The following is a 56,868-nucleotide window of genomic DNA, read 5'->3' as shown; positions in this document are numbered from 1 at the left end:
CGAGATTCTGAGTACCCTTGGCGGCACGGTCGCAGAAACGGCGCTTGTCATCGCCCCCTGTTTTGAGGTGGAACGCGTGCGAATGAGGACGCGAGGATTCCGGTCCTGAATGATCCCCCGCGGAAAGCGCGATTTGCGAAGCGCCGACGATCGGAGCCATCGTAGCGACCATTAGGGCGAAGGATTGCCGAAATTGCCGAAAATTGTCCGGTTCATCGCACGCTCGAAGCCGTTGCAAGACGGTCGCGAAGCCCAAGGGAAAATACGATACTCTCCCCTCACCAAGCGTGATCGCCAAGTCCCATATCGAGACTGAAATTCCGCGACCCAGGAGGCCGCATGAATCAGAGTGAGGAAACGTTGGATAGACTCCAGCGTGACACGTTCGAATATTTCCTGAAAGAGAGCAATCGCGCCAATGGGATGGTCCCCGACAACACGCGCACGGGGTCGCATGCGAGCATTACCGCGATAGGTTTTGCATTGACGGCCTACACCATCGGCGTCGAGCGCGGCTTTATCCCACGCGCCGAAGCTATCGAGCGCACACTCACGACACTTCGATTCTTTAGAGACAGTGAGCAGAGCGAGGACGCGGACGCGACGGGTTACAAAGGCTTCTATTACCACTTTCTATACATGGACACCGGCCGTCGCGCTTGGGAGTCGGAGTTGTCGACGATTGATTCGACATTTCTGCTCGCTGGCATGTTGGCCGCCGCTGCGTACTTTAATGGAGATGCGCCCGAAGAGCGCGAATTGCGTTCTCTGGCTGAAGAACTTTACGCGCGGGCCGATTGGCAGTGGGCGCTTGACGGTGGAGAAACTGTATCGATGGGTTGGAAGCCGGAGTGCGGGTTTCTGCCGTATCGGTGGGAGGGCTACAACGAAGCCCTGATCCTTTACGTGTTGGCACTGGCTTCGCCAGCCCATCCGATTCCAGCCGAAAGCTACAAGGCGCAAACGCGGACTTACTGCTGGAAGAATCTTTATGGCCTGGAGTTTCTCTATGCCGGCCCATTATTCATTCATCAGCTCTCACACATGTGGATCGACTTTCGCGGCATTCAGGACGAGTTCATGCGTGAGAAGGGCATTGATTATTTCGAGAACAGCCGACGTGCAACTTACGCGCAACAGCAATACGCGATCCGTAATCCATTGGACTACAAAGGGTACAACGAGCATTGCTGGGGCATTACCGCGAGTGATGGTCCTGGTCCAACCTGTGTGAAGATCGAGGGCGTTGAGCGTCACTTTTTCGACTACACGGCGCGCGGCATCCCATATGGTCCGGACGATGGCACCATCGCGCCCTGGGCCGCGATTGCATCGCTACCTTTCGCCCCTGAGATCGTCTTGCCAGCGCTGCGGCACTTTAATGAAGTATACCCCAAAGTGACCAGTGAGTACGGCTTCAAGTGCAGCTTTAATCCAACCTTTGAATCAGGACATCAAAGCGAGCCGGGTTGGATCTCAAAAGGTTATTACGGACTCGATCAAGGACCGATCGTGTTGATGATCGAGAACCACCACACGGGGTTCCTTTGGGAGTTGATGAAGAAATGCCCGCTCATTGTCGATGGTCTGCGCAAAGCAGGATTCGCTGGGGGTTGGCTGCAAATATCCTAACCGTTTGCGAAGGGATTGGGACAGACCGGCGTGACTGCGAGGCGTGCGATTTGACCATTTTGGCTCAGCGCCACTACGTCGTGCCATCGCGCACCTGCCTTAGTCAACGCTCCCAATCGTTGTCCAAACGAGCCCTGTGTATGGCGGTTTTGCCTCTCAACACGGTCCGCCTGCTGCTCCGCCTTCTTTCCCGCCGCGCAGTGCGGTGGGCCTGTTGCCAGGCTGCGGGGGGTTTTGCTCGTTCGCGCGGTCCTCCATCTTGGCCTGGAACTTTTTCGCGGAGCGAGCGGCTTTCGGCGCCGATAACCCTGCCTGACTCGATTGTCAGCTGTACCGCATGGAATTCGGAATCGCGACGCGCTAGACTAAGAAGAGCAGGTTGGAATGGGTTTCGGCTCGGAAACGAACTAGCAGATCCCAGCACAATCAGCGATGGCTGAATTGAGAGTTGATCGGAGGACCAAGCGTTGCGGCTCGCCCCACGCAGCTCTTCCGGTCACAGCAAGATAGTGAGGGGATAAGCACTCGTTTAGCTTGAGACATCAGGCGGTGCAGCCGAGTCTCATCTCTAAATTCGCGAGATTATTCCGTGACCAGATCGACGGCCTCCTCAACCCAATTTTCTGAATCTGGCTTCCGCGCCGAGCACCAACCCACGCGACGCCAGACTGCGCGGTCCGCTCCGCTTGGCGTCGTATCGTCCCTGTGCCGCCTCGCTGGTCCCGACGTGCTCGGTCCGCCCGCCTGCTCAGACCTCGGCCGCATGAGCCGGACAGCCACGCCGCTACTCTTCAACCGTTAGGCTGCCCTTCATGTTGGGATGGAAACGGCAGTAGAAGTCCACTGCCTCGGGGTTGTCGAGGCGCTGACTCACCATCTTCTTGGCGGGGATCATCACCTCCCATCCGCCCTTCACCGTCGCGGTATGGACGATCGCATCCTTGTTCACCCATTCGATCGTATCGCCGACTTTGGCGGTGATGGTCGCTGGCGCGAATACCAGCTTGTCGATGACCACCTGAATTGTCTCGGCCTGTCCCTGGGCAACGCCCAGGGGCAGAACCAACGCGATGGCAAGGCGCCATGCGGAGCGCGCGATGAACATGGGAGCCACCCTATTTCTTCAACCCGGCAGCCACATGCTCGGCATGTGCCTGATGACCTTGGAACAGCTTTAGTCCGGTCTCAAGCAAGTCCTTCAGCTCCGCGTTCTGAGCGGAGGGGATCAGCAACTTCTCAAGCGCCTCGTTCACCTGGGCGTGGTAGGCCACCTCATTGTCGACATAGGCCTTGTCAAAGGCGGCACCATCGAGGCCGGCGAGTTCGCCGCGCTTCTTGGCCGCGGCTTCGGTCAGGGCCTTGCTAGTAGCGTTGTCCTCGGGCGTGACGTTAAGCTTCTTGACCAGGTCCAGCGCCTGCACGTTCACGGCCTCATGGTCTCGGATCATGCCGTTGGCGAAATCGATGACGTCCTTTGTCTTCGACTTCTCGACGGCGAGTTTTGCCGCCTCGATGTCGATGACCCCTGCCGTGTAGGCGATGTGAGCAATTTGCGGGTCCGTGGGCTTGTCCTGCGCGTGGGCAATGGGCGCAGCCCCGATGAGGCAAAGCGCGGCCAACGTCGCGAGTGATCTTCCAAACATGTGAATCTCCTTTTCCGGCGACGAAAGACGCGGGGTGCCTCTTCAGTCGACGCCCATTGGACGTCACTGGCGCGAAAGGGTTCCCGGCAAAATCACGAGACGAAGCCGAGGCGCGTCATCACGGCCGAGGTCAGCCGATCGCAGCGCCGTCCGGCGAACGGGAAAGCATCCAACAGGATCGGCCCAATCTTTGCGTGGAGTTCCTTGCGCACTAGGGCCCGCGCCCGATGAAGGCGCGTCTTCACGGTCTGCGGACGCAGCCCGAGCAGTTCCGCCGTCTCCTCGACACTCATGCCTTCGATTACCCGGGCAACAAAGACACTACGGAAGCCCTGAGGGAGACGATCCGTCGCCTGCTCGACGAGCCGCAGGATCTGGCGTTGCGCCATCGTCCGCTCAGGATCCTCGACGTCTGGACTGCCAGGGAATCGGATGATCTCGGCTTCCGTCGTGCCACCTGGCACAAGACTGGCTTCGGGTGCGCGCCGTTTTTTGCGGAGCCTGCCCAGGGCCTCGTTGATTGTGATCCGAGACAGCCATGTCGAGAGGCTGGAGTCGCCCCTGAACGCCTCCAGATGCGAGAACGCCTGCACATAAGCCTCCTGAACCACGTCTTCGGCCTCGAAGTCGTCGCGGACAACGCCGCGTGCGATGCGGTAGAGCCGCTGGTTGTTCCTCTGCATGATGGTGCGGAACGCGTGGCGGTCCCTCGAGATGGCAAGGGACACGAGATGCATGTCGCTGCTTCGCGCATCGAATGTAGCTGTTTTCGCTTCGGCTCGCTGCATGGTGGTCTCCTGCGTGTCCATCCACATCGATGTTAGATGGCGCTTGCAAGAAAAGGTTCCTGCCCACATCCTGTCTGCCTAAACACATGGAGGCAACACCGACCGTGATCGAACACATACGAGACCGAGCCAGAGGGTGATCTTCATTGACAAAGTCTCGTGGGTTTCGTTTGCGGAAGCGGCCTGCCGCCGAACATGACGCGATTGTGGCCGCAACCCCCACTGTCGAATGGAATGAGCTCACCGAAGCCGAACAGACGGCTCTGAAACGGATGAATCGCGGACCTTATCCCGGGCTCACGGAGGAAATGGGCGCACGGTGGTGAGTCTCGGCCTTGCCGTCATAAGGCCCGATGGGATCGGCATCAGCCGGCGCGGCCGCGAACTGGTCATCAACACTCTGCTAGCGGCTCGGCTGGTCGGGGACAACCAGGACTGACATCGTTCCGGCCGTCAACGGACAGCTGCCCTGAGCCGCGCAGTGCGCTCCAGTTTGCCTCGGCCTCTAAGTTTCCACCAAGACACAAAGCCCGGAATAATGCGCCTCGGCGCGTGCCCGAATGCACGAGCTCGTCTGTTCAACATCGGCAGCCCGCTTAGTGCAAAATTTTTGCGCTTATTAAGCATTTAATTCCGTTTGCCTTCGAGTCTCGCGACGCGCAGGCTGCCAAAGAACGGATCTGAGCCATGCAAGACGACATCCCATCAGTTGACGCGGAATACGCATCTCCCCCGTGCTTCATGCATGAACTCTCGCCGGAATACCGCGTCCAGGACGTGCGCTCGGACGCATGGAGTGATGTCCTCAGATGGCGGAAAGCCGAGCGGAAACGGCTTTTCGCCGAGCGCCTTGCACTGGCGCCTGACGATCGGCGGGCCCGTTCCGGCCGTATCGCCAGCGTGCTCGACCTGACGATCGGCAAGTTCAGCGGGCGAATCGTCGGCACGTATTGGCCATTCCGCGGCGAACCCGATCTCCGCAACTGGGGAACCAGGATCATCGAGCGAGGCGGACACATCGCCCTGCCCGTCGTCATCAAGGAAGGCTGGCCGCTCGAATACCGGATATGGATGCCGGGTGATCCGCTTGAACGCGGCGTCTGGAACATTCTCGTTCCGGCGCAGGGCCCCTCCGTGCAACCCGACATCGTAATCGCGCCGGTCGTCGGTTTCGACGAGGCGCACTATCGCCTGGGCTACGGCGGCGGCTTCTTCGACCGGACGCTGGCCATCATGCAGCGCAAGCCGTTGATCATCGGAGTGGGCTACGCCCAAAGCAGGATACCGACCATTTACCCTCAGCCTCACGACATCGCGATGGATGTGATCGTCACGGACTGACGGGGACGCGGGCAAGGCCTGGCACAACACGACCGCGGCACCTGAGACGCCATCCCGTTCCAACCACCGGGCCTGCCGCGACAGAAAGGCGGGACACAATGTCGGACACAACCAGCACCGCGACGGATCACAAACCACCGTTCGTGAAGCGCTGGCTGTTCTCGACCAACCACAAGGATATCGGGACGCTCTATCTGGTCCTGTCCATTCTGTCCGGGATCCTGGGCACCGGACTGTCGGTCCTGTTGCGTGCCGAACTGCAGGAGCCGGGCCTGCAGGTCTTTGCCGATCCCAATCTCTTCAATGTCGGCGTCAGCTCGCACGGGTTGGTGATGATCTTCTTTGTCATCATGCCGGCTTTGATCGGCGGTTTCGGCAACTGGTTCGTGCCGATCATGATCGGCGCGCCTGACATGGCGTTCCCCCGGATGAACAACATCTCGTTCTGGCTCCTAGCCGCCTCACTCGTCCTGTTCATCCTGTCCGTGTTCATGCCGGGAGCATCCGGCTCCTTCGGTCATAGCGGCGGATGGACGCTTTACCCGCCCTATTCAACGGATGGGCAACCCGGCCCCGCCGTTGATCTCGTTATCTTGTCGATCCACCTGTCGGGTGCCTCGTCCATTCTCGGCGCCATCAACTTTATAACCACAATCTTCAACATGCGCGCGCCAGGCATGACGCTGCACAAGATGCCGCTGTTCGCCTGGTCGATGCTGGTCACTGCGTTCATGCTGCTTCTGTCGCTACCCGTGCTCGCAGGCGCCATCACGATGCTACTCACCGACCGCAACTTCGGGACTACGTTTTTCAATTCCGCCGGCGGAGGCGATCCAATCCTCTATCAGCATCTGTTCTGGTTCTTTGGCCATCCCGAGGTGTACATCATGATCCTGCCCGGCTTCGGCATCATCAGCCATGTCATCTCGACCTTCGCGAAGAAGCCGATCTTCGGATATCTCGGCATGGCCTATGCGATGGTGGCGATCGGCGCGATCGGCTTCGTGGTGTGGGCGCATCACATGTACACGACCGGCCTGTCGGTGGACACGCAGCGCTATTTTGCCTTCGCCTCGATGGTCATCGCCGTGCCGACCGGGGTAAAAGTCTTTTCCTGGTTGGCGACCATGTGGGGCGGGTCGATTGAGTTCAAGACGCCGATGTTGTGGGCGATCGGTTTCGTCTTACTCTTCACCATAGGCGGCGTCACCGGCGTGGTCCTCGCCAATCCGGGCGTCGACCGGATGCTGCACGACACCTACTACGTCGTCGCGCATTTCCACTACGTGCTGTCACTAGGGGCCGCCTTCGCGATCTTCGCCGGCTTCTACTATTGGTTCCCGAAGATGACCGGCTACATGTACAGCGAAACGCTGGGCAGGCTCCATTTCTGGCTGATGTTCGTCGGCGTGAACCTTGTCTTCTTCCCGCAGCATTTCCTCGGCATGGCCGGCATGCCGCGCCGTTACGCCGACTATCCGGATGCTTTCGCAGGCTGGAATTTCGTTTCGTCCATAGGCTCCTACATCTCTGCTGCCGGGCTCATCGTCTTCCTCACCACCGTCGCCGAGGCCTTCGGCCGCAAGCGCATCGCGGCCGCCAACCCTTGGGGCGAAGGGGCGACCACGCTCGAATGGACGCTGTCGTCACCTCCGCCTTTCCATCAATTCGAATCGCTCCCTCGCATTCGGTAGCCGGAAGGCGCTTGAAACAGGAGTTCAGACATGAACGAAACTGTCGATCTTAATGCCTACATGTCCTACGTCCTGATTGCCGCATACTACGTGATCATGCTTCGGCTGTGGCTGCCGCCTCCGCCGTCTGAGAGGCGCGAAGAGGCCGGCGACGACAACGCCGTAGCTCCGGATGGACTGTCATCCCGAGCGACCGTCCGGCAGGTAGCTCCGCCCCGTCCCGGCGACAATGGCCAGCAGAGTCCGTCGACCAAAGCAGTGCAGCCGGGCGAACCGCTTGAACGAATCCGCGCGGCGGACGAACATTTCGACGAAGGCACTTTTCTTGTCGGGGCATCAGAAGCCTACGAAGTCGTCGTGAACGCCTATGCCAATGGAGATATATCGAAGTTGAATGGCCTTCTCGACTCCGATGTTGCTGCCGCTTTCCATGACGCCATAGGCGAGCGCAGGGAGAAAGGCGAAGTTCTCACGCTCAGTTTTGTCGGCATTCGGGGACTGGACATTGCCGACGCCTGGCTCGAGGCGGATCTGGCGGAAATAACTGTTCGCTTCGTCAGCGAACTAGTCACGGCGACGCACGCGGCCGATAATACAGTTATCGCCGGTGACCCCACCAGGATTGTTGCCGTGACGGATTTGTGGACATTTGCCCGCCGCGTTCCATCAAGCAATCCCAACTGGAAGATTGTCGCTACGGCTGGCCCATGACTCGATCGGCTCTATGTGTCGAGCGGACAACCCGGCGCGTTGCGGGCGCGAGCGCCTTGGTTCCCTGGCTGGGGAATTTCCCCCAAGGCAATCGCTGGTGACGCAGCCAACAGCAATGGGCTGCGAGGCTTGTAGGTCTCTTCCGCTCTACTCGAACATGAGACGAGCGGTACCGCTCTTTGCAATCAGCCTCCTGCGGATATCCTGCATCCGCTCCGCCTGCTGTTTGCTATAAGGCCCCATGGGGCGGGTCCTTTTGTCCCCGCAGCGAACATTGCAATACCAGTTGTTACCGACCGCATAGATTTCCACGGATGTCGAGCTCGACTCCCTGTCCATGACCTTGTCGATGAACTTGACGATCGCCGAATAGCGTTGCACGGGCGTAACTGGGCGCACACCGCCGGCGGTGTTCGGTTCCTGCTGCATTGTGGCCATGAGGCTATTCCTTTCCATCACCGCAACATTCGTGATTCCGCGTTTTATGCGAGTTGCTTGTCCAGAGCGCTTCCCTGCGCCGCCCTCTGGTGTTCCATGGCCACCTCGGCCTCCAGGCTTTCGATGTCGCGGAAGATCGATGCGACGGCCAGTGTTCGCCCATCGCGCTTGAACCGGAGAAGGCAATCTCTGGCAGCAATGTCGCCGTCGATCTCGACCGTGTCCCAATGCTCGGCATGGCCGACATAGTTGATCGAAACATCGTAGTGCTGGCTCCAGAAGAATGGCACGTCGGCATACTTCTCGGGCCGGCCAAGCATGTTGAGCGCCGCAGTCTGCCCCTGCCGTTCCGCAACCACCCAATGCTCAACTCGGATGTTCTCGCCGGTGTGCGGATCGGGCCACCGGGCGATGTCGCCAGCCGCGAAGATCCCCGGCACGCTCGTTTCGAGAAAGGCGTTCACGGTCACCCCGCGGTCAAGGCTCAACGCCGCCGTTTCGGCAAGCGCCGTCCGCGGGCGCACACCGATGCCGGCGACGACGAAATCCGCGGTCAATGCGCCGCCGTCGTCGAGTCTCACCGTTTCGCCGTCGATGCTGCTCGCCTTGTTCTCCAAGTGAAAGACGACGCCGTTTTCCTCATGCAGGGTGCGGATGAAATCGCCCATCTGCGGGCCAAGTATCCGTTCCATGGGCCGCTTGTCCGGCGCAACGACGTGAACTTCGAGGTCCCGGGCGCGAAGCGCCGCTGCGACCTCGAGGCCGATGAAGCTGGCGCCCAGCACGACCGCGCGGCGCGCGGTCTTGGCGCTGGCGATGATCGCTCGGCAATCGGTGAGTGAACGCAGCGTATGAACATGCGGCTGGTCGGCGCCCGGGATGGTCAGGCGAACCGGCTCGGCTCCCGTTGCGAGCAGCAGCCTGTTGTAGGGAATCCTGCTTCCGTCCGCGAGCACGACCTCGCCGGAACCGGCGTCGATGCCGGCTGCATTCGTCTCGAGACGCAGGTCGATCTCGTTCTTCGAATAGAAGCTTTGCCCGCGCAGCGAAATCCAGTCCTCCGGCGCCTTGCCGGCGAGGTAGTCCTTGGACAGATTGGGCCTATCGACGGGCGGCGCCTTGTCGTCGCTGAGCATGACGATGCTGCCCTGATATCGTTCGCGGCGCAATTTCTCGGCCGCGGCAAAACCGGCCGCGCCGCCGCCGACGATAACGATTTTATCGGGAGCCCTGGTGGGGTCTTCATCATGCGGCTTCGGTGTCACCCGTTTGCGTTTCTCGCCTACGAAAATCTTGCCATCCCGCTGTTCCACGGACCAGCACGCGAGCGGACTAAAAGCAGGGGGACGCAAAGCTTCGCCTGTGCGCAAATCGAAGCAAGCGTGATGCCATGGACAACGAACGGTGTCGTCGACCACCAAACCATCGGCCAGCGGCCCGCCGTAATGCGTGCAGATCGCGCTGACTGCGAACACCTCGTTCCCGCGGCGCACCAGCAGCACCTGCTCGTCGCCGCAATGACCGACGAGCTTGCCGCCGTCGGGAAGATCGAGAAGCGCGATGCCTTTAACGAGATCCGGTCTGTTCGGGCTTTCAGCCATTGTTCCTTCTCCCTTGGTGATCTGGTCGAGAACCGGCCTTTGCGCCTGGAAGCGCGAGCTTCGGATTCTCTCTGCCGGCACCTTGGCTTTGTCTGCCGCGTACCAGCTATGTCCTTCGAGCCGGGTGGGGCTGCGTTTAAGCGAGTGTCCGACCGTTTCCGGCATCACGCAAACGAATTTAATCGGCAAATACATGCAACTTTTATGATAGCTCAATATAATCCGCTACGGTTGCAGGATAAATTGCCCCGTCTTCTTCCAGTCGGCGAGAAAAGCTTCGAGTCCCTTGTCTGTGAGCGGATGCCTGGCAAGATTTCTCAGCACTGCCGGCGGCGCCGTTGCGACATCGGCGCCTGCCATCGCTGCTAGCTTGACGTGGAGAGGCGTGCGCATCGAGGACGCGAGGATTTCGGTCTTTATCGATTTGTCGTTGCCATAGATCGTCCGAATCTCGCGGATCACCTCGATGCCGTCCAAACCGAGTTCGTCGAGCCTTCCGACGAAGGGAGAAATATAGGCCGCGCCCGCCTTCGCGGCGAGCAAGGCCTGGTTGGCCGAGAAGCACAGCGTGACATTGACATTGCGACCACGCTGACTGAGCGTCCGGCAGGTTCTGAATCCATCCCATGTGGACGGCACCTTGACAGCCACGTTGGCAGCAATTTCGGCCAGCCGCTCTCCCTCGGCAATCATGTCGTCAAAGTTGGTCGCCGTGACTTCGGCAGACACTGGCCCTTCGACTGCCTGGCAAATCTCTCCAATGACGTCACGGATCGGTCGGCCGGTCTTTGCGATATGCGACGGGTTGGTCGTCACCCCGTCGAGGATGCCCGCCGCAACAAGCTCTCGGATCTCCAAAAGATCGGCTGTATCGACAAACAACTTCATTTGTCTTCTCCTCGAAAGAATCACGTCCATTGATGATCGGATGCAGTCCCGTCAGGTTGGTTCCAAAAACGATGAGGTGTCGCAGTCATGGCGGCGCCCTATGTCCGTTGACGTCAGTGCAGAGCCGGAGCGGAATCGATGGCCGAAAAGATCTCCGAGCAACGAGTGAAAACGAAACGGGCTTATGAGAGTCCGGCGGCCGACGACGGCACGCGGGTGCTTGTTGATCGGCTTTGGCCCCGCGGTCTCAAGAAGACCGATGCTGCAATCGATCATTGGGCAAAAGAACTCGCGCCGAGCACAGAGTTGCGAAAATGGTTCGCACACGATCCCGCCCGCTGGGAAGAATTCCGCCGACGCTATTCGGAGGAGATCCGCGAACATCGCGAAGAGTTCAACCGACTGCGCGACCTGGCGCGAAAAGGTCCTCTCACCCTTGTCTACGCAGCCCATGACGAGACGCACAACGATGCCGTCGTGCTCAGGGAGATTCTGCTGACGCGCCAATAAACCCGTCCGTGTGCGTTCTTCAGATAGTCGGTGCGTCATCTCCAACCCTTCCCGGGCGGCCGAATGCCCACTACATGCCTGACACCAGCTCGCGTGCCGCGCTCAGAACCCGTCATCATCCACATCTCTGGCAATTCGGAGCACTCCGCTCCGGCATTCGCCGCTCGGTATTCAGGCACCAGGCTCGCCTGTAGTCCGCCGAAGCGTACCGCGCAGGCCACCTATCTGACAAACAAAGTTGATTGACATTTGAATGCAAGTTTTATGCTATGTCGGATGGACATCGAACTCGCGCGAACTTTCATCGAGATCGTTTCGACCGGAAGCTTCATCCGGGCTTCGGAGCGGCTGAATGTCGCTCAGACCACCGTGAGCGCCCGAATCCGCAGCCTCGAGCAACAGCTGGGACGTGCGCTTTTCATTCGACATAAGGGCGGAGCTTCGCTCACTCCGGCAGGCGAGCAATTCCTGCGTCACGCGCCGATGTTCGTCCAGCTATGGCAGCGTACGCTTCACCAGGTTGCCGTGCCGCCGGGCCGGCGCGCCGTTCTGACAGTCGGTAGCGAGGTCAGCCTTTGGCAACCGCTCCTCCTCGACTGGGTCCGATGGATGCGCCGGTCGCTACCGGACATCGCGCTTCGAGTGCACGTCGATGTGCCGCAGGATTTGATCAATCAAGTTGCATCTGGGATGGTCGACGTCGCGATCATGTACGCGCCCCAGCATCGCCCGGGTCTGAAAATTGACCTGCTCACGGAAGAAAAGCTCGTGCTCGTGACCACCGATCCCGAAGCGCGCCTCCTCGGTGGCGCTGACTACGTGTATATGGATTGGGGACCCGACTTTGTGCTTCACCACGACATGAATTTCCCCGATGTCGCACCGGATCTCTCTTTCGATCTCGGTCCACTCGCGCTCAGCTATCTTCTCTCGGCCGGAGGCTCCGGCTATGTCAGGTTGAGTGCAGTCCAGCCTCATATCGCGGAAGGCCGGCTTCACCTCGTGCCCGAGATGCCGCAATTCTCCTATCCGGTCTACGCGGTGCACTCCGCCAATTCGGATGAAACCGTAGTGGGGCCGGCCCTGGCTGGACTGCACTCCATTTCACACGGCAGCGCCAATTAGGCCCATTATGCCTTCACGTTTTCCGGCAGATCGGCGAAATGCCTTCACGTATCCGGCAGATCGGCGAACGCGACCGCATTGACCCTATTGTTTGCCAACCGTTCGGCACAAAGGCCAGGCGATCTCATGCAAGCCAATGGTTGAATCCCCTTCGCGCTGGCGAGGCTCTATGGCGGGACCGAGCAACGAACCTGCACTCACGCGGCAATAAGATTCGTTGGACCTGGAATCCTTTCCGGTAAACACTCGGGGCATCGATTGCAGTCCCAGAACTCAGGCCCGGTGGCGCGTGCTGCTGGAAAGGGCGCTTGCATGCTGCTTAACACTTCTTGCAAATCCGAACTCCCGATTTCGGTTGCGCAAAGCTCTATGAGGTTCGGCAGACCGATGGGGCAGCGGGAGGAACGGCTCATGAGCATTCGGCTGCAGCAGGAACTAATCAGGCACGCGTGCCGAGGAATACCCACCACCTACATGCAGTTGCTCCGGTCGGTTGGAACCGTCGCAGACGCCGACGAAACCCTTGTCAGGGCCTCACTTGAAAGGCTGATGGATGAGGACACGATCGCCGCCAGGCCTTTCGTGACAGCTCTTGTTATAGGTCCGCAAGCCGGCGGCCTTCCGGAGCCATGGTTCTTCAGCAAGGCTCGAACGTCCGGACGCCTGGCCTCACGCTCGGATGAACTCGAGGCGTGGGCTTTCCACGCCAGAGAACTGAGGCGAGCGGTTACGCATTATCGCACCATGTCATCGAACGCCGCGGCAGCCCTCTGGGATCGAAGTCCAGGCGTGGGGATCGAAGGAGCAGGCAAAATGCTGATGGCCAAAGATGTAATGACCGCCGACGTCATCACTGTGGCGTCCGACACCACTATTCGGACTGTCGCCGAACTCCTCGTCACCCAAGGCGTAAGCGGAGTGCCTGTCCTGGACGACGATGTTCTGGTGGGCATCGTGACGGAAGGAGACCTCCTCCATCGAGCCGAAATCGGCACGGCCGCGCGCCCGGTGTCATGGTGGTCCAGGATTTTCAAGAACAAGGCGGTGCTTGCTGCCGAGTACACCCGCGAGCATTCAACCCGGGTCGTGGACGTTATGACCAAGAACGTCGTAACCGTCGAAGAATCTACGCCGATCGCGGACATCGCCGACCTGTTGGCGCAGCGAAAAATAAGGCGGGTGCCCGTGATACGCGGCGGGAAGGTCGTGGGGATAGTCAGTCGCGCCAACATAGTTCGCGCCTTAGCTGCAACGGCGAACCTTCCACGAAGCGCCTGCAAGGCAGACGACGAAACTATCCGTCAGCAGTTTCAGTTGGCTTTGCGCGATGAGGCGTGGCCGAGCGCCAGCACGCCCAATTTTACGGTCAAGAACGGCGTGGTTTCCTTCTGGGGCACCCTAGAGTCCGACGCCGAACGCGACGCCCTCCGGGTCCTATGCGAAAACATTCCGGGAGTTCAGAAAGTCGAGGATCATCGTATGATCTTGAGCTTTCCGACCTTTGCCGTGTGATGGGCGCAGGTAGTAAGACGACATCCTGCGTTTTGTCATGCTAAAAGGAACCAGGAATTGTGGCGGATTGGCTCTGGGCCGTCGTGACGAAGGCGGCAACGGCGTCCGATTTTCCCAAGCCGCAAATTGGCAACAAGGTGACCCAGGAAACGTCAGTCCAGCCTCAGACTCCGCTACCTTCCGCCACTGCGGCGGAGCAGCGGGCAACTGCGACACGCAGGCTGGCAGCGCTTGGCGAACTCACCGGAGGAATAGCCCACGATTTCCGGAACTTGCTGACAGCAATCGGGTCAGGCGTCAGGCTGGCTGAAAACAACTGGGACGATCCCACCAAACTGCGTGCATACCTCGCGGAGACGAAGATCGCGATCGACGGAGGGATTGCGCTGACCTCTCAGCTTCTCGCATTTGCCAGGCATCAGAGCCTCGCCCCCCATGTCGGCAACGTGAACGAATATTTATACATGTTTGAGCCTTTTCTCAGATACGGCGCCGGGTCGGACGTTCGTCTTGTCCTGGATCTAACTCCCGACCTGCCGAGCTGCCTGTTGGATCCCGCCTTCTTCGACGCGGCCATTCTAAATCTTGTCACCAACGCCAGAGACGCTATGCCGAACGGAGGCAGGATCGACATCAGCACCAGGCAGGTTTCTGGCTCCAACACACCTGGAATCAAACTCACCTCGAGCCACGTTCGCGTCAGGGTCAGAGATGAAGGCTGTGGAATGCCCGCCGACATCATCCGCGAAGTGTTCGATCCATTCTTTAGTACGAAAGGTGATCGCGGGACCGGGTTCGGGCTTCCGCAGGTGCGCGCGTTCATGGAAATGGTCGGCGGCACGATAGCGATCTCCAGTGAACCGGAAGCGGGCACGACTGTCGACCTGCTTTTCCCAGTCATCTCGTAAGCTGGCCGTTGTCGCGAGGGCCGTCGGTCGACCCACGGATGCACCGAACGGTTAGTTCGCACTGACTTTCCAGCCCCATCTCGGTATTCTCCAGCCACGCACAGCCGGTTCTCCTCAGCCATTTTCAGGTCAGACGATTGCTCGATCCCAGCCGCCGTAGTGCTCTTCGCTGCGGGTCCCCCGGGGCAAGCTCAGAACGATCAGCGCCACGCCAATGATCACTGCTGCCGCCGTCCCAATCAGTGTGCCGCCCTCAAATACAAACGGTGATGCCGAGACGGCGAGACCAAATGGCACATTGAGGAAGCGCACGGGCCGCGCCACCTCGGCCATGGCTGTCACTGCGACCATGATGATGAGGCAGCCAAGGACGTGATCGCTAAAATAGAGCGGCGGCTCGGTGCCAAAGACGAGCGGCGTCGCCAAGAGCAAGATGCCGAGCGCCACGCTTGCCGCTAGCGTCCACGGGTAGTTGACGCCGCCGATGAGGAAGTCGCGCAGCAGGCCTGCCACCGGGCGGTCGAGATCCGGAGCCGGGGTCTGGTTCTCCGACAGCGCCGGCCCGCCTTTCCAGAAGGTGCGCCAGAACGGCTCGCCCGCCTTCCTGGCGCGCCACAGATACTGGACAGTCGCCAGCACCTCATCGATCGAATAGGGAATAAGCACTACGGTGACCGCCGCCTGGACGATGCAAAGCGTGCAAAGCGCGCCGATCAGAGGCGGCTGGATGATGATGAAGAAGACGCTGGTCACGCCGAGTGGGATGATCAGCAGCCCGAACAGGAACACCATCCACGGCATTGTGCGCCAGCGCCGGCGGTCGCCAATGGCGCCAGCCAGGATGTCCAGAGCATAGGCGAAGGCGCCGAAGCCGGCATCGGCGATGGGAAAGCCCTTCGAGACCCATGAGGTGACCACCGCCTCGCTGCCGTTTGCGACCGGCGCGCCGCCCGGTCCGAAAAACGGATCCCAGAGCCCGTCGATGTGGCCCATCTGGTAGGCTGCGAGATAGCGCGAGACGAACAGACCGACGAAAGCGAGCGCCACGATGGGTATGCGCTGCGTGAAAGATGACGGCGAATAGCTCCAGCCCATCGGCCTGTCATCGTCAGCGGCCAGCGCGCGCCGGCTGATGCCGGGCGTCGGCGGGATCATCACCGCGAAGGCGACGATCAGCATGCCGATCAGCGTGTCGGTGCTGTAAGCGGCAGCGCTGCTGGTCCAGAAGACGAGCGGCGCGAGCATGATCCACACGCCGACGGCAGCGGTGACCCACTGCATCCAGTTCCAGTGGCGATACATGCCCAGCAGTGCGAAAACGGCAACCAGTAGACCCGATACGATCTCGCTCACCCCGAGGCGCATATTGCGAATGGTGGCCTCGTCGAGCTCGTGTCCGAGTGCCGGCGGCGGCGCGACGCTCACGGGATCGAACAGTCCAAGGATCATCGGCGACGAAATCAGCCACAGGCCGAGCATGGCGCTCGTCAATGGTGCCCAGAGCGTCCATTGGTGGTGTTGCTCCAGGCCTGCGTCCACCTCCGCCTCGTTGCGCTCCAGCGGTCCTGCTATCCGCCGCCTTGCCTGCGCGAGCTCCGGCCCAGATGCCGCCACCGCGGCCGGATGCAGCTTGTTCTTCTCGTACCAGTCGGTCGGGTCTGCCTTAAGCCGGCGTATCATCTCCGGCAGCGTTCCCCCGAGACTGTGACGCGGTCGCCAACCGAGCAGCCGCCGAGCGCGCGAGGCATCAATCTCGTAATGGTCGTCGGAGTTCTCGATCATCCACGGCTGGATGTCGGTGTCCTGGTCCAGCACCTCGGTCTGGAACCATGATCCCGCTTTGGTCAAAGTCTTAGGCAGCGACAGCGTTCGCCATTCCTCGTCGTGAACGAGCCGTCCAATGCGCTTCTGCATCTCCTGATAGGAAAGGGTCTCTTCTTCGCCGACCAAGAGCACAGTCTCGTCGGGAAGTTCCGCGCGGCGGTCTACCGTTCGCACCACTGCGTCGACGAGATCGTCCCTGTGGAGGTAGGGTTGGCCGCTTTCGAGATCGCCAGTGAAGAGGTAGGCAGTCGGCCGTCGTTCAAAGATGCGCGCGATCTGCTGCGCGATGAAGGCCGCGCGGCAATCCTCGTCATAGACGCCGGCGAGCCTGAGGATGACGGTCTTTATGTTGCCGCGCTCCCGGCCGATCAGAGCTTCGGTTTCCACCTTCGATTTTGGGTAGGCCCAGGGCGGATCGAGCGGCGAATCCTCATTGATCCTGACTCCCTTTTCCGGACTCGGAGCGTGGACGAGCAGGGTGCTGGAGAAGACGAACTGCTCGGTTTCCAGCGTCTTGAGGGCAGAAAGCAGCCTACGCGTTCCCTGCACCGTGACGGCGTCATATTTCGGATTGTCTTGACCCGTCGTGTCGTAATAGGCAGCGAGATGGATGACGGAGGCGATGCGCCCGTTGCCGCGTTCGCGCACCTCTTCGACCGCCTTCGTGACGCTTTCGTCCGAGGTGAGATCGACAGGGACCGTTTCTGTCCCGTTCGCCGTTTGCCTCGCATTGGGCAGGTCGAAGCCGATGACGCGGTATCGGCCCTTCAAGCCATCGGTGATCGCTTGACCCAGAAAGCCGCTGGACCCGGTGATCAGTACGATGGGCAGAGTTTGGTTTCTCGGCATGTTGCCCCGCTTGGTTCGAGCCAGGACCGATCGCGTCAGGCGCAAAGTGTTGGATTGCACCGGCACTAACCCGCTCGGCATGATTTCCCGGCCCGCGCAGCCATGCGGTCGCGGTCGATGACTGATTGTCGCTCGTGTCGGCCGACTTGGCCTCCTGTCATTGAGCCGACGCAGTCCGCTCAAACTGAACTGTTGCGATCGTTCATCACAGCGCACTTTGACGGAGGCGACCGAACCTTTCAAACGAAAGATGTTGCAGCCTTGCAGCAAGAAACCTGCACCAAAGCTGGAGCGCGTTTGCAGTGCGCCACTGGCATGGCCCTGGCCGTTTCCTCTCGCGGCGTATCTCAGGGACCTCGATCTTCGGTTCGTAAGCTTCGTCGACACGCCTGCATTGATGTTGCTATACCGGTATGCTCCACCGAACCGTATGCGCTGAAGACGGAGAATAACATGATCACCGGTTCGCAATGCCGCGCGGGACGAGCACTCGTCGAAGTAACACGAGGCAAGTTAAGCATCCGCTCCGGCGTCGACGAAGCTGTTATCGAGGCTTTCGAGCGCAAGCTCGAAGAGCCGGATCCGGATTCAATAGCAGCCCTTCAAACGGCGCTTGAGTTGCTCGGCGCGGTATTTATCGAAGAGAACGGTGGCGGCATTGGCGTGCGTCTGAAATTCACCCAGTCGGAAGGAAGACGAATCGCACGGCTGGAAAGCGAGGGCGGCATAGTCGCAAGCGACAGAGTGCCGTAGAGGACCCGGCCCCTTATGTTCAAAGCGCCCGGGCGAAACCGTCTCCTTCCCCGAGTGCAGACTCTGAGTTCAGCCGGAGCGAATTGGGTGAAACTGCTGCTTCGCCGATCAGGTTGGCAGCACGGTTTCGCGCCTATAGCCCGCGCCGCCTCGTTAAGGTGTCGGCGATCCTTTTGTCACACCGGCGTCAAGCTCTCCGCCTCTCCACGTAAGACCGTAGTGGATTGACTGAAAGACAATCTTGCCATCCTCGATCACGAAGCTGTCGGCACCCTCGACCGCATCGAAGCGCGCCGACTTCGCGGACCAGACCAACAGCGCATATTGGCCGGTTACCTGCTTGGCGGCGACCTGGAACCGCGCTTCGGGCAATTGATGCCCCAAGCGCTCCGCCGACATCCGTATGGCGTCATGTCCCCTCGCATTGGAGTTGACCGTCAGGAGAAGCACCTCTTCCGAGTAGTTCCGGCGAAGATCTTCCTCAAGCTTGCCTTCCAGCCTGAGTCTCAGGTGGTCCTCGAAGACTTCGGCGGGTGTGCGGTGTCCACAGGTCGTCATCTGTCAGGCTTCCGTTATTGATGCATGGCTTTGTTCGCGGCGGGCCGCAGATATCGCGAAGCCCAGGAGGATGACCAGCACCCCGCCACCCCAAGCATAGCGGGCATACGACAGTGCCTGATCATAGCCGCCTTGGTATTCAGGCCAAGTCACGCGCAAGTAGCCACCTGGAATCCCCGGCACCGGGAACCCAGTCTGTCCGACATGAAGCTCCAGGTGCTCGCCCTCCCGGGAGGAGGTCATCACATGGATGGGCACTCCGGTAGCAAGGACCTGCTCTCCTATTCCCACTGTCCCAAGCGCGTACACCGCAACGTTTGACTTCGTCGCTGGAAGCCCGGCGTAGCCGATTCCACTTCTACCGTGATGCCAGACGTCGAAGCCGACTCCATACCAAGTGGTAAAAAGTCCGCGCGGCTCGGCTACCATCGGCTCGGTTGCTCGGATCGTGTATGCTGTCCCATCCGGAGCCGACACCGATGCCTTGATGTCCACAAGATCATGCGGCGGCAGCGGCGTCCTTTGCGGATTCCTGTCTGCTACCCGCATCCGCAGCGTCGCGCTGCCGGATGCCATGCCGACTCCGTCCGCGGGCGCTTCTCCGATGCTCACAGAACCGTCCGCGATAACGAGGGCAGTCTTTGCTTCCGGTCCTGTATACAGCGCAACCCCGCCGCCGAGCACCGCGAGAGCCAAGGTAGAAGCGGTGAACGCGGCGACGCTCGCGGGGCCCCAACGCACGCTTGCGCTTTGCGACCACGCAGCAAGGAGATAGCCAACGATCGCAAGGAGGATCGTCATCGGAAGAATAACCAGGAACTCCTGTCGATAAGAGAGCCAATGGACCTCTGCGGGCGGCGGGTCGGCCGTAAGGAGGCGGAACTCGGAATTAGGCAATCCCACGGGACCAAGGAAGTGCCCGTAGGCGACCAGCAGGAACCCCAGCATAATGCCGCCTACCACTGCGGCATTCCTGTCTCTTCCGGCGACGGACCACCAGCCAATTGTGAAGGCGCTCGCAACGGCGATGCGCATGACGAACCAGGTGACCCCAGGGAAATCTGCGAGCACGAGCGCCTGCAGCAGGCCGGTTCCGATCACGACTGCGACAGCCACCCCCACCCCGGCAGCTGCCTGGCGCGCCGTCGAGTAATCCGGCTCAGTGCCTCTTGCCTGTCGATGGCGCCAAATCCATAAGGCTAGGACATAGCCGAGATAGTAAACCGCAAAGTGGACCGGGAGACCGGTCACCCAAGTGTGTTCGAGGTCGAGCCACTCGGGCTGCGACGGAAGCCCGATCGGCGAAAGAGACCAGTAGTAGGTGGTGAGCAGCAGCACGTGTATCGCAGTGATCAAGAGTCCACGGGCGAGTCCGACCCCGATCCAAGCAGTGCCCAAGGCGAAAACCGCGGTCATCAGAAGCGTGTCCGTGACCCAGTAGGTCCAGTAAGGGTCGTTCCCCCAGAGCATCGCGTGCGCGATTACAGCGTCCACGAAAATGGCAAGCAAGGCGGCCATGGCCGTGAACTTGCAGACATCACGAAGCAAAAGCGGCCCGCTTGTCGCCTCCGTTACCGCCGCAAGGCTCGGCTTCTGGTTCAGCATGCCCGTTGATCCTCTATTCTCGTCCCCGGCCGTGCGAGGGAGCTTTGTCGCGACAGTGAGGCAAAGCGACCGCCCGGCGCAGGCGAAAGCTTGAAGCATGATCGCGAAAGTGAGCTGCCCTTGCGGGACATTTTTGCCACCGATGTGCGATTGTTCATCCCATTGAAATGGGGTGAGCGCCGCATACGTCCAACGAATGTTATTGCGGTTTGAGTGCAATTTATCTGCACCATACCGGTCCCTTCCGCTAAAAAGGGCGTTCAATCTCCGCGGCATTAGAGGAGTCGGCGGGATAGACCACCGACGCGTCTTCACGGACAAGCGCCCTGACGCTGAGAACTGCCCTTTCGACTCGGCATCAAATGGAAAACGTCCTCTTCGCGAGCGAGAAGGTGGTCGGCAACGATGCGTCGATGGCATCGCCACCACACCGCCTCTGAGCACATCATGGCGCACCTCAGGGCTCTGCCCAACTCGATGAGGATGGCGAGCCCTTGCCGGAACTCCGGGGACAGGGCGTAGTCAGCATAGTTGTGGAAGCTGCGGTTCCGCCATCCCGTTCAGCTCGGGCGGCGCGGAGTTCGCCTTCCCTCGACGGCCGCCGAGAAGCGGGACGTGTTCATAGGCGAACTGGGGGTTGGTTCGCGAGCCTGGGAGCCTACGCACGCCCGCCACGATCCCGATTTCAGCCGCGCGAAGGATGCCTAGGAACGCGGAGAAGCTCAGATTCGAATGTCCGATCGTAAAGAATGGGTTGACCATCAACTCCCTCGATGCCGTCGACCTTGCACTTGACGCTGAAGCTAAAGGCTTTGTGCCCTCGATACGGCCAGCCGCGTGCAAGCGGCACGACAGGAGATATCTTCCACCTTTCAGCCCATTTTCGGATCTGCGGACCTGAGAACAACAGGGCCGGGCGCGACACTTTGGTGACCGTATTGATTTTGCAACCGCAATGGGTCGCGTTCGTCGGCGACTGTGCCTTTTGAACGGGCGACCGGAAGGTGGTCCAGGGTCGCAAGGACGGAGTCGCAGATCGACCACGCCCGGGAAGACGAAGTCGACTGCGACTGGTAGCCCCAGTCCCGCGTGGCTGCAACGCCTGTGAAATGGCAAGGCCAACGCTTTGGCGGGGAGCGCAAGATCGATCGACAGCTACCACTGCCGCCGCATGCCCGCCTTGCAAACCGGAACTCGCAAGCAGAGGCGCACGTCCTCGACGCGGCAGATCGCGCAGGGCGAGTTGCTCCAGTAGGTGCACCTGAGTGCCACGCGGCCACACGTGCTGGTCGGACATCCGGTCATAACCCGTGACTTTGCGTCAGGTGCCTCTCGGCTTGGCGGGAGGTTGGCCGGATCGGTCACGTCTTTCTTCGAAGGTTTGGATCCAGGCGTGCGCCTCGGCAGGTGTCCGGGATTGCCGGAGCAGATCCGGAAGCTCGGCGCCCCGCAGTTGGCGCCAGACACCGAGCAAGGCGGGCACAAATCCATTCGTATCCGCTGTCGGCCACACCAGGGCAAGCAGCAGATCGACGGAATTGTCGTTCGGCGCGCCGAATGGAACTGGCCGCTTCAGCGTCGCCAACACAGCCGCCGGAGCGGCGATCCCGTCAAGGCGGGCATGCGGTATGGCGATGCCATTGCCAACAGCGGTCGGCCCGAGCCGTTCGCGACGAAGCAAAGCGGCCAACACCGCGCCGTGGCTCCTGCCGACCTTCTCCGATAGTCGGGCAGCCATGCCGCTCAGGGCCGTGCCTTTCCGGTCAGCCTGCATTCCCAGCAGGACATCATCCTGCCCTCCGACGAGTTCGCTCAACCTCATAGCTGGCTTCGCGTGGCCATCGCCGGAACAAGCTTTACGACTCGGCCGCGGCCTCGGGATCGAAAAGGCGGACCACGGCCATTGCGGACGCGGAGCCACGATCGGGATCACGTCCGGGCGAAAAGCCACACCGGGGCACCCGGCGCCAATCCGGCTCACAGCCGCACCTGTCGCCATGCCGGGCGGCCGGACGGATGACGATGCGGCTCCGGCTGATCCATGAACGCCGCAGGCACGACCACCGAAGCGATGCACCAGGCACAGCGGGAGGCGGCTCTCGGCAAAGCACGGCCACAGGAGAGGCAAATGCGTCTTGAACGGAAAATTCTCATGTCACGCTCCATCGGTACGGCGCGCCGGCGCCGCAGGAATGAACCGCTTTGGAATGTCCCGGAGCAGGATTATGTGCGGGATTCAGGGTGAGAGAGCCTGCTCCGGGCAAGGGTACGACCTTCCCCGGCAAGCCTCGAAATCCTGACGAACGTCTCCATGCACATGTGGGGTTTACCTTGTCTAACAGGCCCTACTTTTCAACCGCGGCGGCCGCGTCAGACGGCGATCAGAGCATCGCGAAAGACATGATCATCAGCACGAATATACCGACCGCAATGATCGTCCTGGTGGTCGTGTCCATTCATTGGCTCCGGTTCATCCGGCCGACTGGCGGCTCCAGGCCGCTTGCCGCGTGCGGTCTTCCGGCGTCGACGCGACGATCCCTCAACGGAACCTTTTCCGGCCGAAAAAGGCCTGCCACCACCCTCGGGATATCATTCCGCGAGATGCCGATGTCCTCCAACTGCCTGTCGTCCAGACGGCTGAGTTCGCTGATGGCGCGGTTGCTCTGCCAGCGGCGGACCGCTCTCAGGAGGAGCTGCGCGACAGTCACTCTTGGCGTGCGCGACGCGGGAATACGATGTGCGGTGCTGGATGGATGTTTGATTATGGACACTTTGTCCCTCCTTCATGATCGGATGACCGCAACACGGCATCCGTGACGGCTGGTGGACGGACATACATGGCCGGCCGCTTTCCGGCGCCGCGGACGCGGCTCGGAACGACAGGCATGTCAGTCGTTGTGAATGAAGCTGATCTCCCCGAGACGACGAACGGAAGCGTTCGAGCCGCTCGGGGCTATGAAAGCGTCAGGAGGGACGCCGAAACGACCAAGTATTTCTTGTGGCCTGAAGTAATCATGCTCCGGATATGGGAATTCCTGGGAGCAGTTCAATCCATGGGGGAAGCCCTGCGGCCTTTAGACGCTAAAACGCCGGAGGTTCGAGTCGGCAACCGGACGCGGGCATTGGAGCGCCTGTGAAAATGAGCTCACGGCCTGCCGGCGGGGATGCCAAAGGGCCGGTAGCTGCCGGGGAAAGTGCATGCAGCACACGTGAGAGGAAAAACGGGTCGGCCGGAGAGGCAACAGGGAAAACCGCGGCCCTAAGCAGGACAACCAACGAAGTTCCGGCGTAGCACAACCCGGACTCAGCTTCAGGTCGGCGTCATAGGACGTGCCTCCGGCGTCTGCGGATCGCGCGATGGCGATTCACCGGGGCCGTCGCTGCTTCTGTCGCGCGAGAGGCTGCCGCCGGGCGACCTTAGGAGCGAACGCGGAGGTACGTTGGCGTCTCCCTCTGTTCGGTCGCGGTAGAGGGCCGCGCGTGCTAGCAGCATGAGGGTGACCGGAGTGGTCGCGGTGATGAACACCCCGATTAGCAGCTCGTGTACGACCGGACGCAGACCCAGCGCCGAGAAGCAGACGATAGACGCGAGCACGATGGCGCATGTTCCCCAACTGGTCCCGAGAGTAGGCGCGTGCACCCGTTCGAAGAAGCTGCCGAACTGCAGCGTACCGATCGCTCCGAGGAGGGTCAGCCCGGCGCCGAGGAGTAAGAGTACGGCTGTCAACACAGCCGCCCAGGCAGGCAGGTCCACGGCATGGGTCATTCAATCACCTCGCCGCGCATGAGAAACTTGGCGAGCGCGACGCTCGAAACGAAGCCGAGCACTGCGAGGATCAGGGCGGCCTCGAAGTAGACCTGGCTTCCCGTGCGAATGCCCACCGTAAGCGCCAGGAGCATGGCGCTCACATACATGGCGTCCAGGCAGAGCACCCGGTCCTGCGCGCGCGGTCCGCGAACCACGCGGTATGCGTAGCAGCCCATCGCGGCGACGAGCATGATTTGAGCGGCTGTGACGGACCACAACAGAATGTCGACGGTCATTCGAAGATATCCATTAGCGATGCTTCGTAACGGTTCTTGATCAAAGCGATCCATTCGTCTTTGTCGACCAGGTCGAGGACATGGATAAGAAGCACTCCAGAATCATGGGCGTACTCGATCCATGCGGTCCCCGGTGTGCTGGTAACGATGCACGAGAGCACGGCTAATCCCGTCTTGTCGCGGAGATCGAGCGGTATGGCTACGAAGCCGGCGACTCGATCACGGCGGCGGCCCCCGAGTATGATGCTGGCTACCGCGATGTTCGACCGCAGGATGTCCAGCGCCACGATGCCCGCAAGTCGCGGGATGAGCTGCCAGCGTCTCAGTCTCGGTTTCGATGGCTGCAGCGCCGCCATCGCGCGCGAGGCAGCAACCGCGATGACAGCGCCGAGGAGGAACTGCCCGGGCGAAAAGGACGTCAGCAGCACCCACGTCAGCAGCAGGGCTGCGGTCAGGAATGGGTAGGGCAACACGCGGTTCATCTGGCGCTTCCAGTCATGCCCGTGCCCAGCACCCCTTGGATATAGCTCGCCGGATCGTGCAGGGAGCGGGCAGCTGCGTCCGTATAGCTGATCATCGCACCTCCCCCTACTGTCATCGCCAGGCAAAGAGCGAGGAGCGCGAGGATTGGCGCCACCTCCACCACCAGGACACGCGGGACGATAGACTCGAGCGGCGCCCAGAAGGTGCGTATGCCGGTCCGCATCATGGCGACCAGCACCGCCAGACCGGAGAGGATGATCAGCGCGACCAGCAGCCATGTTCGCGCCGGGATTTCGCTCGGAGCCCCCAGCCCATCCAAGTTCAGCATGCCCGTCAGCATCGCGAACTTGGCAATGAAACCCGACAATGGCGGAAGCCCCGCGAGCAGGAGGGCAATGCATCCGAAGCAGATGCCGAGGACGGCCAGCGCACCCGGCATCGCGGCCCCAACCTCCTCGTCCTCGTGCTCTTTGGCCTCATCCTCTTCCTCGCCATAGGCTTCAAGGGTAACGGCGAGCAGGTCGGCTCCGGGCTCTCGTGCGCGCTCCACGAGTTCAATCAACATGAAAAGCGCCGCGGTGCTGAAGGTCGAGCTGACGAGGTAAAACAGGGCTCCCGAGACCACCGTAGCGTCCCCCATGCCGACGGCCGCCAGCAGGGTTCCCGAGGAGATAAGCACGCTGTAACCGGCAAGCCTGCCCATCGCCTGAGAGGCGAGCACGCCAGATGTCGCAAAGACCAGACTCGCTATGCCACCCCACAGCAGGGCGGCGCCGCCGAACCCAGTCAGTTCGCCAGCAGGGCTCCCGAAGAGCAGCAGCGAGAGACGAAGCAGCGCGTAGACACCGACCTTGGTGAGCACCACGAATATGGCGGCGATCGGCGCCGCCGCGGCCATGTATGCAGAAGGCAGCCAAAATCCGAGCGGCCACATCGCTGCCTTGACAAGGAAGGCGATGCCCAGGACCGCCGCGCCAGCCTGAAGCAGCATTCGATCCTCGGCAGGGATGGCCGGCAAGCGTGCTGCCAGGTCAGCCATATTCAGCGTTCCGGTGATCCCATAGATCAGGCTGACGCCGATGAGGAAGAGAAGCGACGCCGCCAGGTTGATCGAAATATAGTGCAACCCGGACCGGACCCGAAACACGCCAGAGCCGTGAAGAAGCAAACCGTATGACGCCGCCAGCGTGACTTCGAAGAAGACAAAGAGGTTGAAGAGGTCTCCTGTCAGGAAAGCACCTCCGAGCCCCATCAGCAGCAGTTGGAATAGAGTGTGGAAGTGCGGTCCCGCCCTGTGCCAACGCGACAGCGAGAAGACCAAGGACGCCAGGGCGATAACGGCCGCCAATGCGAGCATCAACGCAGACAATCGGTCCAGCACGAGGACGATGGCAAAGGGTGCTGGCCAGTTTGCGACGGCATAGGAAGACGACAAGGCGCCGCTCCCGCCCGGAGCGCCATCTGCCATGCCCATCAGCTTCATGGCCACCCCGAGGAGCAACAGCATGGATGCGAGGCTGACCGTTGCCTTCAGCGTGTGCCGCGTCTCATCGACCAAGAGCAGCGCCGCGCCCGTGACGAGCGGCAGCAGGATCGGCACTACGAGCAGGTGCTGAGTCCAATCCATCAGCGCGACTCCCGCCCGTCGACGTGATCGCTGCTGGTCAGACCGCGGGAGACAAGCAGGACCACAAGAAGGAGCGCGGTCGTGGCAAAGCCGATCACAATGGCGGTGAGAACCAGCGCCTGAGGAACCGGATCTGCGTAGTTGGACGGATTCCCTGTCCCGTCTGCCCCTAGCAAGGGCGCAGCCCCCACGCGCAGTCGGCCCATGCTGAAGATGAACAGGTTTACCGCATAGGAAAGCAGGGAGAGGCCTATGACGAGCTGGTAGGTGCGCGGGCGCAAGACCAGCCAGACCCCCGAGCCGGTGAGAACGCCAATGGCAATGGCGAGCGTCAGCTCCATTGTTGGCGTTCCTCCTGCTCACGCTCCTCTTCCAACCGGGCCGCGCGCAGGCGGCGGGTCGACTGGTGGGCGATAGCGATCAGCATCAGCACTGTGGCCCCGACCACGAGGCCGAACACGCCGAGGTCGAAAAGGGTCGCGCTTGCAAAAGGGACCTTCCCGATAAGCGGCAGCTCCACGTACCGGAAATACGAGGTGAGATACGCATCGCCGAACAGGGTTGAGGCGATCCCGGTCACGGCCGCCATGAGAAGGCCGACGCCTATCCAGACGACGGGGAGGATCCGCAGCCTTTCCTCCACCCAGGCCGTTCCCGCCGCCATGTACTGCAGGATGAAGCCGGCCGCCATCGCCACGCCTGCCACGAAGCCTCCGCCGGGAGCGTCATGGCCGCGCAAGAGAAGATAGGCGGCCAGCACGATGATGACCGGGAACATCCATTGCATGATTACGGACGGCACATAGAGGTATTCGGCCGCGGTCGCGCCGGCCTCCCTGTTTGCTTCCGCCTCGTCATAGGATCGCTGGATGCGCTGCTGCTCGGGTCGTTCTATGCTGTCCGGCGCGGGGCGAAAGCGTCTCAGCAGCGCGAAGACAGTCAACGCGACGACCCCGAGGACCGTGATCTCTCCCAGTGTGTCGAAACCGCGAAAGTCGACGAGAATCACGTTGACGACGTTGCGACCGCCGCCTTCGCTGTAGGCCCTCTCAACGAAGAAGCCCGCGATCGAGTCGGGCGGCGTGCGCGTCATGATTGCGTAGGAGATCGCCGTCATCCCCACGCCGGCAAGTACGGCAAGCGCAAGGTCACGAAAATGGCGCATTCGATCAAGAATGCCGCTTGGATCGAGCAGTGCTTTCGAGCGTTTCGGCAGCCACCGCAGGCCGAGCAGTATCAGTACAGTCGTGACGATCTCGACAACGAGCTGCGTCGCGGCAAGGTCCGGCGCTGAAAGCCAGACGAAGGTCACGCAGGTTACCAGCCCGGTGCCCCCTAGTAGTGCAAGTGCCGCGAGACGGTGGAACTTTGCCTGCTGCGCGGCACCGACCGCGCACACCATGCCGACGGCCCACAGCCCCGCAAACGCGACATCCACCGTTGCGTTGCCGCTTGTTCCAAAGTCCAGACCTGACGCCAGGAGCGGGATGGCCCCGGCCGCGATTGCGGCTGTCACGAGCAGGCGCATCTGAGGCTGCAGGCGTCTTGTGCCGAAGACATCCTCGACAAGGCGCGCCCACCGCCACGAGATCGCGACGGTTACCCGTTCGAAGATGCGCTGGCCCTCGAACCGGCCGAACAGTGGGGGTTTTTCGGCTCGCTCAAGGTAATCCCCGGCCGCCAAATAGAGCAGCGCTCCCGCAGTCAGCGCAACCGCACTCATTGCCAGCGGCAGTGTGAAGCCATGCCAGGCCACGAGACTATATTCGGGAGTCACGTCGCCCAGCACAGACGACACGGCCGTGTGGAGGAAAGGCCCAATAGTCAAACCTGGAATGATGCCAACGAGGAGACACGCCAACACCAGGAACAGGACCGGAAACCGCATCCAGAACGGCGGCTCGTGCGGCGCGCGCGGAAAGCTCTCCGGTGGAGGCGCGCCGAGGAAGATCGAATGGATCAGGCGGATGGAATATGTGACAGCAAAGGCGCTTCCGAGCACGGCCGCATACGGCGCGATAGTGTCTACCCAGGAGTCGGCATGAGTCTCGACCGCTTCCGCGAAGAACATCTCTTTCGACAGGAAGCCGTTCAGCAGTGGGACGCCCGCCATGGCGGCGCTTGCCACCATGGCCAGCGTGCCCGTGACAGGCATGTAGCGGAACAGGCCAGAGAGTCGCCGGAGGTCCCGCGTCCCAGCCTCGTGGTCGATAATCCCGGCCGCCATGAACAACGATGCCTTGAAGGTGGCATGGTTGAGCATATGGAAAATCGCAGCGACCAGGCCGAGCGGACTGCCAAGGCTCAAGAGCAGCGCGATCAAGCCCAAGTGGCTGATCGTAGAATAGGCCAGCAGTCCCTTGAGGTCCTGCTGGAACATGGCGAGATAGGCCCCGAGCACGAGCGAGATCATGCCCGCAAGGCCCACGATCACGAACCATTCCGGCGTGCCCGAGAGCACCGGCCATAGTCGTGCCATGAGGAACACTCCCGCCTTGACCATGGTCGCCGAATGAAGGAACGCCGATATGGGCGTCGGCGCGGCCATGGCGTTGGGCAGCCAGAAGTGGAAAGGGAACTGCGCGCTCTTGGTGAACGTGCCAAGCAGGATCAGCAGGAGGGCCGGAACATACAGTTCATGGCGACGTACCCGGTCGCCGGCAGCCAGAACGGCGTCGAGGTCGTAGCTGCCGACGATGTGGCCAACCACGAGAATGCCCGTCAGCAGCGCCAGGCCGCCGATGGCGGTTATCGTCAGCGCCATGCGGGCCCCGTCGCGGGCCGCCTGACTATGATGCCAATAGCCAATGAGCAGGAACGAGAAGATGCTGGTGAGTTCCCAGAAAACGACCAGCAAGATCAGGTTGCCGGAAAGTACGACACCGAGCATCGAGCCGGTGAAGGCCAGGAAGAAAAAATAGAATCTGCGGACCGGATCCTCCGGCGAGATGTAATATCGCGCGTAGAGCACGACGAGGAAGCCTATGCCGCTGATCAGAGATGCGAAGATCCAGGCGAAACCATCCATCCTCAGCGTAAACTCGAGACCAAGCGAAGGAATCCATTCGAGGCGATGCCTTACGATCCCTCCGCCACGGACCGATGGATAAAGCGAAAGGGTCGATGCTAGGCAAGCCGCCGTCGTCGCTCCTGCGAGCCAGGTCGCAGGCGTGCGCGAATCCGACGGAAGAAGAATTGACGCCAAGCCTGCCACGAATGGCAGGGCTATGATCACAAGTAGCGTGTAAAGCTCCATCACTCTCCTTGTGACTGGGCGGCACTATAGGGTTCTTTAAGCTATCGACACCAATCCGCCAACGATCGAGACGATACTCGCGCAAGGGCTGGCCGGCGCGCGAGGCCACTCGTTGCCGCACGACCAACCGCGACCACCTCCACCCAAGGCGGCTCTCGAAGTGCGCTGCCGATGATGGGCATGCGGTGGCCTGTAGACAGCCCCAGCAGCGTGATTCCGAGCGGCGTGGTCACGGATATCTCCGCAGGCGGCCACATCCTGTCTTCGGGGTGAATCAGGTACTGCCGTTCAGCACGATCCGCGCCATCGATCCTGTAGGTAACGAGGCGATCGAGGGCCACCGTCCCTTCCGGGATGTCATCCGGCTCGCGCAATTCCGCGCGGCCAAGCTCTTGCAGGAGGGCAGTAGCCAACGGATGCCACTGTTCGGCAAGTGAACGCGCGATCATCTGCAGGCGCTTGTGGTCGCCTTTAGACAATGTGACGGGGGGCAGATTCGGCTTGTTCATCACTTCGCCTCCGGCTGGGATAGAGAAACCCGTTTGCTCCAGATGCCCTCTCTTGCTCGAAACGGCAGCCGAGGGACGGGCCATGTGGGCCCGCCCCTCGGGCCGACGTCACGCTGCGGAGGGCCCGGGATCGTCGTCGAAACCGTCCGGTCCGATACGCTCCAGCCGGGGCTGGTCGTAGATGGCGCCACGGATCAGCTTCAGCGACGGCTCGCGCTGCGCTGGAGCGGAGAAGCTGGCCAAAGCTTCTCTTTCGCGTCTCGCTGCTTCCGGCTGGTATTGCACCTTTTGGAGCAAGACTCGCTCCTCTCGCCCTTCGCGGTCTGTCAGAAGGAAGTCCTGACCCTCGGTGAGTCCAAGGAGGGCCAGCGCTCTCGGCGTGGTGATAGGCAGGAACAGGCCGGCTGCCCCGTTCATGCGGTCGTGCGAAAGAATGCGCGTATCCGCGTCGCGCCCATCAACCCTGAAGGTAACGCGGCTGCTGAGCGTGGCGACGTCAACGGGAACGTCATCGCGGAAAACCACTTGGGCGCTCTCGATTTTCCTCTTCAGGATCGGTGCCAGCGGGTCATCCCTGCCAAGGCAGCGATCCCGCATGACCTCGAGGATGGTGAGATCTTTCGTGGTGAGAATACAGGTTTTGGTCGACATCGCAGTTCTCCATCGCTCCTTGCTGGGAGCGGTTGCATTGAAACGGAACGGAGAATCCCCTGGCCGCCCTTGGCGGCGCAGGGGTTACGATCCTGCGATGAGGCAGCCTCCGAAGAGCGAGAGGCGGCAGGGCGGCCGGACCTTCGTCATGTCCCCGGTCGCAGTTCGATGGCGGCTGGTTGCGCCGAAGGCTGAATCGGAGCCTCGACGGATTCCACCTTCAGGCGATGGATACGCCCGTCACGAGCGGTCCAGTCGATTGACTGCCCCGCCGAAAGGCCGATCAGCGCCGCGCCAATGGGCGTTAGGATCGAGATCTTGCCTTCTGCGATATCCGCCTCGCCGGGGAAGACCAGCGTCACGCGCATATCTTCACCAAGATCGCTCGTGAAGCGCAAGGTCGAGCCCATGCGAACCGTCTCCGAGGCGATCCGCCCATCTCCCACGACCCGCGCGCGATCGAGTTCGGCCAGAAGTTCATCCGCGACATCTGGATTTCTCGCGGCATATGATTGGGCCAGGCGCGATAGCCGCTCGTAATCGGAGCGCGTTATCGAAATCGCCGGCTTGCGCTGTCTCTTGTTACCGGGAGCCATCTCGGCCTCCTAAAGAATTCCACCGCCGTGCGCAGCGCGCCCGTGGTATTGATTTTCGTCATTGGATTGGTGTCGCCGTGTGGGGCTCATAGTGTCCCGGGTTACGGGAGACGGGAGCTTATGCCCCGCGGCCGGGGCGCGACGCGACCTGGCCGGGGGTCAGGTGCCCGCGATGGGGCACACCCGCGTAAGGAGAAGGGTGAAGCGGTCGGTCAACATGCCATGTACGTGGGATGGCGAGGACGGAAAGTCAAGCGCCACCATACCGCTCGCGCCATGATGCTCGTGGGGTGGCCGCTGTCGTGCCGTTTCCCGCGCCTCGGATTCCGGCTACGACCGTGACGGTTGGTGACTTTGACGAAATCATCGTGCCGGCCGCACGTGGCTATCTGCCGCGCCCTGTGGACGGGTCGGCCGCTTCAGCTCTGGCGTGGGAGCACAGTAAGCACCCGCTCGATGAAGACGCGAAACTCCGCCATGAACGTTCTCAGGAACTCGGCCGTGGATTCCTTGGACACTTGCCCGTCATCGCTGATCAAGTCTGGCGTGAACTGGATGTAGGCTTCCGGCGCGTTCATCTGCGGGGAATTACAGAAACTGAGGATACTGCGAAGGTGCTGCTGCCCGACGGCAGTGCCGATCGAGCCAGGCGATGTTCCGATCACGGCGGAAGGCTTTCTCGTGAACACGTTCTGGCCGTACGGGCGGCTCGCCCAGTCGATCGCGTTCTTCAGAGCGCCGGATATAGAGCGATTATATTCTGGCGTGACGAACAGCACGGCGTCGACGCCCGTGATAGCTTCCTTGAAACGCTTGGCCACCTCTGGATAGTCGGAGTCATAGTCGTAGCTGTAGAGTGGCAGATCCCGTATGGGGATCTCCTGGAGCGCCAGATCTGGCGGAGCCAGCTTGACGAGAGCTGACGCCAGCCGACGGTTGATCGATCGGGAGGCAAGACTGCCTACGAGGTAGCCGACATCGAATTTAGCCATGGGAGCAATCCATTGCGCTCGGTGTTTCCCACGCCCGCAAGCGACTATGGACCTTTGTGAAGGCAATGTCACAAGCTTCCTGAGACTAGCTGCGTCCTAGGTCGGCGCGCCATCCTCAAGCGGCTACCAGCTTGCGTGGATTAGCTAGCCGCGCGGACGTTCAGGCATCAACGAAGTGTGGGAACCGTCCTCAGTAGCAAGATGAGAAGCTGGACGCACGCATCATGCGTCGAGCGCAGCGGGAGTGTTAACGCGCACGGCTCGGCACGACCAGTACATCGCAGGGGACATCACGCAGTATGCGCGAGGCTACGCTACCCAAAAGGGCGTGCATCAAGCCGGTTCGTCCGTTCGTGCCTGCGATGACGAGATCGGTATCGGCTTCATTCGTCAGGACCTTGAGTCCAGTCACCGGGTCCCCACGCCGGGCAATGACCTCAATCATGGAGACAGCATCCGCGCCTGCTACGTCCCGAACGAAATCCCGGCACTGTTCGACCGCACTCTCCTCGAACTGGCTGTCGCAAGCTGCCTTGTCGTCCACCAGACGGCGATAGGGCGGATCGAACGCGTGGAACAGCTCAAGACGCCGAAACCCAAACCATCGCAGCCCGACCATCAAGGCAGGCTTTGACGAGTCCGATAGGTCGGTCGCCACGGCCGCTCGGCCCTCCGTCTCAAGCACTCTCTTCTTCACGACCAGGAGCGGTACCGGCGACGTCCTCACAAGAGCGGCTACGGTGCTGCCGATCAGCACCTGGGCCAGCGTACCGGTCCCCGCTATGCCGGTCACGATCAGCTCGGCCCGTTCCTTCGCCGATGCCGGACAAGGATGGTCTCCATTCCTGCCCGACAGGATGGAAGAGTTCGGCGATCGAAAATAGGAGGGCAAGAGGACGCGAACAATCCGATCTCGCAGGACGCACGGCTATAGATATATCCTGGCGGTGGGATGCGCAGCACATAAGCTGCTGTCATCCATCTAGGCGTCGATAACACCTGAAGCCGTCATCGGATAGTACAAGCAGCGCAATTCCCTCCGATGTTCGCTTTCTTTGGCATGTGGGGCGGATTCGTGGCCCTTAATCTCGCGTTGTGCGGCCAGATAAGGGCCGAGCAAAGGCGCGTGATCGGTGCCAGAGAGCAATCACGACAATCGATCCGGACAGCACGGACAACGTGGGCTGAGGGTTTCGGCCCGTTGGGGAAGGCATGATCGGGGCGGACTTCAGGTCTCGGGACGTTATGCACTTCGATCCAGGCGGTCGATCTCATCGGGCGTTCGCCCCCGCCGCTCGCGATAGCGTGGCAGCGACCATCCCTTATGCAACGCCATCCGCGCACGAGCAGCCCGGCAATGAGACCTGCCCCGAGCACGACCTCGCGACTTAAGCCGATATTGCGTAAGCACAACAAAGACAATCGCCCAGCAAGGGCTGCCGTGACATAGACTTCACGGGAAAGCACTATTGGAATTTCATTGCCCAGCACGTCACGAATGATTCCGCCGAAGGTGGCCGTGACCACACCCATAGCCACCGCCACCACCGCGCCTGAGCCTGCAAGCAAAGCGCGCTCCGCACCCGTGACCGCGAAGAGCGCCAAACCGAGGGCATCGAGCCACAGGAGCAAGCGGTAGCGACTCTGCGGGATGTGAGCGGTGAAAAACACTGCGCATGATACGATGACGCATGCGAGAAGACCTCCCGCACCCAGAAAACGGGGCTGAAGCCCAGAAGAAGGTCGCGCAGCGTGCCACCGCCGATGCCCGTCACCGTGCCGAGCAGGACAAAGCCGACTACGTCCATTTGCTTGCGCGAGGCGACCAGCGCGCCCGAAATCGCAAAAACGATCAAGCCAAGCCAGTCGAGCAGTGCGGCGGCTGTGTCGAAGAGCATAGGAATCTTCCGCTTGGGTTTGGCGACCGCAGCGCGTCCATCTGCTGCTGCATACGCTCGACTACGCGTCAATACAGAACCAATGCTCACTGCGCGGAGAAAGTCTAGCGGAGAGGATGGAATAAAACGCGTAGCGGAACCGGTCAGGCCGCTTCCCTGCACCAGAAGTCTCGTGCCGCATGTACGTCTGCGTCGGGCCAGATCTGCCTGTTGCCTGCAGACGCTTGGAACCACGGCAGACGCGCGGCGTTTGGCATTCTCACAGGAGAGAAGCCATGCCCGACAAAGATCCGGAATTCAAAAGCTAGTTTTGGGACTCGATCCGTTCGGACATGACGGCAATGATCGGCGTCCCCGGCATCCGCCCTCGTCCCATGACAGCGCAGTTCGATGGGGACCGCAACGTCATTTATTTCTTCACGGCGAAGGACACCGGCCTGGCCGAGGCCGTTGCATCTGCAGAACTGAGGCCCCTTCCCTCCACCGGCATTATCCGGCTTCCGCAGTACTACGAACCTCTCCGCCACCCCAGCACGCCCATCCACCGCGCGACGCACGATCGGCTTCTCGTTACCGGCTATCACTATCCCTTCCCGGGCGTCGGCCATGTCGTGAAGGAGGGCGATGGCTTTCGCTGGCTGCCGGCGGACTGGGTCTAGGACAGAGAAACCTGACCTGTTTGCGCCATTTTGGGGGAGACCCTCACCAGGCACGTCCGACGCGGTGGCATTCCTGGAGGCTTGCTCGGACAATGGCCGCATCGTAATGACATCGCATTTTCCCTTGCCGTCGGTGGGAACCATCTCGCGACGCCAGTCATCATTCTGGTTCGAGGATTACCAGCCGCCGTAATCGCCGAGGACGCCGACTACGCCAACCCAAACGGCGGGGCGCCCTACGGCAATCTACCCCAACGCCCCAAGCGGCGCCGACCTGGCGTTGCCAATCAGCAATCTTCGGTGGTTTTCTTCATTTGGCCGGGGGCGGCGGTATTGGCGAGTGGTTCGAGCAAGCCATAGCCGTCCTCCTGGAACAAAACGAATTCGCCGTCGAGAATTTCGGGCAACCGTCAAAGCGCCGCCAGACCATTGTCATTTCTGCAAAAAAGGCGGCCGATCAGTGACTTCCAACGGTGCTTCCAACGGGTCTGCGCCAACGGTTTTCCAACGGGTGCCGACCCAGCAATTCCGCCTTCCAACGGGTGTGTGCTCCAACCTATATCTCAAGATATGGCCGCGGCGGGCGGCCTATCCCGATAGCCGGAGGAAAAGGGCTGCTGAATACCGCCGGCTTTCCCGCCGATGACTCCTATGCGGCGTTAGACCCATGTCCGACGCGGGTTCTCCTAGAGTTGAGCTCTCAACCAGCTCGCGATCCAGTCAGTGAATTTTTTACTTGGCGGCCGGCTTTGCCATTCCTGAAGACTGATCTGCCGCGAGCGTTTCAGGTCGTCCTGAAAGATCGCAATCTGTTCGGCGGCGAACTCCTCTCCGTAAATGTTGAGGTTCGCCTCGTCGTTGAGCCGGAGCGAACGCTCGTCAAGATTGGCCGATCCCATTGTTACCCAAGCGTCGTCTACAATCAGGAGTTTGGGGTGATACATGGTCGGCTGGAATTCATGTATCCGCACTCCAGATCGCAGAAGGTCGCCCCAAAAATAGCGCGAGCTCTTCCGCACGATTGGCACATCGGTATTCTCGCTGGGAACTATGATGTCGATCTCGACGCCGCGTGCCCGAGCCGCAAGCAACTGGACGAGAGCAACATCATCGGGCACGAAATAGGCCATACCGATCCGTATGTGGCGTTCAGCCGCCGCCAAGGCCATCAGCATCATCTGATGCATGGATACCGAACCTTCGGGCTGCGACGAAATAACGACCTGGGCGCCCAGAGGGCCGCTCTCGTCCTGGGCAGGGTAGAACGGTCTGCCACTCAAGACCTCACCCGTCCCTTCCAGCCAGTTATCGGCAAACGCTGCCTGCATTGCAGACACTGCCGGGCCGGTGACGCGATAGTGAGTGTCACGCCATTCGTCGGCGTTGCGTGCGTCGCCCAACCACTCGTCGCCAATTCCAACACCGCCGGTAAATCCGACTAATCCATCAACGATGAGGAGCTTGCGGTGGGTGCGATTGTTCACCCGGTCGAGGGTGTACCAGTGAAGCGGCCGAAAGCGGTGAAACGAAACCCCGGCCTGCTGCATGATGTCGATGAGGCGCTGGTCGAAGGGAATGCTCCCCACCCAATCGACGAGGACGCGGACTGGTACTCCCTCCCGCGCCTTATCGGCGAGAGTGTTGGCGAAGCGCAGAGCGATCTCTCCGGACCAATAGATGTAGGTTTCAAAGTTGACCGAAGACCGCGCTTCCCTGATTGCGCCGAGCATGGCCGGGTATATCTCATCGCCGTTTACAAGCGTTTCAACGGCATGTCCCCGGCGTACTTCACCGCCGTAAACGGCCTCCATGGTCTCAAGGAACTGCGGGTCCGAAATACCATAGGCGTGTGGAATGGCTTGGCGTACTGCATGCTGCTCGGGAAGGTTGAGCGTGACGACCAGCAATACGAAACCCAGGACGACCCCTATGGGAAGGCGAATGTCGAGCAGCCGTTTCACCTACCCCCCTTGGCTGCCCGTGCGCCCGCCGCGGAACGCGGTGAAGCGCGCCTGCCTGCCATTTGGTCGACCTCTCCTGTCCTGCAAAATTCCACACTTCGAGCAACAAATGATGCCGGGGTGAGAATGTAGAAGAGGCGACTTCGTTCCCCGACCCTCTATTCGCCAAGCACAAGCACTGCCAGTACGAACCAGCGAAGCAGTTCGAAAACAATCGTAGTCAAGCGAAAAACAGCAGCGATTACAGTCACGTAAGGCCCTGTTATAACAAATCTTGAAGCAGGAGGACATTCACCACCCACTCCGCCTGTGCGGAAAGGAACTCTGATGCAGACGGAGCAGCATGAAGCGGTTCTCGGTTGCGCTACTGCGGCTGATACGGATGACGCCATTCCGGCCGTCGCTGGTCAGAACGGCAGCATCGAAAATCCTGCTCCTCGCCTTGCAGTGGAGTACCGTCCTGCCGCGGCTCTGATCCCATACGCAAAGAATGCCAGGACGCACTCGGATGCGCAGGTGGCGCAGATCGCCGCCTCGATCCGGGAGTTCGGCTGGACGAACCCCATCTTGGTCGACGGAGAGAATGGCATTATTGCTGGCCACGGCCGGCTGCTGGCGACGCGCAAGCTCAGTATGAGCACCGTGCCAGTGATCGAGCTCTCCGAGCTGAGCGACGCGCAGAAGCGGGCCTACATCATCGCCGACGACAAGATGGCGCTGAACGCCGGCTGGGACAGTGAACTGCTCGGCCTCGAACTCGGGGAACTCGACGCGCTCGGCTTCGATCTGTCGCTGACCGGCTTCGACGATCTGGAGATCGCCGCACTCACCAGCCTCGGCACGGCAGGCCTAACCGATCCGGACGACATTCCCGACACGCCCGCGCAGGCGACCACCCTCCTCGGCGATGTCTGGCTGCTTGGCAAACACCGGCTGATCTGCGGCAACAGCACCAACCCAGCCGACGTTGAGAAAGTGCTCGCCGGCATCAAACCACACCTTTTGGTGTCGGATCCACCTTTCGGGGTCAACTACGATCCTGCATGGCGCATGCGCCTTGGCATTCCGTCAGAGGGCCTGGCGAAAGGAACGGTCCTGAATGACGATCGCTCTGACTGGCGCGAGGCTTGGGCGCTGTTCCCGGGCGACGTGATGTACGTCTGGCACGCGGCACTTCATTCGGCTTCGGTCGTGACTAGCCTTCGAAGCCAGCGGCTTTGCCGTCCGCGCCAGATTATCTGGGACAAGACCCGGCTGGTCATCGGCTGCGGCGACTATCACTGGCAGCACGAGCCGGTCTGGTATGCGGTCAGGAAGGGCAGGAAAGGCCACTGGGCGGGTGATCGCAAGCAGACCACCGTCTCTGGGCCATCCCGCACAGGAAGTCCGACACGGGCCACGGCACGCAGAAGCCCGTTGAATGCATGCGGCGTCCGATCGAGAACAACTCCTCGCCCGGACAGGCAGTCTATGAGCCGTTCTGCGGCTCCGGCACCACTATCATCGCAGCCGAGATGACCGGCGGCTGCTGTCACGCGATCGAACTAAACGCAGCCGATGTCGATGTCGCGGTTCTGCGTTGGCAGGACTTCACCGGCCAGGCAGCAGTGCTGGAGGGCGACGAACGGACCTTCTCCGAGATCGCGGCGGCAAGAGCTGGAGGAATGGCATGACCAGGATGGAGCTTGCCCGGGTTTGGCCGCCGACCCGCGATGCTGCCGGCCTTGCCGGCCATAAGCCAATGAGCCCTGTCGAGGCGATTCGACGAAAGTGCCTGGACTGCTCAGGCCAGCAATTGGTAAAGCTCTGCGAGACGGTGACCTGTCCGCTCTGGCCATTCAGAGCCGGCCGCCATCCCTACACCAGAAGGTGCCTCCTGGAGGTCAATTCTGAGCAACGGCCCTCCACCGGCACTCCGATGGCCCAAAATCGCTCTTCGTCGGGAATTGGCCTCCAGCAGCATGGTTGCCGGCAAGGCGAGGCCAAGGCAGGCCAGGCGGCGAGTGTGGCATCTGGTGAGGCAGGCTGATGGCCCGCCCCAGCCATCAGCCCGATGCTTTTCATCGCCGTCAGGTAGAGGCGCTGGCAGGCTATGGTGTTCCGGAGGCAGACATTGCCGGCATGGCCGGTATGGATGCGAAGACGCTGCGCAAGCACTATAAACACGAACTGGCCTTTGGCCCACCAAGGCCAACGCCAAGGTGGCGGAGAACCTCTTCCGCAAGGCAACGGGCGAAGGTCGTGAATCGGTCATCGCCGCCATCTTCTGGCTCAAGGCAGGCGGCCGCTGGAAGGAGACCTCGGTCAACGAGCACTCAGGCCTGGACGGCAAGCCGATCGAGCAGGTGCATGAGATTCGCCGCATCATCCTGCGCGCTCCGGATCTTGCAAGCCTAGGCAAGACTCCTGCCGGCTCACCACCAGCAAACCTTCCCGTCACCTTCTGGGACGCGGACCGAGCCAAATGAGCGCCTATATCGAAGCTCCTCTGGAAAACCGGCCACTGAGCTCCAGGGTGGAGGCGCTGGCCGGCTTCGGGCTTAGCACGGCCGACATTGCCTGCGTGCTCGCTACAGACGAGCAAGACCTCAAGGCGACCTACGCTCATGAGCTCGAGAGCGGCGCCATCAAGGCCAACGCACGGGTCGCCGAAAGCCTCTACCGCAAGGCGACCGGTGAAGGTCGGGAGGCCGTCACTGCAGCAATTTTCTGGCTGAAGACCAGGGTCCGCTGGAAGGAGACTTCCATCCATGAGCTGGAGGGGAAAACTGGATACATCAGTGACCTTCGTGACCACCTACGAAGATATGAAGCTCCTGTAGTGCCTCGCGGGAGGGGGGCGGTCATATCTCTACAGCTTTTCACCCTGCGACCGGTGCCTCCCCTTTCTTCGAAGAACCGCGAAATTGGCAGGGGGGTAGCAGCGTAACGGCTGGATTAGGAATGGCAAAATACCGGGTTTTTCGGCCTTCCGGCAGCATGATTGCAGCCGCGAAATGGTCGACAAACTCCGTAGCCATAGCGGCGGTGCTACGGGCTGAAAGGAAGCATTATGCGAGGACGCAAGCCAACGCCGACGGCACTGAAGATTGCGCTCGGCAATCCAGGTAAGCGGCCACTCAACAAGCGTGAGCCAAAGCCGGTGACTGCGATCCCGACCTGCCCGGCTCATCTGATGCCAACGGCCAAGGCCGAGTGGAAGCGGCTTGCGCATTACCTCCACGAGCTCGGCATCATCAGCGAACTGGATCGGGCCGCACTCGCTGCCTACTTGTCAAGCCTATAGCCGCTGGGTGGAGGCCGAGAAGAAGCTCAAGGAAACCCCTCCCCTTCTGCGGACGCCGGCCGGCTACGTGCAGCCCTCGCCCTGGCTTGCCATCTTCAACAAGAATGTCGAGCTGATGCACAAATTCATGAGCGAGCTCGGCCTCTCGCCCGTGTCACGCAGTCGGGTGGCAACGACGCACCATATCGGACCCAAGCCATGGGAGTTCACCGGCGAGGACGAGGACGAGTTCTTTACTTGAGCGGGCGCGAGGTCGGGATCGCGCCATCTCCTGACCTTCATTGCCTGCAATGTGAACGTTGCGCCTCTGTCCCCTAAGCGGTCGTTGCAGGAAAGGGACCGCAAGATGCGGTCCCGTCCGTTTATTGCTGAGCTCCGGAGGTATCCCGGCGCCTCATTGCGCGGTGGTGGCCGAGAAGGACGCTTGCATATCCTCGACAATCTGGTCGATCGAAAGCTCGAGGGACGTTGTGCAGGCGGGAACTCCTTGAAAGTCTTAAGGTACTGGCTGACGAGCGCTCAAAAGTACTGACAGTGGTCCGCCTTGACGGCCTTTTCGGTCAGAAACCAACCAGGGTCCACGATTCCCTCAGCTTCGGCTATGAGGTCGGCGGGCTCGACCTTGAAGGTCTGCGCCGCATAGCCGCAGCCGTAGAGGTTGACATTTCCGGTCTCAGCAAGAAGCTTCAGGAAGTCCTCGATCTCGGTCGGCTCTCCGTCCGCGGCCATCCGGCCGCGAAGCCAATCGGTTTCGCACTTGTGTCGGCCGTCCACCGAAAGGGCAGCCGCCCCTTTGCTGGTCAGCGCCCTTACTGCCCAAAGCAGGAAGAGCATGTCGACCTTCACGCCCTTTCGGGCCTGGGTGTAGGCGAAGGTCAGCGGCGTGAGGATCTTTTCGTAGGCGTCATCGCGTACGACGATTGCTAGATGTTTCATTGTTGAAACTCCAAGGGCGCGGTTGATGGAGCCCCGAGGGGGCCGTGTCGAGACTTCAAAATTCCTGCGTTCCGCCGCCGGACTACCGGATTCGAAACGCAGGTTCACTCAGGCTGCTTCCCGGTCCGGCGCTGCATTCGCTCCGGCCCGGGTCAGGAAGCTTCGATTCACCGGGCTGTGGGGTTTCAGCGCAAGGCGCTCGTTCGCGAGGGCTTGAGCCAAGCCTGTCAGACCTCCGCGCACGGCGGCCTCAGCAACGGTCCAGTCGATGACGTCGCGTTGCGCGTGGCTGCCGCCGAACGAGTTGGCGATGAAGCGTGCGCCAGAGAGGCGTTGCGCCGCGGTGTCATAGTCGCCGTGCCAGAATGCTGTGAACCCTTCAACAAGGGGCATAGCAGTCCGTTGCCCCCATTCGGCGACATCGGTGACGTCGGTTCCGTTCCGATAGGATGCGAGGATCCGTTCGACCTCGCTGTTCCGGCCGGCGCCAAGATATGCCATAGCCGCGTGCCAGTCGTTGAAGGGGTATGTGCGGCCGTCGGCATGATTGTCCCAGGTCGCCGCCAATTCTTGCCAGCGGTCGCCGACATCGTGCCCTGAAAGATGCAGGCGCCAGAGAAGCGCCGAGGCGTCGACCATGTCGAGTGCGACGGTGCTCCGATCCCTGCGGATCGGACCGTCATAGAGCGCGAAGACCTCGTCGACTTGCCCGAGATCTAGATGGTAGAGCGAACGATGCCACCAATTGTGAACCTTGAAGAAATTGTCGTCGCCGGACCAGTGGGGTTCGCGAGCGATCATCCAGCCGATGCCATCCTCAGCGCGGCCCTGCATCTCCATCACATGTGCGACGGCATGGTGGGCCCAGCTGTCGAGCGGCTCCAGGTCGACCGCACGGCGGCCAGCTTCTTCCGCTCGCCCATAGTCGCCGGTTTCCTCCAGCCCGAATGAATGCATCCCGAGCAGGATCGAATAGCCCGGCATATCCGCGGACCATTTCGGCAGCACTCGCGCGATCCTGTCGCGCAGGTCCCGGGCGTTGGCGCGGTAGAAATCCATCAGGCGGCCCGACTGAAGCGCGACGAGGTCGTGCGGATAGTTCGCATTGTGCAGGTCGAGGGCCTCGGCGGCGGCGGTCCAGTGTCCTTCCAGCAGCAGGTCAAGCGCGGCGACATGAGACGCCTCCCGCTCCGAAAGCCGCAATGACTTAACCTTAGCGACGATTGCTTTCGCATCCTTCGTCGCCCCCGGCTCGGTCGCGAGCCCGAACAGGTGCACCTTCAGGATTTGCGCCATCGCGAATTCCGGGGCCGCCTTGATGGCTTGGTCCAGCATGCCGATGGGGTCACCACGGTAGAAGTTGAAGGCCGCAGCAGCCCGATCGTACAGTCCCGCGGCTTCGAATGTTGCGCCGGAAAGCGCGTGGCCCTGCTGATCGACGATCATAATTGGTTTCCTTCTTGAATAGAGAGAGTGAACGCATCACCGACCCGGCCGGCCGTAAGCTTCCGGCTGCCGGATCAGCGGTTTCAATGCTAAGTTAGACTTGCTGGTCGGGCCGGTTAATGAGCGATGCGCCGGAACTCTTGACCGATCCGCCGTTTTTAATGGAATGTCGTCCCGTGGATGCTCTTTTGGATATGCTTCGAGCGATGCGCCTCACGGGAGGCATCTTCCTCGACGCTGAACTCACAGCCCCATGGTGCATTTCGGCGAAGGTCGGGCCGGAGGACTGCAGCCCGTTTACGCCCGAGCCTCGTCACATTATCGCGTATCATTACGTCACCGCCGGCCGCTGTGTCTTGAAGGTCGGCGGCCAGCAGCCGGTGCAGATTGAGAGCGGCGAGATCGTGGTTCTGCCACGAAATGACGATCACGTCCTCGGAAGTGCATTAAACCTGCGGCCCGTCAGTGCCGAGCAACTGATCCAGCCGGGACCGGAAGGCGGGCTTGCAAAAATCATTTATGGAGGGAACGGGGAGCGGACGCAGATTTTCTGCGGCTTTCTTGGCAACGATCTTCCGCACAATGCCTTCATCGCAATGCTGCCAAGCGTGCTGAAGCTCGATGTCGCCGAAGGCGGGAGCTGGATAGAAAGCACCTTCCGCTTCGCAACGAAGGAGTTGGCGGGACGCCACGCCACATCGCCAGCAATGCTCGCGAAGCTCGCAGAAGTTCTGTTTATGGAGGCCGTCCGACGCTACTTGTCGTCTCAGCCCCCGGCGGGAAATACCTGGACAGCTGGAATGCGCGATCCGGTCGTCGGACGCGCCCTTGGGCTACTCCATGGCCAGATTGCCAGGCGCTGGACGACGGAAGCTCTTGCACGGGAGATAGCCGTTTCCCGTTCGGCCTTCGCGGACCGCTTCACTCGCGTGATCGGCGAGCCGCCCATGCGTTATCTGGCGAGACAGCGGTTCGAACAGGCTTCGGCGCAACTGAGGGATTCCGCCGACCCGATCGTGCGGATCGCCTTCGATATCGGCTATGAGTCCGAAGCGGCTTTCAACAGGGCGTTCCGACGCGAATATGGCGTCCCACCAGCGGCCTGGCGGCGAGAGCACATGGTCCGCAAAGCCTGATCTGACGACGAATCGTCGAGGGCACATCGTGGAGGGCACAACTCATCCCGATCGGCGAACGGCAACAAAGGCTGACATAGCGCCCCTGACCTACAACCACTGAAGGACCCGAACGGGTCAAGAGTGCAGGTTCTTGAACACGAAGATTGCGCCACTTTCCGACCTCAGCACCTCTAAGTGCGAACGTCTGGTGTGATGCCCGATGCGCGCGTTCGTAGGGCATCTCGCTGTTACACCGCGGTGACAAAAGCACCCGGTTACCAAGGGCAGCAAATATCTCCGGCCTTCTGGGTGTGGCGTGTCAGCGTCTCCAGAGGCCGCGTGGGCGTGTCGCCGGTTGGCAGTTAGCGCGGCGACTGGATCGTTCCACGCCTCGCAAGCGGGATGGCGAAATCTCGTGAAGGCAACGTTAAGCTGCGTTCTCCGTTCTGAATCGGCGACGGGCAGCGGATGCCATGCACGTTGGGCGTCTGGAAGTTGGCGGGGCATGGGCGCGAGACAGCCCGCGTGCACGCGCCTCGCCGGGCGGTGCAATGACCGCGTAGCGCCGCCTCGCAGCGATCCTGGCTTGCGACGTGGTCGGCTATTCCTGTGCGCATGCGCCAGACTCGCATTCGCTTTCGCCAAAGGGAATCCCAAGCCGGATTGTTATGTTAGGCTATGTTGGGCCGATACCAGTAGGTAGTTTTTTGAGTGACACAAGGAGAAATCTTATGGGACTGACGCTTCGATCAATTGCGTTGCTCTTTGCTATTTCTCGTTGGCTGTGCCGAGGCATATGAGGACACGATGAGAAGCGCAACAAATCTGGCCGCGTCAGCACGAGATTATCCGGCCAAGCCGGTACGCATCATTGAGCCGTTCGGGGCGAGCGGCGGGCCTGATCTGTTGGCCCGCGCCCTGGCCCCGAAGCTTTCTGAGCTGTGGGGCCAACCGGTGACAGTGGAGAACATCCCAGGTGCGGGAGCCACTGCAGGCCCCGCATCGGTCGCGAAGTCACCGGCCGACGGCCACACGCTGCTGATAAACACCAACGCTCAGGCATATAGTGCGGCGCTCCAGAAGGACCTCCCGTATGAACCGTTGAAGGATTTCATTCCGATCATTCCGCTCACGAGGCAAGCCTACGTGCTCGTCGCAGCCAAGGCGACTGGTGTGACCACCGTCGGCGAGCTCATTGCGGCGGCGAAGGCGAAGCCAGGTGAGCTCAGTTTGGATCGACCGGCATAGGCACCGGCACACATGTTGGAGTCGAGAAATTCAATCAAGCGGCGGGAGTCAAGGCGCTGCATGTGCCTCCCTCGCCGAACGATTCGAACGCCGACACAATCGCCAACGCGATAGCGGCGCGCTTCACTTACTATTTGGTGCCAATCTCTCTTGCACTGCCGCACATTCGCGATGGCACACTCGTTCCGCTGGGCGTGAGTACCGCGCTGCGCTCAACCTTGCTCCCGGAGGTACCGACAATCGCGGAGGCGAGCGTCGCCGGATTCGACTCCCGATCTGGTATGGAATGTGGGTGCGGGCTGGCGCTCCGACCGGCGTGGTTGACCAGCTTGCAAATGACATCGGGCGCGTGCTCGCCGGGCCGGATCTGCGCAAATGGATCGCTAAGCACGGAGGCGAGCCAATGAGCATGACGCAGCCCGAGTTCGCGCTTCGTGGAGAGCGAGAGTGAAGGCGCGGCGCGACTCATGAAAGCCGCCGCTAGTGTCAACCCTTAATAGCCCACCGTCTGACGAACTGTCTGCGTAATTCGCGCAATGAAGGATATTCCTGTGCGCATGCGCCAGACTCGTATGCGCTTTCGCCAAAGCCGAATCCCAAGCCGGACTCTTATGTTAGGTCGGTACCGCTAGGCCGCGCTGTCCTTGACTACTCGCAACTTGTGCTTACGCAGCCTTTGGGGAGCGGCTACCTTGCCTTCGCCGCTTGTATGCTGCGCAAACTCAGCTATGGGACAGGGTCGGCCGAGCAAATAGCCCTGCATTTCATCGCAGGCTTCCGCACGCAAAAAGCTTAGTTCCGCGTCAGTTTCGACGCCCTCCGCCAAGACGGGGAGCTTGAGACCTCGAGCAAGCCCGAAGACCGCGCGCATGACGGCGGCCGCCTCGTCGCTGGTATCCACCGCACGGACAAGGGACTGGTCGACCTTTATTTTGTCGAACGGGAAGGCCCGCAGGTTTGACAGCGATGAGTAGCCGGTGCCGAAATCATCCATCGCGATCTGGACGCCCAGGTCTTTGAGCTTGTGCAAGACCGCGAGGGCCCGCCCAATATCCTTGATCAGCGACGATTCTGTAATTTCCAGCTCGAGGCGGGACGGGTCCAGGCCGGTTTCTTTCAGAACCTCCTCGACCAGCTCCGGGAGATTGCCGCCATGGAGTTGTACGGCCGAGACGTTGACGCTGACTCCCAGTGGTCGGTCCCACGTCGCCGCCTCGGCGCAGGCCGTGCGCAACACCCACTCGCCGATCTTCAGTATAGCGCCGCATTCCTCCGCGATCGGAATGAACACCGTCGGGGCGATGGCACCTCTCGTGCCGTGATCCCAACGAAGAAGCGCTTCGAAGCCGAAGACCCTATTGGAGTGAAGCTCCGCTTGCGGCTGAAAGACGAGACTGAACTCGTTGCGTGAGATCGCATGACGGATGTCGTGCTCGAACTGACGTCGATCGTGTAGATGCTCACCCATAGACGGTTCGAAAACGCGATAGATGCCGCGCCCTTCCAACTTGGCCTCATAAAGCGCCGCGTCAGCATGGCTCAGAAGGGTCGCGCGATCGGGCCCATCGTTCGGGAAGACAGCGATGCCGATGCTGGTTCCGATAGTGACGCCGGCGGGTAGGTTCACGCCGGTCTCGTCGAAAGCGTTCAAAATGGCTTCAGCGGTGCGCGTCGCATACGCTGGGCTCGGCAGGCCTGGAACGATCACAGCGAACTCGTCGCCTCCCAAGCGCGCGACCATATGCTCCGGCTTGAGGACGTTCTTAATCTTCTCGGCCACACACTGGAGTACGGCGTCCCCGATCAGATGGCCGAAGAGGTCGTTAATCTCTTTGAAGCGATCGAGATCGAGGAAAAGGACGGCAAGGCACCTGTCGGTCCCACGATGCGCCGCGAATTCTGCCTCCAGCTTCTCGTTGAAGCTCGTGCGGTTCGGGAGCTTAGTCAGGGGGTCGTGGTGAGCAAGGAAGTGAATTTGCTCCTCCGCCCGCTTACGCCCGCGGATATCGCGCACCGCCACGACCTGATGCTGCTTACCGGCATAAAGGATGTTATGTCGGATCAGCTCGACCGGGATCATACTGCCGTCGGTTGCGCATAGCTCGGCCTCCAGCGGCTTTCGGGCGGTGGCCGTGAGTTCGCCCTGCGAGACGGTGGGGAAGAAAGACTCGAGCAAGCGGCCGACAGGCTGAGAGCCATCGACACAGGCAAGGGCGACGAAGCTGTGATTGGCTGCTACGATCGTCGTCTCGTTGTACACAACCAGCCCCTCGACGGCGGCGTCGGCCAGCTCTTGCATACGCGCCGTCTCCCCAGCGCGACGAAGATCGCGCAGATCGAGGACAAGACCGACAAGGGCCAGAAGAATGATCACGATCGAAGCGAGCGCAAGTCCGCTTGCCATCCATTCCGCTGGCAGCGCCGTGGCCGAAACGACGATGCGAGGATCGGGCACGATCGCGGCCGCGCCCATCGCAGTGAAATGATGGCTGCAAATCGCGACCGTCAGCACCAACGCCCCGAGTGCCTTCCACTTGATCGTGTTGGCCCGAAGGGCAACTGGCAAGGCTGCGGCACCGAACAGTCCACCGAGGGCGATCGACACTGCGACGAGCGGCATATCCCAGACGACGCGGCCCGCGATCTCGAAGGCAGCCATGCCAGTATAATGCATTACGGCGATACCGCCCCCCACGATCATCCCGCCGATCCAGCGTGCATACGGAACGCGGGGCGACATGCCGACGGTGAGGCCGGTTCCCGTCAAAGCGATCGCGGCGACCAGCGAGACGATCGTCAAGGCGATATTGTAGCCGCTCGGCACTGCGGGCTGAAAGGCCAGCATGGCGATGAAATGCGTTGACCAGATGCCGAAACCGGTGGCGACCGCAGCTACTGCGAGCCAGATCCGTCGCATTTCGCGTTCGCTGCGCCCGACATGATGGAGGAGGTTGACGGCCGTGAACGAGGCCAGGGCGCAGACCAAGGCCGCCAGGGCAACCAGACGCAAATCATGCTGCGAGGCAATGCAGGTGTAGACTTTCAACATGCTCTTCCCCGAAGTCGGTTACGAGCTTCGGAGAGAAACCTAGGGTCAAACCTTGAAGAAATGCTTATGAGGGCAATTCAACTTGACGGCTTTCCTGGGATGGCATTCAGCGACCGCTTTAGGCGTAGAGCAGCTAAGTGCCTTCCAACAAGTCTGCGTGCATATAGATGGCGCTCCAGATCAACCGCGTTGCTGCTGAAGCCTAATTCCTGAAAGAACTTGCTGACCCGTGTCTCCGTGAGCACACTGCAAACGGTGGTTTGCAGTTTGAACACCCCGGAAACAGCAGTATGAGCGCGGTCGCCTACTATCGAGTCTCCACACAACGGCAAGGACGCTCGGGCTTGTGCCCAGCGTGCCGCGGTCGCCCGCTTTGCCGAGGCGGAGGGGATGATTATCCTCCAGGAGTTCACCGAGATCGAAACCGGAAAGGGCGCGGATGCTCTTGATCGACGGGAGCAATTAAATTCCGCCCTCGCCCTTGCCCGCCAGACAAAATGCCCGGCACAAGTTCATGAGCGAGCTCGGCCTCTCGCCCGTGTCACGCAGTCGGGTGGCAACGACGCACCATATCGGACCCAAGCCATGGGAGTTCACCGGCGAGGACGAGGACGAGGACGAGTTCTTTACTTGAGCGAGCGCGAGGTCGGGATCGCGCCAAGAGCGGTCATTGCCGAACCACTACTCAGACGTCCCGTTTGCCGGCACTGGAGTTGCGTGTCGGGAGCCATACTGGGCCGGTCATATTGGGAGTCGTCGGCCGGCGGAAGTTCACCTTCGATATCTGGGACGATGCGGTGAACACGGCGGCGCTCATGGAAGCGAATGGTGCTCCCGGACGGATCAATGTTTCGGAAACCGTGGCGGGAAATGTCAAAACGCTATTCGAACTGGAGCCGCGAGGCGTCATTGAGACCAAGCATGGGCGCAGGCTCGACATGTTCTTCCTCAACCGCCTGAAGCCGGAGTATTCGCGCGATGCCGATGGCCGCGTGCCAAGCGAAAAATTTGTCACTGAATGCAACCGACTGCTCAGCGGCTTTCCCGGCTAGGAAGAGAACATCCGAATGAGCCATTGGGAGAGTACGCCAGCAAAAAGAGCTATTGGCGCGCTCGAGGCGACGTGCGCATCGGCCAAAGCGTCAAAGAACCGGCTGGCTGGGATCTGACCTTTGGCTGCGATGCGCCGATGGGGCGCAATGTTCGACATTAGAATTCCAGCCCAGCACCGTCATAGATTGTTGGCTAAGAATGCTCTACTCTCTGTGACGGGAGGAAATCGGGGCATGGAACGCCGCCTCGCCGCCATTATGGACGCTGACGTGGTCGGCTATTCGCGTCTGATCCGGTCCGATGAGGATGGCACGCTCGCGGCGCTCAAATCTCTGCTTACTGACCTCATTGGGCCGAAAATCGCGGAACATCATGGGCGCGTCGTAAAGTTCATGGGTGATGGGGTGTTGGCAGAGTTCGCCAGTGTCGTGGAGGCGGTGAGAGCCGCCGCCGAGATGCAGCAGGCTCTAGCTGAACGCAATGAAGTCTTACCGAAAGGGCAACGTATCGAGTTCCGCGTCGGCGTAAATCTGGGCGACGTGGTGATCGATGGCGACGACATCCACGGAGACGGTGTCAACGTCGCGGCCCGTTTGGAGGGATTGGCGGAACCGGGCGGTGTTTGCGTATCGGCGGCAGTCTATGACCAGGTGCGCGATCGCATTGAGTTGCCGTTCGAGGATCTGGGGGAACAGCGGGTCAAGAATATCGACCGGCCGGTGCACATCTGGCGCTGGGTTCGTGACACCGTGGCGTCGTCGCCCAGTGTTGATCAGATGCCTCTCCCGGAACGACCATCGATCGTGGTCCTTCCCTTCAACAACATGAGCCGCGATCCCGAGCAAGAATACTTCAGTGACGGCATCACTGAGGATATCATCACCGATCTCAGCAAGGCATCCGGCCTGTTCGTCATCGCGCGCAACTCGGCTTTCGTCTACAAAGAAAAGACATTCAGTGTCCCTCACGTATGCCGTGAACTCGGCGTCAAGTTCGTTGTCGAAGGCAGTATTCGAAAGGCCAGCGACCGGGTTCGCGTCACCGCCCAGCTGATCGATGGCACAAGCGGCGGACATCTCTGGGCCGAGCGCTACGACCGTGACCTCACTGACATTTTCGAGGTCCAGGACGACATCACGCAACAAATCGTTGCTGCGCTGAAGGTCAGGCTCAGCGAGGCGGAGAAATCCTTGATCGTCGATGGCGGCACGAAAGACGTGAACGCCCACGATCTCTTTTTGAGGGGTCGCGAGCTGATCCTTGGGCTCAAGAGAGATCGTGAGATGTTCGATCAATCGACCACCTATTTCCGTCGGGCGATCGAGATCGATCCGTCCTACGCCGCCGCTTATGCGGGTCTGGGCATGGCCTATATCCTAGATTATCAGAACCATTGGACCGACGCGCCCGAGAGGTCACTTGATCAAGCCGATCGCTTCACCGCCCAAGCGATCGCCAGGGACGACCAGGACCCTTTCGCCCATTATGTCGCCGCAATGGTGGCCATGTTCATGAGGGACTATGAGCGATGGGCCCATGAGGCCGACCGGGCGTTGTTGCTAAATCCCAACTACGCTCCCGCGCTCAACATGCGGGGCACCGTTCACATTTATACGGGAGAGCCGGCGAAAGCCATTCCCATGATTGAACGGGCGATACGCCTCGATCCGATTTCACGACAGCAGCACGTACACTTCCTGGGCACCGCTTATTTCGTAGCCGGCGATTACGAGACTGCGGCGGCTTTGTTCAGGGATCGTATCGCGCTCAATCCCACCACGGACTTGTCGCGCGCGTTCCTCGCCTCAGCATTGGGCCACCTTGGCAAATTGGACGAGGCCGGCGAAGTTTGGCGCGAACTCAAGGAAATCAATACGAGGTACTCCCCCGTCGAGCATATCGGCCGTTTGCCGTTCAGGGATCCCTCGGATGCCGAGAAGTTAACCGTTGGCCTGCGCAAAGCGGGGCTAGTGCAGTAATGACGCCACAAAGCCCGGCCGCGTTGCGATAATGAAAGGAAGGAAACGATGCTTCGGACACCAGTTCGCCTCGCGTTCTTGACCGCGTTGTTAGCGCTTTCTTTGGTCACAGCCATTGCCGACGACGCGCAGATTAAGCGCGGCGAATACCTCGTCACGATCGGCGGATGCAACGACTGCCACACGCCGGGTTACTTCTTCGGAAAGCCCGCCATGTCGCGCTTTCTTGGCGGCTCGGACGTAGGCTTCGAGATTCCTGGTCAGGGTGTTTTTGTCGGCCGCAATATCACGCCGGACAAGGAGACCGGGATTGGCAATGGACCCCCTGAGCAGATCGTTGCCGCGATTCAGACGGGCGAACGACCGGACGGCCGCATCCTCGCGCCGATTATGCTTTTGGCACGCTTTTGCGCATCTGACGGCCGATGACGCAACGGCGATCGCAGCATTCCTTCAAAGCGTGAAGCCGGTGGGCAACCAGGTCCCGGGCCCGTTCAAACCGGGGGAAAAGGTGTCGAGCTTCGTGTTCCGGATCATGCCGCCGGGCGAAACCGCAGCCGCGGCGCCGAATTAGGCCGGGTCCGACCAGCAACGAAATTCGGCATCACGGTCTCGAATCCGAGGGTGTGGCAGGGCAGTCATTGCCCAGACATGCGCGTCGGCGGCGTCAGTTGCGCTCCTGGCGGCTAGCTACGGCGAGCCGCGCTGACGCGTAACCCTGCTCTGGCGAAACCCCGGTCCCGACCTTGCCGAGGGGTTTTGCCAATGTCCCATCCTTGTTGCACGCCACGTGACCGGAGATGTAGGCGCGGGTGCCGCGCACCCGGACCCAGGCGAAAGACATACGCAGCCCCTCGCGGACTTTCAAAGGCTCGGTCAGTTCCAGACCCATAGCGGCCAGGCGTTGTTCGATGACGGCCATAGCGCACCTCCCGGCCTGATTAGGGCACGATCTCGTCGAGTTCCGGCATTAGCACGACGCTCTCGTTCGCAGCGGGGTCGTTGCGGGCACCGAGGAACTCGGCGTTTTCATTGCTACGATTGACGGCCACGTGCGGAACGCCCGCCGGAATGAACAGGTAGTCGCCGGGGAGGACCTTTTCGCACCGTTCGAGCGCGGCCCCCGACCAGATCTCGATCTCTTTGCCCGCGGTCATTAGAAGGGCCGTCTCGTGCCCCTGATGGCGATGGGCGCTGGTTCGTCGCCCTGCGGGTAGCGAAATCGTTCCGAGCCACAGCATGCTAGATCCTACGCTCTCCGCCGAGACTCCCGAGCGATAGACAGATCCTTGCTCGGCGACATAGCTGTCACTCCCGCGAACGATTTTAGCGGATAATGCATGAGCATTTTTCGGTTGCATTGTTTCGTTCTTCATCGCTCTCACCACCTCAACTGCTACATGGAGCTGAATGTGCGCGCGGAGCCGGCACAAGTCTTGAAACGACGCCGAAAAATTCCGAAAAACTCCGAAATCGGGCGTATCATTGCCAATCATGAGCACCCAGCACCTTGTATTCGGCCCCTTCGAGTTCGTTATCGAGGACGGATGCCTTCTTCGTGACAATCGGCCTGTCTCCATCGGCGCCCGCGGCGCTTCGCTGCTCACCGCTCTGCTCACGGCAAATGGGCGTGTCGTTACCAAGTCGGCGCTGATGGATGCCGTTTGGCCAGGGCTCGCCGTCGAGGAGAGTAATCTTTCCGTTCAGATTGCTGCCCTTCGCAAGCTGCTTGGCCCGGCGTCAGACGGCGGCGACTGGATCATCACGGTCCCACGGGTCGGATACAGATTTTCCGGTCCGGTAGAGAGCCGGCCAAACGGACCTGGTAGCGAAGGGCGGTCAGAGGCGAGATCCAGCCCCGCGATTGCAGTACTGCCTTTCGAGAATCTCGGCAGCGATGCAGAGAGACAATATCTGGCCGACGGTATCGCCGACGACCTGATCATGGCACTCGCTCGGTTCCGATGGTTCCGCGTCGCGTCGCGCTGGGCGAGTTTCGCAAGATGGAATGTCTCGAAGGATCCGCAGTCTATCGCGCGCGAACTTGGCGTCGATTTTCTGGTGGATGGAGCCATCCGGCGTGCCGGTGATCGGATGCGGATATCGGTGCACCTCGCCGACGCAATGAAGGGCGCCACCGTCTGGTCCGAACATTACGATCTTTCGGTGGCCGAGGTATTTGCTGTGCAGGACGCCATCGCCGAGCGGATCGCAGCGGCGGTCGAGCCCGAGTTGCTGTTGCGCCATGGACTTCAGGTTGCTCCGCACACCGGGAATGTGACCGCCTGGGATCTCGTACGGCAAGGCACATTCAACTTTCACAAAGTCACCCAGCCGACGCACAGTCTCGCACGACAATTCTTCCGAGAGGCAACGGAACTCGATCCCATGCTTCCAGAGGCGCAGATTTGGCTCGCGCGGGTCAACGCAGGTCTCATCGCCTATGGCTGGACGAAAAATCTAGCCGCGGACGGGAAGGAAGGACTCGATGCGGCCCTGCGGGCGATATATCTCGATGCTCGGAATCCGTATGCGCACTATGCGCTGGCAATTGTGTCGGCCTACACCGGCAGGGCTGAACATGCGATCCTCGCAGCGGAACGGTCGATCGAACTCGGTCCGAGCTTTGCCTTGGGCTATCTCGTCCTCGGTATGGCCCGTCTTTTCGTGGGCGATGCGGCCGGTGCGCAAAAGCCGTTGGCTCGCGGCCTCGAACTCAATCCCCACGATCCCCAAAATGCGGTTTGGTTCAGCCTCTTAATGCTTGCGCTGTTCTTTTCGGGCGACGTCGAGGGCGCGCTCAACTCAGGACGCGCGGCGCTAAAGGCGCGTCCTGATTGGCCGCCGCTCCTCCGCATTCAGGCATGCTGCCACGCCGCCGCGGGACATAGTCAGGAGGCTCGCCGCCTCGCCGCCGCTGCGAGCGATCTCCCGGAGTCTGCAGGCGATGCGCTTGCTCCGTTCAGAAATGGCAACAGCGAATGGGCGGCTCGCCTCCAGGGCCTATTGCGAGAGGCGGAACACGGGTCGGGACCCGTAAACTGAGCGAAGACTCGGATGACGGCTTCGAGCCGCAAACGCGACCTAAGTCTAAGTCTGCCGCGTTGTGCGCTTCCAGGCGAAGGCAAAGTTTGCCTCTACTGCTGAGATCAGGCGCAGAGCTGCCACTCAGAATCTGACTTGTGGGTGTCGCCTTCGGGTCAATCCTTTGCGTCCGGCAAGGATTCGCCTCGTTCATCCTTCGCCTTCGGCAAGGACTCGGATGCGCGCCAGAAGGAGCTTTCAGTGGACGGCAATCACGCTCAGGAAAACACACGCCTGTAGACTAGGTGGTCGGGTAATCGGCCACGCCGGCGTCAGGGCTGCGAGGCCGGACCCTCATACCGGCAGGCCTGCTTTGCGGTAGCCCTCAATCCAGCGGTCACGGTCTTCTTGAAGAGCTATCATGCGCATCTGCGACATGATCATGGTTTTTGGGTCAGGCTTGGGGGCTGGACTGCTATGGAACGCCGCGACAGCCGCTTTCGAGTGTTCGATGCGACCCAGGTGTGCGTACGCCGCGGCTTCGATCAAGTGCATATAGGCCGGCACATCGTGCCTGTGCTTAAGGATCGCAAGCACTTCTTCGTACTCGCCCAACATGAAGTGGCAGTCGCACAGCACCTCTGACCTGGCATCATCAGGTGCCAAAGGGTCGATCCTCTGCATTCGGGAAAAGATTTCGATCGCCTCGGATGGCCGACCCAGGTGGGCGAGAACAAATCCGCGGCTGAAGAGAGCCGATGCATCGTTCGGGTTGCTTGCCATTGCACGCGCGGAGTGAAGATCGGCAAGCTCATGCATGCCGCTCGTGATATAAGCGGCGGCGGCGGCCGCATTGACTTCGGTATCGCCGCCGTCGAGCGCCACGGCGCGCCCCGCGTGATGGCACGTGCGTTCGATCGCAATCTCCGGTTCAAGGCCCAGCGCATAGATACCATAGGCATAGGCGGTGGCGATCTGCGCGTGCGCGGCCGCATAGTTCGGATCGGCCTCGATCGATTTCTGAAGATGTTCCAGAGCACTTTGCAGACCGTCAGTGGAGTGAAACAGAGCCCAACGTCCCCGAAGCAAATGGTCGAAGGCTGTGAGGTTCGCCGGCGGCCTCCGGCGCGCGTGCTCGACTGCGATTCGACCAAGATGCCCCGGTATTGTACCGACGATTGCTTGCACGACCTCGTCCTGGACCTCGAAAATGGAGTCGAGCGTGCGGTCATAGCGTTCCGCCCACACGTGCGCCCCAGTCGTTGCGTCGATTAGCTGGGCCGTTATGCGTACCCAGTTCCCGGCCTTGCGCACGCTGCCTTCGACGATCCAGCGCACGCCGAGTTCGCGCCCGACGTCCTGGATCCTCGGCGACCGCCCTTTGTAGTAAAATGAGGAATTGCGCGCGATGACCGAGAGGCTCTTGAAGCGCGAGAGTTCCGTGATGATGTCTTCGGTCATGCCGTCCGCGAAGTACTCCTGCTCGGGATCACTGCTCACGTTCACAAACGGTAAGACGGCGATGGCAGGCTTCTCGGCTGTGACACTGGGCGTCACGACCGCAACAGCCGGTGTTCCGGCGACCCGATAGATCCGAACCGGCTCGGCGATGTTCTTCAGGTTCTGCGTACCGAGATCGTCGAAGCTTACTTGGACTTTGTTCCTGATGTGGTCATGCGCGGTCCCGGAGACCAGGATGGAACCCGGTTCGGCGATGCTTTCGAGCCTCGCGGCGATGTTGACGCCGTCGCCATAGAGATCACTGCCTTCGACAATGACGTCACCCAGATTGACGCCGATGCGCAGCACGATCCGCCGCTCCTCAGGCTGATCGCTGTTTACGGCGGCCATGCCCTCCTGGAGCTCGACCGCGCATTGCACGGCGTTAACAGCGCTGGCGAACTCCACCAGCACGCCATCGCCGGCGACCTTGAAGATGCGTCCGTGATGCTTGGCAACCAGGGGCTTCAGCACCTCCTTGCGGCGGATCTTGAGCGCAGCCAGCGTGCCGGCTTCGTCGACCTCCATCAGGCGGCTAAAACCGACTACATCCATTGCCAGAATCGCGGCCAAACGGCGTTCCATTGCTTATCCCTGGAAAGGCTGACCAGACCGACACTATACCATCTAGCCGCCGTCCTGCGTGTACCGATATGCGGTGGGCTCTCATTCAGCGTTCGATCGCTAACCTCCGCCTTGGAGTAAATCCTTCCGTAGTCGTTTGCGATCGCGCCGACCTCCATCCAACGGGATTAGCGTTTACCCATACAAACGGGGTTCCGGGGTCAGTCACCCACTCGCCAAAGACTGATGGTGAGCCTCGTCGCAGTCAACTGAACGACATGACCATGGCGCACGGGTGCTTGCCCAATAGCGTCTTCGAGGGAGCGGCCTCAAGTGGACACGCTCTCATCAGCGTGTTCAACGCACGGGCGACCTGGGCCGTCGAGATGATGGTCGGCCTGCTTCTGGTCGCCATCAGGCGCTTGATTTCGAACCTGTTGGCGATCTGCAACTCCCTTTTGAGAGCACAACAGCGGCCAGGCTAAAAGCGACATTAACAATTCATCTGCGACGTCGAATTTGCCAGCACAGCGCGCTTCACCTCGCAGATCTTAGGGCGAACAGCCCCGCTCCGCAGATCAAAACTGCGCCGAGAACGGTGGTGATCTT

General features: G+C 60.9%; 54 protein-coding genes and 2 pseudogenes (1 of these 56 only partly in view). 23 read left to right on the top strand and 33 right to left on the bottom strand.

Features of this window, described 5'->3' with window-relative positions; translation table 11 throughout:
• Window positions 1-298: the 5' portion of a hypothetical protein gene (locus AC0L18_RS15060; protein ID WP_473493050.1), read on the bottom strand. The gene continues 74 nt to the left of window position 1, outside the view; 298 of the gene's 372 nt are visible here — the first part of the coding sequence; the start codon lies at window positions 296-298; its stop codon lies beyond the left edge, outside the window.
• A 41-nt stretch (window positions 299-339) separates the two neighbouring features.
• Between AC0L18_RS15060 and AC0L18_RS15055 the strand changes: the two genes are divergently transcribed.
• Window positions 340-1,632, top strand: coding sequence for a glucoamylase family protein (locus tag AC0L18_RS15055; RefSeq protein ID WP_473493048.1), 1,293 nt, complete (start codon window positions 340-342; stop codon window positions 1,630-1,632).
• Between the two features lie 784 nt (window positions 1,633-2,416).
• Here AC0L18_RS15055 and AC0L18_RS15050 read toward each other — a convergent pair.
• The 3 genes from AC0L18_RS15050 to AC0L18_RS15040 all read right to left on the bottom strand — a co-directional run bounded on the left by AC0L18_RS15050 (window position 2,417) and on the right by AC0L18_RS15040 (window position 4,063).
• Window positions 2,417-2,737, bottom strand: a complete 321-nt coding sequence (locus AC0L18_RS15050; protein WP_473493047.1) for a cupredoxin domain-containing protein — start codon at window positions 2,735-2,737, stop codon at window positions 2,417-2,419.
• Between the two features lie 10 nt (window positions 2,738-2,747).
• Window positions 2,748-3,275 (bottom strand): DUF4142 domain-containing protein, encoded by a 528-nt coding sequence (locus AC0L18_RS15045; protein WP_473493045.1) that lies wholly within the window; start codon window positions 3,273-3,275, stop codon window positions 2,748-2,750.
• 92 nt (window positions 3,276-3,367) lie between these two features.
• Window positions 3,368-4,063 carry an RNA polymerase sigma factor gene (locus AC0L18_RS15040; protein WP_473493044.1) on the bottom strand — a complete coding sequence of 232 codons (696 nt, stop codon included), beginning with the start codon at window positions 4,061-4,063 and terminating at the stop codon, window positions 3,368-3,370.
• A gap of 687 nt (window positions 4,064-4,750) precedes the next feature.
• Between AC0L18_RS15040 and AC0L18_RS15035 the strand changes: the two genes are divergently transcribed.
• The 3 genes from AC0L18_RS15035 (at window position 4,751) to AC0L18_RS15025 (ending at window position 7,809) form a co-directional block, all read left to right on the top strand.
• The gene (locus AC0L18_RS15035) at window positions 4,751-5,404 is read left to right on the top strand and encodes a 5-formyltetrahydrofolate cyclo-ligase (protein WP_473493042.1); all 654 of its coding nucleotides are present in this window, start codon (window positions 4,751-4,753) and stop codon (window positions 5,402-5,404) included.
• A gap of 98 nt (window positions 5,405-5,502) precedes the next feature.
• Complete coding sequence (gene ctaD / locus AC0L18_RS15030) at window positions 5,503-7,098, top strand: cytochrome c oxidase subunit I (protein ID WP_473493041.1); 1,596 nt, start codon at window positions 5,503-5,505, stop codon at window positions 7,096-7,098.
• Between the two features lie 30 nt (window positions 7,099-7,128).
• A complete protein-coding gene (locus tag AC0L18_RS15025) occupies window positions 7,129-7,809 on the top strand; it encodes a Tim44/TimA family putative adaptor protein (protein WP_473493039.1) in 681 nt (226 codons plus the stop codon).
• A gap of 147 nt (window positions 7,810-7,956) precedes the next feature.
• Here AC0L18_RS15025 and AC0L18_RS15020 read toward each other — a convergent pair whose 3' ends face one another.
• The 3 genes from AC0L18_RS15020 to fsa all read right to left on the bottom strand — a co-directional run bounded on the left by AC0L18_RS15020 (window position 7,957) and on the right by fsa (window position 10,736).
• On the bottom strand, window positions 7,957-8,247 hold the full coding sequence (locus AC0L18_RS15020) for a hypothetical protein (RefSeq protein ID WP_473493038.1): 291 nt from the start codon (window positions 8,245-8,247) through the stop codon (window positions 7,957-7,959).
• Window positions 8,248-8,291: 44 nt separating this feature from the next.
• Entirely contained in the window at window positions 8,292-9,848 is a 1,557-nt protein-coding gene (locus AC0L18_RS15015) for an FAD-dependent oxidoreductase (RefSeq protein ID WP_473493037.1), read from the bottom strand.
• A 225-nt stretch (window positions 9,849-10,073) separates the two neighbouring features.
• On the bottom strand, window positions 10,074-10,736 hold the full coding sequence (gene fsa / locus AC0L18_RS15010) for a fructose-6-phosphate aldolase (RefSeq protein ID WP_473493158.1): 663 nt from the start codon (window positions 10,734-10,736) through the stop codon (window positions 10,074-10,076).
• 138 nt (window positions 10,737-10,874) lie between these two features.
• On the opposite strand from fsa, the gene AC0L18_RS15005 reads away from it, so the two are divergent.
• The 4 genes from AC0L18_RS15005 to AC0L18_RS14990 all read left to right on the top strand — a co-directional run bounded on the left by AC0L18_RS15005 (window position 10,875) and on the right by AC0L18_RS14990 (window position 14,791).
• Window positions 10,875-11,246, top strand: a complete 372-nt coding sequence (locus AC0L18_RS15005) for a DUF488 domain-containing protein (RefSeq protein WP_473493036.1) — start codon at window positions 10,875-10,877, stop codon at window positions 11,244-11,246.
• Window positions 11,247-11,522: 276 nt separating this feature from the next.
• On the top strand, window positions 11,523-12,371 hold the full coding sequence (locus AC0L18_RS15000) for a LysR family transcriptional regulator (RefSeq protein ID WP_473493034.1): 849 nt from the start codon (window positions 11,523-11,525) through the stop codon (window positions 12,369-12,371).
• Between the two features lie 411 nt (window positions 12,372-12,782).
• Complete coding sequence (locus AC0L18_RS14995; protein ID WP_473493033.1) at window positions 12,783-13,883, top strand: CBS domain-containing protein; 1,101 nt, start codon at window positions 12,783-12,785, stop codon at window positions 13,881-13,883.
• A gap of 59 nt (window positions 13,884-13,942) precedes the next feature.
• Window positions 13,943-14,791 carry a two-component system sensor histidine kinase NtrB gene (locus AC0L18_RS14990; RefSeq protein WP_473493032.1) on the top strand — a complete coding sequence of 283 codons (849 nt, stop codon included), beginning with the start codon at window positions 13,943-13,945 and terminating at the stop codon, window positions 14,789-14,791.
• Between the two features lie 129 nt (window positions 14,792-14,920).
• Here AC0L18_RS14990 and AC0L18_RS14985 read toward each other — a convergent pair whose 3' ends face one another.
• Entirely contained in the window at window positions 14,921-17,464 is a 2,544-nt protein-coding gene (locus AC0L18_RS14985; RefSeq protein WP_473493031.1) for an NAD-dependent epimerase/dehydratase family protein, read from the bottom strand.
• 453 nt (window positions 17,465-17,917) lie between these two features.
• Here AC0L18_RS14985 and AC0L18_RS14980 point away from each other — a divergent pair, with 453 nt between their 5' ends.
• A complete protein-coding gene (locus AC0L18_RS14980) occupies window positions 17,918-18,217 on the top strand; it encodes an XRE family transcriptional regulator (RefSeq protein WP_473493030.1) in 300 nt (99 codons plus the stop codon).
• 153 nt (window positions 18,218-18,370) lie between these two features.
• Here the strand turns inward: AC0L18_RS14980 and AC0L18_RS14975 are convergent, their stop codons facing one another.
• The 18 genes from AC0L18_RS14975 to AC0L18_RS14890 form a co-directional block, all read right to left on the bottom strand.
• The gene (locus AC0L18_RS14975; protein ID WP_473493028.1) at window positions 18,371-18,775 is read right to left on the bottom strand and encodes a nuclear transport factor 2 family protein; all 405 of its coding nucleotides are present in this window, start codon (window positions 18,773-18,775) and stop codon (window positions 18,371-18,373) included.
• Between the two features lie 3 nt (window positions 18,776-18,778).
• Complete coding sequence (locus tag AC0L18_RS14970) at window positions 18,779-20,380, bottom strand: hypothetical protein (RefSeq protein WP_473493026.1); 1,602 nt, start codon at window positions 20,378-20,380, stop codon at window positions 18,779-18,781.
• A gap of 311 nt (window positions 20,381-20,691) precedes the next feature.
• Window positions 20,692-20,895 carry a DUF488 family protein gene (locus tag AC0L18_RS14965; protein ID WP_473493157.1) on the bottom strand — a complete coding sequence of 68 codons (204 nt, stop codon included), beginning with the start codon at window positions 20,893-20,895 and terminating at the stop codon, window positions 20,692-20,694.
• Between the two features lie 806 nt (window positions 20,896-21,701).
• A complete protein-coding gene (locus AC0L18_RS14960; protein WP_473493156.1) occupies window positions 21,702-22,118 on the bottom strand; it encodes a PTS sugar transporter subunit IIA in 417 nt (138 codons plus the stop codon).
• Between the two features lie 718 nt (window positions 22,119-22,836).
• Window positions 22,837-23,088 (bottom strand): DUF1127 domain-containing protein, encoded by a 252-nt coding sequence (locus tag AC0L18_RS14955; RefSeq protein ID WP_473493155.1) that lies wholly within the window; start codon window positions 23,086-23,088, stop codon window positions 22,837-22,839.
• Between the two features lie 602 nt (window positions 23,089-23,690).
• Entirely contained in the window at window positions 23,691-24,146 is a 456-nt protein-coding gene (gene mnhG / locus AC0L18_RS14950; RefSeq protein ID WP_473493024.1) for a monovalent cation/H(+) antiporter subunit G, read from the bottom strand.
• Window positions 24,143-24,424 carry a K+/H+ antiporter subunit F gene (locus tag AC0L18_RS14945; RefSeq protein WP_473493022.1) on the bottom strand — a complete coding sequence of 94 codons (282 nt, stop codon included), beginning with the start codon at window positions 24,422-24,424 and terminating at the stop codon, window positions 24,143-24,145. The genes mnhG and AC0L18_RS14945 overlap by 4 nt, the downstream gene beginning before the upstream one ends.
• A complete protein-coding gene (locus AC0L18_RS14940) occupies window positions 24,421-24,906 on the bottom strand; it encodes a Na+/H+ antiporter subunit E (RefSeq protein WP_473493020.1) in 486 nt (161 codons plus the stop codon). Before AC0L18_RS14940 ends, AC0L18_RS14945 begins: the two co-directional genes overlap by 4 nt.
• A complete protein-coding gene (locus AC0L18_RS14935) occupies window positions 24,903-26,534 on the bottom strand; it encodes a monovalent cation/H+ antiporter subunit D (RefSeq protein WP_473493018.1) in 1,632 nt (543 codons plus the stop codon). The genes AC0L18_RS14940 and AC0L18_RS14935 overlap by 4 nt, the downstream gene beginning before the upstream one ends.
• A complete protein-coding gene (locus AC0L18_RS14930; RefSeq protein WP_473493017.1) occupies window positions 26,534-26,875 on the bottom strand; it encodes a Na+/H+ antiporter subunit C in 342 nt (113 codons plus the stop codon). Before AC0L18_RS14930 ends, AC0L18_RS14935 begins: the two co-directional genes overlap by 1 nt.
• Window positions 26,866-29,790, bottom strand: a complete 2,925-nt coding sequence (locus AC0L18_RS14925; RefSeq protein WP_473493015.1) for a monovalent cation/H+ antiporter subunit A — start codon at window positions 29,788-29,790, stop codon at window positions 26,866-26,868. The genes AC0L18_RS14930 and AC0L18_RS14925 overlap by 10 nt, the downstream gene beginning before the upstream one ends.
• 41 nt (window positions 29,791-29,831) lie before the next feature.
• Window positions 29,832-30,299 (bottom strand): GreA/GreB family elongation factor, encoded by a 468-nt coding sequence (locus AC0L18_RS14920; RefSeq protein WP_473493013.1) that lies wholly within the window; start codon window positions 30,297-30,299, stop codon window positions 29,832-29,834.
• A gap of 108 nt (window positions 30,300-30,407) precedes the next feature.
• On the bottom strand, window positions 30,408-30,950 hold the full coding sequence (locus AC0L18_RS14915) for a GreA/GreB family elongation factor (protein WP_473493011.1): 543 nt from the start codon (window positions 30,948-30,950) through the stop codon (window positions 30,408-30,410).
• A 146-nt stretch (window positions 30,951-31,096) separates the two neighbouring features.
• On the bottom strand, window positions 31,097-31,546 hold the full coding sequence (gene rnk, locus AC0L18_RS14910) for a nucleoside diphosphate kinase regulator (protein WP_473493009.1): 450 nt from the start codon (window positions 31,544-31,546) through the stop codon (window positions 31,097-31,099).
• A gap of 419 nt (window positions 31,547-31,965) precedes the next feature.
• Entirely contained in the window at window positions 31,966-32,538 is a 573-nt protein-coding gene (locus AC0L18_RS14905) for an NADPH-dependent FMN reductase (RefSeq protein WP_473493007.1), read from the bottom strand.
• 247 nt (window positions 32,539-32,785) lie between these two features.
• On the bottom strand, window positions 32,786-33,430 hold the full coding sequence (locus tag AC0L18_RS14900) for a universal stress protein (protein ID WP_473493005.1): 645 nt from the start codon (window positions 33,428-33,430) through the stop codon (window positions 32,786-32,788).
• Window positions 33,431-33,546: 116 nt separating this feature from the next.
• The gene (locus AC0L18_RS14895; protein ID WP_473493003.1) at window positions 33,547-34,107 is read right to left on the bottom strand and encodes a trimeric intracellular cation channel family protein; all 561 of its coding nucleotides are present in this window, start codon (window positions 34,105-34,107) and stop codon (window positions 33,547-33,549) included.
• Window positions 34,005-34,436: a TRIC cation channel family protein gene (locus tag AC0L18_RS14890; RefSeq protein WP_473493002.1), complete on the bottom strand. Its 432-nt coding sequence runs from the start codon at window positions 34,434-34,436 to the stop codon at window positions 34,005-34,007. Before AC0L18_RS14890 ends, AC0L18_RS14895 begins: the two co-directional genes overlap by 103 nt.
• A 341-nt stretch (window positions 34,437-34,777) precedes the next feature.
• On the opposite strand from AC0L18_RS14890, the gene AC0L18_RS14885 reads away from it, so the two are divergent.
• Together AC0L18_RS14885 and AC0L18_RS14880 are read left to right on the top strand one after the other, a co-directional pair.
• Window positions 34,778-35,095, top strand: coding sequence for a hypothetical protein (locus AC0L18_RS14885; protein WP_473493001.1), 318 nt, complete (start codon window positions 34,778-34,780; stop codon window positions 35,093-35,095).
• 314 nt (window positions 35,096-35,409) lie between these two features.
• Entirely contained in the window at window positions 35,410-35,559 is a 150-nt protein-coding gene (locus AC0L18_RS14880; RefSeq protein WP_473493000.1) for a hypothetical protein, read from the top strand.
• 222 nt (window positions 35,560-35,781) lie between these two features.
• Here the strand turns inward: AC0L18_RS14880 and AC0L18_RS14875 are convergent, their stop codons facing one another.
• Entirely contained in the window at window positions 35,782-37,056 is a 1,275-nt protein-coding gene (locus tag AC0L18_RS14875) for a phospholipase D-like domain-containing protein (RefSeq protein ID WP_473492999.1), read from the bottom strand.
• Window positions 37,057-37,572: 516 nt separating this feature from the next.
• Here AC0L18_RS14875 and AC0L18_RS14870 point away from each other — a divergent pair.
• From AC0L18_RS14870 to AC0L18_RS14845, 6 genes are all read left to right on the top strand, one after another.
• Complete coding sequence (locus tag AC0L18_RS14870) at window positions 37,573-38,574, top strand: DNA methylase (protein WP_473492997.1); 1,002 nt, start codon at window positions 37,573-37,575, stop codon at window positions 38,572-38,574.
• Entirely contained in the window at window positions 38,481-38,729 is a 249-nt protein-coding gene (locus tag AC0L18_RS14865; protein WP_473492996.1) for a DNA methyltransferase, read from the top strand. The genes AC0L18_RS14870 and AC0L18_RS14865 overlap by 94 nt, the downstream gene beginning before the upstream one ends.
• 528 nt (window positions 38,730-39,257) lie before the next feature.
• Window positions 39,258-39,524, top strand: coding sequence for a hypothetical protein (locus tag AC0L18_RS14860; protein ID WP_473492994.1), 267 nt, complete (start codon window positions 39,258-39,260; stop codon window positions 39,522-39,524).
• The gene (locus tag AC0L18_RS14855) at window positions 39,521-39,985 is read left to right on the top strand and encodes a hypothetical protein (RefSeq protein ID WP_473492992.1); all 465 of its coding nucleotides are present in this window, start codon (window positions 39,521-39,523) and stop codon (window positions 39,983-39,985) included. The genes AC0L18_RS14860 and AC0L18_RS14855 overlap by 4 nt, the downstream gene beginning before the upstream one ends.
• A 123-nt stretch (window positions 39,986-40,108) precedes the next feature.
• Window positions 40,109-40,342, top strand: coding sequence for a P27 family phage terminase small subunit (locus tag AC0L18_RS14850; RefSeq protein ID WP_473492990.1), 234 nt, complete (start codon window positions 40,109-40,111; stop codon window positions 40,340-40,342).
• Window positions 40,343-40,349: 7 nt separating this feature from the next.
• Window positions 40,350-40,583: a P27 family phage terminase small subunit gene (locus AC0L18_RS14845; protein ID WP_473492988.1), complete on the top strand. Its 234-nt coding sequence runs from the start codon at window positions 40,350-40,352 to the stop codon at window positions 40,581-40,583.
• Between the two features lie 278 nt (window positions 40,584-40,861).
• Here the strand turns inward: AC0L18_RS14845 and AC0L18_RS14840 are convergent, their stop codons facing one another.
• On the bottom strand, window positions 40,862-41,386 hold the full coding sequence (locus AC0L18_RS14840; RefSeq protein WP_473492987.1) for a hypothetical protein: 525 nt from the start codon (window positions 41,384-41,386) through the stop codon (window positions 40,862-40,864).
• Complete coding sequence (locus AC0L18_RS14835) at window positions 41,387-42,724, bottom strand: tetratricopeptide repeat protein (RefSeq protein WP_473492985.1); 1,338 nt, start codon at window positions 42,722-42,724, stop codon at window positions 41,387-41,389.
• 119 nt (window positions 42,725-42,843) lie between these two features.
• Here AC0L18_RS14835 and AC0L18_RS14830 point away from each other — a divergent pair, with 119 nt between their 5' ends.
• Window positions 42,844-43,860 (top strand): AraC family transcriptional regulator, encoded by a 1,017-nt coding sequence (locus AC0L18_RS14830; RefSeq protein ID WP_473492983.1) that lies wholly within the window; start codon window positions 42,844-42,846, stop codon window positions 43,858-43,860.
• A gap of 789 nt (window positions 43,861-44,649) precedes the next feature.
• Window positions 44,650-45,497, top strand: a pseudogene (locus AC0L18_RS14825) (tripartite tricarboxylate transporter substrate-binding protein).
• A gap of 221 nt (window positions 45,498-45,718) precedes the next feature.
• Here AC0L18_RS14825 and AC0L18_RS14820 read toward each other — a convergent pair.
• Window positions 45,719-48,139 carry a bifunctional diguanylate cyclase/phosphodiesterase gene (locus AC0L18_RS14820; RefSeq protein WP_473492981.1) on the bottom strand — a complete coding sequence of 807 codons (2,421 nt, stop codon included), beginning with the start codon at window positions 48,137-48,139 and terminating at the stop codon, window positions 45,719-45,721.
• A gap of 698 nt (window positions 48,140-48,837) precedes the next feature.
• Between AC0L18_RS14820 and AC0L18_RS14815 the strand changes: the two genes are divergently transcribed.
• The 3 genes and pseudogenes from AC0L18_RS14815 (at window position 48,838) to AC0L18_RS14805 (ending at window position 51,745) form a co-directional block, all read left to right on the top strand.
• Window positions 48,838-49,191, top strand: a complete 354-nt coding sequence (locus tag AC0L18_RS14815; protein ID WP_473492979.1) for an adenylate/guanylate cyclase domain-containing protein — start codon at window positions 48,838-48,840, stop codon at window positions 49,189-49,191.
• 234 nt (window positions 49,192-49,425) lie between these two features.
• Window positions 49,426-51,171 carry an adenylate/guanylate cyclase domain-containing protein gene (locus AC0L18_RS14810; RefSeq protein ID WP_473492977.1) on the top strand — a complete coding sequence of 582 codons (1,746 nt, stop codon included), beginning with the start codon at window positions 49,426-49,428 and terminating at the stop codon, window positions 51,169-51,171.
• Window positions 51,172-51,219: 48 nt separating this feature from the next.
• Window positions 51,220-51,745, top strand: a pseudogene (locus AC0L18_RS14805) (cytochrome c).
• A gap of 93 nt (window positions 51,746-51,838) precedes the next feature.
• On the opposite strand, the gene AC0L18_RS14800 reads toward AC0L18_RS14805, so the two are convergent.
• Both AC0L18_RS14800 and AC0L18_RS14795 read right to left on the bottom strand, forming a co-directional pair.
• Window positions 51,839-52,093, bottom strand: a complete 255-nt coding sequence (locus AC0L18_RS14800) for a RidA family protein (protein WP_473492975.1) — start codon at window positions 52,091-52,093, stop codon at window positions 51,839-51,841.
• A 19-nt stretch (window positions 52,094-52,112) separates the two neighbouring features.
• Window positions 52,113-52,547, bottom strand: a complete 435-nt coding sequence (locus AC0L18_RS14795) for a cupin domain-containing protein (protein WP_473492973.1) — start codon at window positions 52,545-52,547, stop codon at window positions 52,113-52,115.
• 118 nt (window positions 52,548-52,665) lie between these two features.
• Between AC0L18_RS14795 and AC0L18_RS14790 the strand changes: the two genes are divergently transcribed.
• Window positions 52,666-54,216 (top strand): winged helix-turn-helix domain-containing protein, encoded by a 1,551-nt coding sequence (locus AC0L18_RS14790; RefSeq protein WP_473492971.1) that lies wholly within the window; start codon window positions 52,666-52,668, stop codon window positions 54,214-54,216.
• A 333-nt stretch (window positions 54,217-54,549) separates the two neighbouring features.
• Here AC0L18_RS14790 and AC0L18_RS14785 read toward each other — a convergent pair whose 3' ends face one another.
• Window positions 54,550-56,280 carry an adenylate/guanylate cyclase domain-containing protein gene (locus AC0L18_RS14785; protein ID WP_473492969.1) on the bottom strand — a complete coding sequence of 577 codons (1,731 nt, stop codon included), beginning with the start codon at window positions 56,278-56,280 and terminating at the stop codon, window positions 54,550-54,552.
• Between the last annotated feature and the right edge of the window lie 588 nt (window positions 56,281-56,868).

It is taken from the genome of Mesorhizobium sp. WSM4819, from assembly GCF_055811215.1.
Note: the sequence above shows the minus strand (reverse complement) of the source record. Positions and strands in the feature narration are given on the sequence as shown.

Bases quoted from the DNA above. Each gene is read 5' to 3' on its own strand.
- AC0L18_RS15055 (WP_473493048.1), top strand. From the start codon at position 340: ATGAATCAGAGTGAGGAAACGTTGGATAGACTCCAGCGTGACACGTTC.
- AC0L18_RS15050 (WP_473493047.1), bottom strand. From the start codon at position 2,737: ATGTTCATCGCGCGCTCCGCATGGCGCCTTGCCATCGCGTTGGTTCTG.
- AC0L18_RS15045 (WP_473493045.1), bottom strand. From the start codon at position 3,275: ATGTTTGGAAGATCACTCGCGACGTTGGCCGCGCTTTGCCTCATCGGG.
- AC0L18_RS15040 (WP_473493044.1), bottom strand. From the start codon at position 4,063: ATGCAGCGAGCCGAAGCGAAAACAGCTACATTCGATGCGCGAAGCAGC.
- AC0L18_RS15035 (WP_473493042.1), top strand. From the start codon at position 4,751: ATGCAAGACGACATCCCATCAGTTGACGCGGAATACGCATCTCCCCCG.
- ctaD (WP_473493041.1), top strand. From the start codon at position 5,503: ATGTCGGACACAACCAGCACCGCGACGGATCACAAACCACCGTTCGTG.
- AC0L18_RS15025 (WP_473493039.1), top strand. From the start codon at position 7,129: ATGAACGAAACTGTCGATCTTAATGCCTACATGTCCTACGTCCTGATT.
- AC0L18_RS15020 (WP_473493038.1), bottom strand. From the start codon at position 8,247: ATGGCCACAATGCAGCAGGAACCGAACACCGCCGGCGGTGTGCGCCCA.
- AC0L18_RS15015 (WP_473493037.1), bottom strand. From the start codon at position 9,848: ATGGCTGAAAGCCCGAACAGACCGGATCTCGTTAAAGGCATCGCGCTT.
- fsa (WP_473493158.1), bottom strand. From the start codon at position 10,736: ATGAAGTTGTTTGTCGATACAGCCGATCTTTTGGAGATCCGAGAGCTT.
- AC0L18_RS15005 (WP_473493036.1), top strand. From the start codon at position 10,875: ATGGCCGAAAAGATCTCCGAGCAACGAGTGAAAACGAAACGGGCTTAT.
- AC0L18_RS15000 (WP_473493034.1), top strand. From the start codon at position 11,523: ATGGACATCGAACTCGCGCGAACTTTCATCGAGATCGTTTCGACCGGA.
- AC0L18_RS14995 (WP_473493033.1), top strand. From the start codon at position 12,783: ATGAGCATTCGGCTGCAGCAGGAACTAATCAGGCACGCGTGCCGAGGA.
- AC0L18_RS14985 (WP_473493031.1), bottom strand. From the start codon at position 17,464: ATGCCGAGAAACCAAACTCTGCCCATCGTACTGATCACCGGGTCCAGC.
- AC0L18_RS14980 (WP_473493030.1), top strand. From the start codon at position 17,918: ATGATCACCGGTTCGCAATGCCGCGCGGGACGAGCACTCGTCGAAGTA.
- AC0L18_RS14975 (WP_473493028.1), bottom strand. From the start codon at position 18,775: ATGACGACCTGTGGACACCGCACACCCGCCGAAGTCTTCGAGGACCAC.
- AC0L18_RS14970 (WP_473493026.1), bottom strand. From the start codon at position 20,380: ATGCTGAACCAGAAGCCGAGCCTTGCGGCGGTAACGGAGGCGACAAGC.
- AC0L18_RS14960 (WP_473493156.1), bottom strand. From the start codon at position 22,118: ATGGCTGCCCGACTATCGGAGAAGGTCGGCAGGAGCCACGGCGCGGTG.
- mnhG (WP_473493024.1), bottom strand. From the start codon at position 24,146: ATGACCCATGCCGTGGACCTGCCTGCCTGGGCGGCTGTGTTGACAGCC.
- AC0L18_RS14945 (WP_473493022.1), bottom strand. From the start codon at position 24,424: ATGACCGTCGACATTCTGTTGTGGTCCGTCACAGCCGCTCAAATCATG.
- AC0L18_RS14940 (WP_473493020.1), bottom strand. From the start codon at position 24,906: ATGAACCGCGTGTTGCCCTACCCATTCCTGACCGCAGCCCTGCTGCTG.
- AC0L18_RS14935 (WP_473493018.1), bottom strand. From the start codon at position 26,534: ATGGATTGGACTCAGCACCTGCTCGTAGTGCCGATCCTGCTGCCGCTC.
- AC0L18_RS14930 (WP_473493017.1), bottom strand. From the start codon at position 26,875: ATGGAGCTGACGCTCGCCATTGCCATTGGCGTTCTCACCGGCTCGGGG.
- AC0L18_RS14925 (WP_473493015.1), bottom strand. From the start codon at position 29,790: ATGGAGCTTTACACGCTACTTGTGATCATAGCCCTGCCATTCGTGGCA.
- AC0L18_RS14920 (WP_473493013.1), bottom strand. From the start codon at position 30,299: ATGAACAAGCCGAATCTGCCCCCCGTCACATTGTCTAAAGGCGACCAC.
- AC0L18_RS14915 (WP_473493011.1), bottom strand. From the start codon at position 30,950: ATGTCGACCAAAACCTGTATTCTCACCACGAAAGATCTCACCATCCTC.
- rnk (WP_473493009.1), bottom strand. From the start codon at position 31,546: ATGGCTCCCGGTAACAAGAGACAGCGCAAGCCGGCGATTTCGATAACG.
- AC0L18_RS14905 (WP_473493007.1), bottom strand. From the start codon at position 32,538: ATGGCTAAATTCGATGTCGGCTACCTCGTAGGCAGTCTTGCCTCCCGA.
- AC0L18_RS14890 (WP_473493002.1), bottom strand. From the start codon at position 34,436: ATGCTCTTCGACACAGCCGCCGCACTGCTCGACTGGCTTGGCTTGATC.
- AC0L18_RS14885 (WP_473493001.1), top strand. From the start codon at position 34,778: ATGATCGGCGTCCCCGGCATCCGCCCTCGTCCCATGACAGCGCAGTTC.
- AC0L18_RS14865 (WP_473492996.1), top strand. From the start codon at position 38,481: ATGCGGCGTCCGATCGAGAACAACTCCTCGCCCGGACAGGCAGTCTAT.
- AC0L18_RS14855 (WP_473492992.1), top strand. From the start codon at position 39,521: ATGAGCGCCTATATCGAAGCTCCTCTGGAAAACCGGCCACTGAGCTCC.
- AC0L18_RS14850 (WP_473492990.1), top strand. From the start codon at position 40,109: ATGCGAGGACGCAAGCCAACGCCGACGGCACTGAAGATTGCGCTCGGC.
- AC0L18_RS14835 (WP_473492985.1), bottom strand. From the start codon at position 42,724: ATGATCGTCGATCAGCAGGGCCACGCGCTTTCCGGCGCAACATTCGAA.
- AC0L18_RS14830 (WP_473492983.1), top strand. From the start codon at position 42,844: ATGAGCGATGCGCCGGAACTCTTGACCGATCCGCCGTTTTTAATGGAA.
- AC0L18_RS14820 (WP_473492981.1), bottom strand. From the start codon at position 48,139: ATGTTGAAAGTCTACACCTGCATTGCCTCGCAGCATGATTTGCGTCTG.
- AC0L18_RS14810 (WP_473492977.1), top strand. From the start codon at position 49,426: ATGGAACGCCGCCTCGCCGCCATTATGGACGCTGACGTGGTCGGCTAT.
- AC0L18_RS14800 (WP_473492975.1), bottom strand. From the start codon at position 52,093: ATGGCCGTCATCGAACAACGCCTGGCCGCTATGGGTCTGGAACTGACC.
- AC0L18_RS14795 (WP_473492973.1), bottom strand. From the start codon at position 52,547: ATGAAGAACGAAACAATGCAACCGAAAAATGCTCATGCATTATCCGCT.
- AC0L18_RS14790 (WP_473492971.1), top strand. From the start codon at position 52,666: ATGAGCACCCAGCACCTTGTATTCGGCCCCTTCGAGTTCGTTATCGAG.
- AC0L18_RS14785 (WP_473492969.1), bottom strand. From the start codon at position 56,280: ATGGAACGCCGTTTGGCCGCGATTCTGGCAATGGATGTAGTCGGTTTT.